We start from the raw sequence: 53477 nt of genomic DNA on the forward strand, positions 1-53477 counted from the left end.
TTTCCAGCGTCTCGTCAGTCACGTCGACGGTGACGAAGGGGTTGCCGTCGCGGTCGCTGCCGGCCCACGAGCGGAACTCGAANAGNTTCGGCACNTCGANGTCGGGGTACNCCTCGNTGACNNCNNCCTCNAACTCGCNGTANACCTCNCCGACNACATCGAACAGCGTGTTTTCGAGGTACCACTGGATGTTGCGCGCCTCGTCCTGTGGCTCGGGCTGTCGCTGCCGTACCTGTCGGGTCTGCCAGAGGCTGGTCACCTCAGCCTCGATCTCCTGCCAAACATCCTCGGCTTCCTGATCGGTGAGGTTGTGTTCGTCCATCGTCCGGAGGTGGTCGGCGATAGAGCGGAGCTTGGCCTTGATCGTGCTCCGGCGGGCCTCCGTTGGGTGGGCAGTGAAGGTCGGCTCGATCAACACGTCATCGAGGATTCCGGCGACGGTGTCGCTGTCGACATCGGCTTCGGCCAGCGTCTCGACGGTTCTGTCGAGGCTGTCCTCAAGGGTCCCTTCCTGTGAGCCGGTCCGGACGGCTCGGACGCGTTCACGCTCCTCGGCGAGGTTGATGAGTTCGAAGTAGGTCGTAAACGCACGAGCGACTTCCCCCTCCTCGCCGGGCGAAAGCTCGTCGATCGTCTCTCTGAGTTCGTCCCGGGAGTCGATCTCGCCGTCGCGGTAGGCGATCGCGGCTTGGCGGAGGGCTTCGACGGTTTCGAAGGAGTCAGTCGAAGTCTGTTCTTTCAGTACGTCACCGAGTAGGGCACCGAGTTCACGGACGTCCTGCCGGACACCTCGGTTGTGCAATGACATACCGTATGGTAGAACAACCCACTCCTAAAAGTGTCACCACATCGGCCGTGTCGGCCTCATCCGCCGCCGACGCCGCACAGCGGGCCGAACCCCGGCGATCGATCGACGTGCCGGCCCCGAGATATTCGTCATGCTTTTCACCGGCGCGACCAACCATCAGTCATGAGCGAAGACGACAAGTATCCCGCGGAATCCGGACGACGGCGGTTCGTCAAAGGCGTCGTCGGCGGCGGCGCGCTGGCCGGGGTCGGCGCGACCGGCGCGGTCACGGTCAACACGCTGACGACCGCCTCCGGTGCGGGTGGGGGGACGGTCGAAGCACGGGTCGTCGAGAACGTCGGCGGGCCCGCGCCACACGGGATGCCGCAGATCCCGATCGAGATCGACGACAACGGTGACATCAAGGGTATCTGGCCCGAGGTCATCACCGAAACCGTCCAAGGGGTCGAAGTCGAGATCGCCCGCAGCGAGGACTTCAAGGGCTCCGGCGTCACCTACTCTCAAGAGTGGTTCCAGTACTGCGGGATCGAGTCCAACAACGCCGTCACCCCGACCTACGAGTCGGATAACTACTTTAAATCCGACCCCGATACGAAGTACGCGTGGCAGCAGGACGCGCTGTCGGGCGGCGACGTGCTCAACGTTAGCGATCTGGCGGACTACGAGGACTGGGGCAACGGAATCGGCTCCGACGGGATCGGCAAACCCGCGATGGTAACGTGGCGATCCGAAGAGTCAGAAAACCCGGTCCCGGTGACCGTCCTCCGGTCGTCGACCGTCGAGGAAGCGGCCCAAAACGATCCGTGGCTGGAAGCCAGCACCGATCAAGGCGTGATGGCATGGCTGAACAAGTGTACCCACTTCTGTTGTGTCCCGGGCTACAAGTCCAACGGTGGCGACTCGGTCTCCTACGGCGCGGAAGACCTGATCTACTGTCAGTGCCACCAGTCGGTGTACGATCCCTTCTCGGTCGTCTCCTCGATCTACGTGGCTCGCCCGCGACCCGAAGGATAACCGACGGCCCCTGGACTTTTTTCGCCCGCCGATCGATACCCGCTATGAGCGACGCCAGCGATTTCGAGGTCAACCGCGACCATGCCCGCGAACTACTCGCCGAGGACGACCTCACCGCCCTCCATCTCGGCGTGATCCGCGACGACGACACCGTCGATACCGTCGTCGCACGTGGCGACAGCGAGAGCGACGAGAGCCTGCAAGCCCTCTCGTTGCTCGCAGCACACATCCGCGCGGTCGCCACCGAAGCCGGCGTCGAGTACGACGCCGTCGCCGCCGACGCCGCCGCTATCGCCGGGCAACTCGACGACCTCTCGGTTGAGGCGATGGAACAAACGAACGCCGAGGACGAGTGAGACAGCCGGATAGCCACCGTTATGTAGGACGCCACCCCGAACCCGAATAGATGTCTGAACGCCAGTTATCGGGCGGATCGGTCGTGACGAAGGCCATCGCAATGATTGCACTCGTCGTGCTGTTAGTGCTCGGTGTCGGAATCAGCGGGTCCCTCACGCTCGCCGGATTCGCTCGGGCGATTCCCGCATTCGTCGTGATCGGTGCCGTAATCGTCTGGTTCCTGTAACCGAGCCGTACACACGTCTCGGGGAACGGTTAGTCGAAGCGATATCCAGCCAGCGACGCACAGTCCTCCGGCAGCGTCGCCAGCGCGTCCCGGAGGGTGTCGAACGCGTCCTTTTCGATCCGGTCGGGGTTGCCGAGCAGGCGCACCGGCTGGTCGCCCAAGGAAACGAAGTCGAGCCCGAGTTTCGCAGCAGTCGTCCGCAGACCGAGACCGGCGTCAGCTCGACCGTCGGCAACGCGTCGGGCGGGGCTCTCGACGCCTTTGACCGTCGCCTCGAAGCCGTGGATCGATTCGACGAGGCTGTGCCGTGAGACGCCACGCTTGTCGGCCAACGCCGCGAGCGAATTCGAGAGACTCGTGCGGAGCCCGGAGGTCGTATCGCGGTTGACGAACGCGATATCGTTATCAACAAGATCAGCGAGGTCAGCGAGATCGTACGGGTTCCCTTCCGGTACCACGAACCCCCACTCCCGCGACCAGCCGCCGAGTTCGACCGCCTCGACCTCGCGGTCGGTTGGGCCGGCGACGACGGCGATATCCGGCACGCCGTTGCGGAGTCGGCGGGCGCCCTCGCGGCTGCCAAGCGGGAGGAACCGCGGGCGGTCGAGGGCGTCCAGCAGCTCAGTGAGGGCCGGGTCGGCCTCGCCGACCGCGAGCAGATTCGGTGGGCGCACGTCGGGGTCGAACAGCTGCACCGTCACCGACTCGCCGGCCGCGAGGTAGTCCGTGTCGGGAGCGATCTCGACGACGCCGTCGGCATCGACGAGGCTCGTCGTCGCGCCCGATCCCTTATCGACCGGATAGACGAGCGTGTTGCCGTCAGCGTCCTCGATCAGGCCAACCGACAGCAGGCGAAGCCGGCCCTCGTCGTGTCGCTGTTTGGCGATCAGTTCGCCGTCGACGGTCGCAGTCGCCGGCTCGGGCTGGCCGGCGGCCGCCCGGATCGCCGGCGCGACGAAAACGCGGAAAATCGTCAGTGCCGAAACGGGATAGCCCGGCAGTCCGATGTAGGCTGATTGGGCCGTCTCATCGCTGCTGTCGTCGGTCGCTGCCGCTTCGGCATCGTCGTCCGCGTCATGCTGATCGATCCGGCCGACGAGCATCGGTTTGCCCGGCTTGACCGACACGCCGTGCAGCAGGAGTTCGCCGCGTTCCTCGATGACGCGATAGATCACGTCAACCGCGCTGGCGGAGGTCGAGCCCGACGAAAGCACGAGATCACACTCGTCGGCCGCCTGCCGGAGCAAGTCCTCCATCGCGTCGAAGTCGTCGCCTGCGTGGGGATAGACGACAGCTTCGCCGCCGGCTGCTTCGACGCCTGCGGCGATCGTGTTGGTGTTGACATCGTAAATCTCGCCGCGCTCGCTGTCGAGGGGTTCGCCCGGCGGAACGAGTTCGTCGCCCGTCGAGATGATCCCGACGCGTGGGCGCGTGCGGAACGGGACCTCGTCGACGCCGAGTGCGGACAACAAACCGATCTCCCGCGGCGTCAGGCGCGTGCCGGGCCCGATCGCACGCGCGCCGGCGGCGATGTCCGCGCCCGCGAGCATGACGTTCTCACTCGGCGCGACCGCCGTGCGGATTTCGATGGCCGTGTCGTCGCTGTCATCGTCGTTGCCGCCGATTTCGTCGCCATCGATCTCGTCGGTTCGCTCAACGACGACGACCGCGTCGGCCCCGGGCGGCATGACCGCGCCGGTCGAAATCTCGACGCAGGTACCGGGTTCGACCGAGACATCAGGGTTCTCGCCGGCGTGAACCGTCCCGGCGAGGTCGAGCACCGTGGGATCGGCTTCACCCGCACCGACCGTGTCGCTGGCCTGTACGGCGTAGCCGTCCATCGCCGCGCGGTCGAACCCCGGCACGTCGATCTCGGCGTCGATCCGCTCGGCCAGCACGCGACCGCGGGCTGCTCGGAGGTCGACGCGCTCGGTGCCACCGCCGAGATCGAGGTCCGCGATGGTTTCGCGGACGGTTTCCGGGTCGGCCAGCGTGCGGAACTCCTTGGTCATGGCATCACCTCCCAGCGTTCGACATCAACTGTCTCGCCCGCGCTGTAGCCCTCCCGGTCTTCGGGGACGACGACCCAGCCATCCGCGAGCGCAACGCTGGAGAGAATACCCGCGCCGCCGGTGCGGACGGGGGTTGCGGTGCGTTCGTCACCCGATTCAGCGTCGCTCGTTTCGACGCGGGCAAACGTTCGAGTGCCGGGCTCGCTGGGGAGTTTGCGCGCCAGCGTCGCCGACTGCGTCGGCACAGGCTCGACGGCCATGTGGCCCGCCCGCTTGAGTGCGGGCCGGAGGAACTGCATCGCGGTGACGATACAGGCGACTGGATTTCCGGGCAACATGAGCACCGGCGTCTCTTGGACGACGCCGAGTGCGACGGGGTAGCCGGGTTTGATCGCCACGCCGTGGACGAGTACCTCCCCGAGTTCATCGACGACCTCCGGGAGGAGGTCGCGCTCGCCGACCGAGGAGCCGCCCGTGGTGACGATCACGTCCTTCGTCAGATCGCGCTGAATCGCCGCCCGGAGCGCGGAAGTGTCGTCGGTGACGGTGTTGCGGTAGGTCGCTACGCCACCCCAACGATCAACCAACTGCGAGACGGTCAGCCCGTTGGTTTCGATGATCTCGCCCGGCTCTGGTTCGTGTTCGACGAGTTCCTCGCCGGTCGGGACGACGCCGACCGTGGGCTCCTGATAGACCTCGATCTCGTAGCAGCCGACTGATTTCAGCAGACCGAGGTCGGAGGGGCGGAGGCGGTGGCCCGGCTCGTAGAGCGATTGGCCCTCAGCAACGTCCTCGCCAACTGGGCCGACGTGAGTCCCTTCGGCGACGGCTGCGAAAACCTCGATCTCGTTGCCGACCGCTTCGGTCTCCTCGATTTTTACGACGGCATCGGCTCCGTCGGGGATTTCGCTGCCGGTATGGACGGGAACAGCTCCGTTGGGACGGCAGTCGGCGCCGGCGTCGAGAGCATCCAAAACTTCGGGGCTGCGGCTCGACGCGCCGACCGTGTCGTTGGCGCGGACCGCGTAGCCGTCCATCGCCGCCCGGTCGTAGTTCGGCACCGGGGTCGGCGCGGTGAGTTCGGTCGCCACCACGCGGCCGTCGGCCAGCGAGAGCCGCAGGCGTTCGGTGCGGTCGTGGGGCGTGACCGCCGACAGCAACTGCTCGCGGGCGGCCGCGAGGCGGGTTCGCTGCTTGAACCCGGCGCGGCGTCTGTCCTCAGTGGGCATGAGTCCGCTTGCAGGGCCGGGCCCATAAGCCGCCCCCTCGCGCAGTCGACCGCAGGGAGACCGCGCTGGCGACCCCGACCGCGGGGTTTTTCGACCTCCCGACCCTACGGGGCGGTATGTCACCACTGCGCGACGCGTTGCAGGAGTTGCCGGATGCGGTGTTCGGTGATCTCTTGGAGTCCGACGACGCCTACCTCCTCGTCCTCGACGTGCCCGGCGTGACGGCCGACACCACCGAGGTTCGCGCCGAGGGCGGCCGACTGGTCATCGACGCCCGGCGGCGGAAATCGGTGCCGCCGGAGTTCCAGTACCGCCGGGAGGACCGGCCGCTGTTCATCGACGCCGAACTCCCGCTACCGCGGGATGTCGACAGTGAGGACGCGACCGCCGAGATCGACAACGGCGTCCTCGAAATCCGGCTGCCGAAAGCAACCGACAGCGACGGGCAACCGATCCCCATCGACGACGCTGCGGCGTAGGTGATCACACTGGTTTCCCTGCGTGCCTACTGGCGATTCATCGTCGTCGCCTACCGGTTTTTGCCCCTCATCGTCGCTTTCCTGCGCGATAAGCGGCGGTTCATTATCTTCGGCCGTCCTCGGCGGGTCAGCAGAGAAATGCAGCGCGAGCGCGCGGCAGTGCTGCTGGACACGCTGTTGACGCTCGGGCCGACGTTCATCAAACTCGGACAGTTGCTCTCGACGCGGCCCGATATCATGCCGAAGGCCTACATCGAGGTGCTGTCGAGCCTGCAGGACGACGTGCCGCCCGCGCCGTGGCCGGAATCAAAACAGGTCATCGAGGACGAACTCGGCCCGGTGGATGAGGTCTTCGATGAGTTCGACACCGACCCGATCAGCGGCGCGAGCCTCGGGCAGGTCTATCTCGCCGAATACGAGGGCGAACAGGTCGCCGTCAAGGTTCGCCGCCCCGGTATCGAGTCGCTGGTCGAAGCTGACCTGAAGGTCCTGCGGTGGTCGATCCCGCTGCTCGTCCGGCTCACCGATGAAGGGCGGGCGTTCTCGCTGGACAGCCTCGCCGACGAGTTCGCCAAAACCATTCGCCAGGAGATGAACTACACCCGCGAACGCGACATCTTAGAGGAAATTCGGGACAACTTCGACGGCAACGAGAAACTCGACATCCCCGAACCCATCGACGCGGTCTCGAAGCCGCGCGTGCTCACGATGGAGTACATCCCCGGCACGAAGATCAACGACATCGAGGCCCTCGACGAGAAGGGCNTCGACCGNACNNNGNTNGCGNNGACGCTCCAGCGCGTCTATCTCCNGATGATCGTCGNNGACGGCNTCTTCCACGCNGANCCCCANCCNGGCAANCTCNCNGTGNANGACGACGGNACGATCGTCTTCTACGANTTCGGCATGTCGGGTACGGTCGACCCCTTCATCCAAGACAAGATCGTCGAATTCTACATCGCCGTCGCCAACCAAGATATTCCGGCGATTCTCGATACCCTCGTCGAGATGGGGACGCTCAGTCCCACCGCCGACCGGCAGGTCATGGGCGACGTGTTAGAGCTCGCTATCGCTGACGCCCGCGGCGAGGATATCGAGCAGTACCGCGTCAACCAGATCATCGAGCAGGTCGAATCGACCATCTACGAGTTCCCCCTACGACTGCCGCGAAACCTCGCGCTCATCCTCCGAGTTGCGACCGTCGTCGAGGGCGTCTGCGTGACCCTCGACGAGGACTTCGACTTCATCGCGGTCGCCACCCACTACCTGACAGAACAGGGGTATCGGGAGGAGACGATCAAACAGGTCGCCACCGAGGCCGGCGAGCAGGTCCAAGAGACCGCGGAGGCCCTGTTCACGGTGCCGCCGAAGCTCGACCGCGTCCTCGATACGGTCGAACGCGACAACCTCACGGTCAACGTCCAGATCGACGACGAAAACCACGTCCTCGACAAACTCGCAAAGCGGATTTCCTACTCGATCATCGTCGCCGTCGGGCTGCTGTCGGCGTCGATCATTTACTCCTTTACGGGCCAGTGGCGCATCTCGGTGGCGATTCTCGCGCTAACGGTGCCGATGGTGTTCTTCCTCTATCGGTCGTTCAAACAGCCGACCGGGCTACGCGCCCGCCCGCAGTTCACCCGCCAGAGCATGCGGGAACAACGGCGGCGCGACGAGGATCGGTAACTACGTAGCCCAGTTTGTATTCCAGAGCGTCACTTCCGACAGGACGTTTTTAATGTATGACGTTGTAGTAGAACGTATACATGCCCTCAGTCAGTGCCAGAATTCCCGACGACGACAACGACGAGATCGAGGCCGTCGCCGAACTGCTTGACTCGGACAAAAGTACAGTGATTCGAGAGGCCTTACGCGAAGGGCTTGAAGACATCCGCCTCGACCTCGCAGTCGAACAATATCAGACGGGCGACGTATCGGCGAATCAGGCAGCCCGGATCGCCGGGCTGAGCCTCGCCGACTGGCTGGTGGTCGCCAGAGAACGCAATCTGACGACACAGCTCACGCCAGCTGATCTCGATGCCGACGCCGAGGCTGCCCGGGAGCTATGACGGTCTATCTCGACGCGACAACACTCATCGCACTCGGTTCGGTTGACGCGCTCGATCTGCTGACAGTCCTCGACCGAGAGGTCGTTATCCTTGAGCGAATCAGCAACGAGGTCACGACCGAGCCGGCTCGAACCGCACTCCGGCGGTTCCGCGAGGAGGCTGATCTCAGGTCGGCGACAGCGGTCGATGAGAATGCTATCGAGCAGGCTCAGACGATGCTCGGTGAACCGGAGAGAAACGGTGATGTCGAACTCGTCGCGGGGGTGCTGGCACACGATGACGACGATATCGCAGTTGTAAGCGACGACCAGCGCGTCCGTACGATGGCACGGACGCTCGGCGCGACAGTGACCGGAACGGTCGGTATCGTCGTGCGTGCGGTCGCGTCCGGACGACTCGCTGCCGAGGAAGCCAAAGACCTGATTCGTCGCCTCGACAGCCACGGCCTGCATATGACCGGTGAACTCCGCGAGCGGGCCGACGAACTCATTGACGACGCTGCGGCCGACCGCGAATCGTAGTCAATCGAGCCAACAGTTATTCGCCTCCCGACCGTCTTTCCGACAATGCGTGTGCTCGTCACTGGCGCGACCGGGTTCGTCGGCAGCAACCTCGTCGATGCCCTCGTCGATACCGACCACGAGGTGACCGTACTGACGCGGGACCGGGATCGCTACGACGGGCCGGATGCGGTGCGAGTTGTCGAGGGCAACGTCCTCGAACCGGGCAGCTTCGACGACGCTCTCGATGTCGACGCCGCCTTCTATCTGATTCACTCGATGGGCGCGGGCGGCGACTACGCCGAGCGCGACCGCCGGGCGGCCCGAAACTTCTCGGAAGCCGCCAGCGCGGCTGGCGTCGAGCGCGTCATCTACCTCGGCGGGCTCGGCACCGACCGCGACGACCTCTCGCCGCACCTTCGCTCGCGCCGGGAGGTCGAACGGATTCTCGGTCTCGGTGACTACGACCTCACCGTCCTCCGGGCGGCGATCATCATCGGTTCGGGCTCGATCAGTTTCCAACTCATCCGCCAACTCGCCGGCCGGCTGCCGGTGATGATCACGCCGAAGTGGGTCCACACGGAGTGCCAGCCCATCGCCATCCGGGACGTGATCGGCTACCTCGTCGGCGTGCTTGAGCGACCCGAAACCGCAGGCGAGACCTACGAGATCGGCGGCCCGGAGGTGTTGACCTACGCAGAGATCCTGAAAACGACGCGCCGCCACCTCGGCAGTAAGCTCCGCATCATCCCCGTGCCGGTGTTGACGCCGCGGCTCTCCTCGTGGTGGATCCGCTTCGTCACCGACGTCGATCCGGCGGTCGCCCGGCCGCTGATCGACGGCGTGAAGAACTCCGTCGTCGTCACCGACACCCGGATTCAGGACCTCATCCCACGGGATCGGCTGTCCTTCGAGGCCGCCGTCGCCGAGGCCCTCCAAGGCGAACCAACGTCGCCAGCGACGACCAAAGGCCGGATCGGGCGGCTGCTCCGGGGGCAATGAGCAATGACCGACAACTACGGCGAAACGTGGGTCTACGAGAGCATCGTCGGCGCGCTGCCCGGCTTGGAGCTGTCGAACACCCACGCTGTCGCCATCCAGTTCGGGGTCTTTCAGGTCGGCATCGTCCTGTTCGCGTGGCTCTATGACCTCTGGTCGGCCGCTTTAGCCGGCACCGCGGCGGTCTTCGTCGCCGCCGTCGGCAGCGTCGCCATGCACCGACTCGGAACGAAAAACCGCGCGGCGGAGATTCCGGAGGCCTACTACCGGCTGCTGTTCGGCTCCAGCATCGAGGTCGTCCTCTCGGTGCTGGCGTTTATCGCCCTCGTCACCCACCTGTTCGTCTTCGACGCCCAAACGCCGGGGACGCCGCTGATCGCGTCGCTGTTCGGACCGGAGCCACCGATCGTCGTCGTCTACCTCGTGCTGTTGGTCTCGTGGGACCTCTGTTACCGGATCGGCACCTCGTGGTGGGTCGCGGTCGTCTCGCTGTGGCGGGCGATCAAGTTCCCCTCGGAGCCGTCGACTGCCCGGCGGTTCATCCGGCTCGATCTGGAAAACGTCGGCTTCGCCGTGACGCAGTTGGTCCTCGTCCCGTTCCTGCTGGACCAGCCGTTCCTCCTCGTTGCTGTCAGCGGCCACGTCGTCGCCGTCACCGTCGTCTCCGCGCTGTCGATCTGGCTAACGCGAGCCGATACCCGTGCCTCGGTGGCACCAGCCGACGACTGAATGTGGTAGCGACTCTCGACTGTAGGTACGCCGGTCCGATGTGAGAAACAGAAAGTGATCGACAGCGACAGCCACTACTCGTCCTGCAACTGTTCGAACTGTTCGAGGAGGTCGTCGGCCGACTCGCCGGTGTCGTAGCTCACCGACCCCTCGTACTCGGGCCGCTCCTGCTCGAAGTCGGCATCGACCGTCGAGGTCTTCCGCTCGCGTCGCTCGTGCTCCGCCTCATCGTAGTCTCCTAATGACATGGTATACCATACCTTGGTCGGTGCCGAATAAATAGGTAACGGTTGTTCATCACCGACGGCGGCCGGGTGGTCGTCGTGGCCGTCGCAGACAGTCGAACCGCGTCGTCAGCAGGCAGAACACGTAACTATCCCCCCAGAGACCTTCGGGTGTGGCACGACCGCTTCGCTTCCGGTATGCTCCCGGCACCTGGTCGCCCGGTCGGCTTCGCTCGGAGGTGTTCGAACCGCTGGACGCCAACCTCGGCGCGACGATGGATGAGCCGTGGTACCGTCCACCCAACGGGTACGAGGCCGCCCGCTTCGGAATGGACAACGGCGACACCGCGCTGTTCGTGTGGACCGACGGCGACGAAGGGCCCGACGGCGTCGACGGCGGGCCGGGCGGCTACTGGCTCGGCAACACCGAAACGCCGAGTAGCCTCTGGCGCACCGAGAAATACGGGTTCGACGAAGTGCCCTATCCTGTCTCACGGTGGGCCGAACGTGAACTGCTGGCCCAACTCCGGATGGAGTCACCGTGGCTTACCGACTACGACCACGTCGCGTGGTTCTTCCTCCCNGTNTTCCTCTCGAAGGACGGNCGGGAGACGACCCGCTCGTTTTTCAGCGATCACGCCGCCGGCTTCGCGGATGCGACCGCCGAGGAGGCCCTCCAGCACTACGAGGACGTCCTCAGTACCGGTGCCCTCGACGACTACCGCGAGGAGATGGCCGGCAAGCTCGGCACCTCCGAAAAGCTCGATCTGACGCGGATGACCGCCGCGATGGGCGAGTTCAATGTCGCCAAACTGTTGGTCGACGCCGGCTACGAGATCACCCCCGAAATCGAGGTGACGACCGGCCACTCCATCGACTTCCGCGCTGATCCACCCGACAGCGACGGATCCGGTGGCGTCCTCGTCGAGGTGACCCGCCCGCTGCCGCCGGACCGCCGGGCGGCGAACTCGCCGCTGACGGCGATCCGCGATACGGTCAAAACGAAGACTGACGGCCAACTCGACGAGCACGCCGGCGGCGTCATTCTGTTGGTCGACTGCTCGTCGTTCCCCGATGACGACTGGGCAACGATCGTTTCCGAACAGCCCGATATCGGCCACCGGCCGGCGGTCGTCTTTCGGCTCCGCCCCGACGGGACGGCGACGGGCTACGCGAAGGGGCGGCTCCCGATCGAGTTGGACGGCGTGATCGATTTCGCGCCGACCGACACGAGGCGAACGGGCTGAGTCCCGAACGGAACGTTTTCGTATCCGATAGCGAGTCGTGGGCGTATGGATCTCTCGACCCAGCACGTCCTCGTCACGGGTGGAGCCGGCTTCGTCGGCTCGCACCTCGTCGACCGCCTGCTCGCCGACGGCGCGACGGTGACCGTCGTTGACAACCTCTCGTCTGGCTCCCGCGACCGTATCGCGGACGACGCCGACTTCGTTGAAGCCGACCTCACCGACCCCGACGCGCTCGACGGCGTCCTCGACGGCGTCGACCTCGTCTTCCACCTCGCCGCCTCGAAACTCGTCGATACCGACCGCCCGCACGGCCAGTTCGAGGACAACACGCAGATGACGCTGAACCTCTTGGAGGCGATGGCCGACGCTGACGTGACGAAGATCGCCTACACGTCGTCGTCAACGGTCTACGGCGAGGCTCCGCGACCGACCCCTGAGGACTTCGCCCCGCTCGAACCGATCAGTGCCTACGGCGCGAGCAAACTCGCCGACGAAGGCCTGCTCTCGGCACGAGCCCACAGCCACGACCTCACGGTCTGGAACTTCCGGTTTGCGAACGTCGTGGGACCGGGCCTCCGCGGCGCGGTCATCCCTGATTTCATCGAAAAACTCATCGAGGATCCCGAGTCGCTTACGATCCTCGGCAACGGCCGACAGGAGAAGTCCTATCTGCACATCACCGACTGCGTCGACGCCATGCTGCACATCGTTGCCACCGCTGACGACGCGATGAACACCTACAACCTCGGGACGCGGACGACAACTTCCGTCGATCGTATCGCCGCCATCGTCGCCGACGAGATGGACCTCGATCCCGACTACGAGTACACCGGCGGCGACCGCGGCTGGACTGGCGACGTGCCGAAAATGCGGCTCTCGATCGAGAAACTCGCTGCCCTCGGCTGGGAGCCGAGCCTGAGCAGCGACGAAGCCGTCCGGCAATCAACCCGAGAGCTGCTCGACGAACTCCGCTGATCGCGGGCTGATTTCCGCTGATTGCATCACTCCGAGCCGAAATCCGCGCCCTCCTGCCGTGTTTTAGGTGGGCTTAAATATCTCGCTACGAACGGCCGTGTATGACCGATGCCGGCGATGGCGACCACGGCAGTCCGTGGGCCGACGACGACGCAAACGGCCCGCGAGCCCTGCTGACCCGCCGCCGACTCACGATCGGCGGGACCGTCCTCGTCGTCGCTGGCCTGCTGTTCGCGTTCCGAGAGGTCGACCTCAGCCGCGTCGTCAGCGAAATGCTGCGTGCCGATCCGTGGCTGCTGGCGGCAGCCGTCGGCGTCTATGCCGCCTCGTGGCCGCTGCGCGGGCGGCGGTACGGCGACGTGTTGGCGACGACCGGCCATCCGGCGGGAACGACGTTTCTCACTCTCGCTGTCTTCCTCAGCCAGACGGCGAACCTCGTCGTGCCGGCGCGCGGCGGCGACGCGGTCCGCGCCTACGTGCTGAAGGCTCGGCGGAACGTCCCGTATCCGGCCGGCTTCGCCTCGCTGGCGGTCGAACGCGGCTTCGATCTGGCGTCGATCGCGGTGCTCGGCGGCGTGGCGACCGTCTGGCTCGTCGCTGGCGGTGAGACGGGAACGCTGGCGGCCGTCGCCGACGCGGGCGACGCCCGAACGGCCCTGCTGGCGGCTGGCGGCATGGGCGCGGCGACGCTCGCGGTCGGCCTGCTGACGGTTGCTGTCGCGCGATCAGATCGGGGACTCGGCGGGCGATTTCGGGGACTCGTCGAACGTCGCCCCCGACTCCAAAAACCGGTCGAGGCTGGCCTCTCGTTTGCGACCGACATCGCCGTCGTCGCCCGCAACCCACGAGCGATGGCGACGATCGGCGGCGGCAGCCTCCTGATCTGGTCGCTGGATGTCGCCACCGCGGTACTCGTGCTGGCCGCGCTCGACAGCGGGCTGGCAGCCGGCCCGCTGCTCGCGGTCGGCACCCTCGCCGTCAGCGTTGGCAACCTCGCCAAGGTATTGCCGCTCTCGCAGGGTGGCGTCGGGCTCTACGAAGCCGCCTTCACCGCGTTGGTCGTCGCGTTGACGCCGATCGGCGCGAGCACCGCGCTGGCCGCAGCGGTCGTCGATCACGCCCTGAAGAACGCGGTCACGCTCGTCGGCGGTGGCGGGGCGGTCGCCGTCCTCGGGATTTCGCCGTCGACGGCGGCCCGACGGGGCGAGGACATATCCGGCGAGCCCACGGCGGTCCCACCGGAATCGCCCGCGGCGGCCGAAACCCGAACCGACGGCAGCGGCGGGGAAACGCACGGAGCCGACGACTGAGCCGACACCGACACACCTTTTAGGAAGACCTAAAAAGAGGCAGGCAGCGAAATGAGCCAAGATATCTGCGTTATGGTGCCGACGATCCGCGAATACGAGTGTATGCGGGCGTATTTCGACAACGCCCGCGAACACGGCTTCGACCTCTCGCGGCTCCACGTCGTCCTCATCACCGAGGACTTCTGTGAGACCGACGAGATGGAAGCAATGCTTGAGGATGAGGGCGTCTCCGGCGAAGTCTTCGACGGAACGCGCCGCCAAGAGTGGTATGAGGCCAACGACATCGAGGAGTACAGCCACATCGTCCCCGCCGCCAGCCACGCCGAGACCNNCTTCGGNCTNCTNTACATGTGGGCCANCGACTNCGANTACGGCTTCTTCATCGACGACGACACGCTNCCCCACGACGAATNGGACTTCTTCGGCNNCCACNNNGNNAACCTCGCCNNCGAGGGCGAGATCGAGACCGTCTCCTCGGACGAGCAGTGGGTGAACGTGCTCTATCAGAACGCCGACGAACACGACCTCTACCCGCGCGGGTACCCCTACTCGGCGATGCACGAAACCGTCGAAACCGAGCAGACCCACGCCGACACCATCGTCGCCTCCCAGGGCCTGTGGACGAACGTGCCCGACCTCGACGCCGTCCGGATTCTGATGGACGGCGACCTGCAGGGCCAAGCCCAGACCCGAACCTCGAAGGACGACTACGAGGGCGATTTCGTCGCCAAAGAGGGCAATTACCTCACCGTCTGCTCGATGAACCTCGCNTTCCGNCGTNNNGTNATCCCNGCNTTCTACCANCTNCCGATGGACGANAACGAGTGGGACGTNGGCCGNTTCGACGACATCTGGTCGGGCGTNTTCCTCAAGCGCGCCTGCGACATCCTCGGCACGCAGATCTACAACGGCGAGCCGCTCTGTGAGCACAACAAAGCCGCCCGCAGCACCTTCGACGACCTCAACAACGAGGTGCCCGGCCTCGAACTCAACGAACACCTCTGGGAGATTGTTGACGACGTGGGCGAGGAAGCGGCCGCGTCCGTCGAGCAGTCCGGCGACGCGTTCGGTGCCGATCCCGAGGCCTACGCCGCGATCTTCGAGGCGATGGCCGACGAACTCGAAGGCGGCGACTGGTCGGACTACAACAACGGCGAGTTCTTCAACTACGTCGGCGAGTTCATGGGCGATTGGCTCGACTGCCTCGACGCGATCGCCGAGACGGCACCGACTGCGAACCAACGGGTATAAGTTGTTTTAGGGATACCTAAAAAATATGACTCAGAAAGCTGACGGAAACGGACTGACGCACAGTAGCCGCCGGCGGTTCCTCGCCGGCTCGGCAGCAATCGGCGCGCTCGCGCTGGCGGGCTGTACCGGCGATACCGGCGACTCGGCGGAGACGCCAAGCGACTCGTCTGTCGGCCAGATCGGCTCCGGTCGTGCGGGGCGACCGGCTCCCGGCGGGACGCCCGTCGCGGAACTCCCGGATCTCGAAGGCGAGTTGACGCTGTACTCCGGTCGCAACGAGTTCCTCGTCGGCGAGCTGATCGAGTTCCTCGACGAGACCTATCCGGACTTCACGCCTGAGGTCCGCTACGGCGGCAGCAGCGACCTCGTCAACACCATCGACACCGAGGGCAGCGGCTCGCCAGCCGACGTGTTCTACTCGGTCAACTCCGGAAGTCTCGCCTCGCTGGCCCAGATGGGCCGAACGCAGGCTCTCTCAAGTGAGATTCAGGACACCGTCTCCGAGGAGTTCCGCACCGACCAGTGGGTCGGAACCTCGGGCCGCGCGCGAACGGTGCCGTTCAACACCAACACGCTGACCGAGGGCCAGATCCCCAGCGACGTGATGGCCTTCCCGCAGTTCGGTGCCGACCTCGGCTGGGCACCCAGCTACGGCTCCTGTCAGGCGTTCATTACGGCGATGCGACTCCTCGAAGGCGAGGAGGCGACCCGCGAGTGGCTCCAGGGCGTCGTCGACTCAGGGATCACCGCCTACGCCGACGAGTTCCAGGTCTCCCAGGCGGTCGCCAACGGCGAACTCGACGCCGGCTTCGCCAACCACTACTACATCCAGCGCGTCCTCGACGGCTCGCCGAGCGCGCCGATCGACACCGCCTTCACCGACGGCGACGCGGGCTCGATCTTCAACGTTGCCGGCGCGGCCGTCCTCGATACGGCTTCCGACAGCGATCTCGCCCAGAACTTCGTCCGCCACCTGCTGTCGGCGGAAGCCCAGGAGTACTTCGCCGTCGAGACCTTCGAGTACCCGCTGATTCCCGACGTCGAGCCCGTCGGCAATCTGCCGACGATCGACGAACTCAACGTCCCGGACATCGAGTTCTCCGAACTCGCTGATCTCGAACCGACGATCGACCTGATGCGGGACGTCGGCATCGACGTCTAACGTGGCCGCCGACCCGCGTTCCCGGCTGGCGAGTCTCGGTCGGACGCTCCGACAGGGCATCGACCGCCTCGCCGAGCGCGGCCGCGGGCTTCGCGTCGAACGACTCCGCGACCGGTTTGATACAGGAACTGCCGGCTATCTCGCTCTCGGCGCGGGCGCGGGGCTTGCCGTCTTTCTCATCGCCGTCTTCGTCTTTCCGTACCACTCGGTCAACCACGACGAGGGCGTCTACCTGATGCAGGCGTCGATGCTGCTTGAGGGCCAACTCACGCTGTCGGCCGGCGAGTTGGCCGACGTGTTCCGGCCGTGGTTTTTCATCGAGAATGGCGGCGACCTCTACTCGAAGTACAACCCCGTGCCGGCGGCGATGTTCGCGGTCTCGATGGCCCTGTTCGGCGAGCCGCGGGTGACGCTGGCAGCGGTCGCCGGCGGCAACGCAGTGCTCGTGGCGGTGCTCGGCTCGATGGTCGCCGACCGGCGGGTCGGGCTGTTGGCCGGCGGCCTCTTTGCGATCTCGCCGATGACGCTGTTCACGTCGTCAGTGTTTCTTCCCTACGCGCCGACGACACTCCTCAATCTCTCGTTTGCGGTCGCCTATCTCCACGGCGTCCGCACCGGGTCGCTGCGGGCGGCCGCGGCTGCCGGCATCGCCATCGGACTCGCCGCGTTCTCACGGCCCTACACCGCGATTCTGTTCGCCGCACCGTTCATTCTCCACGCCGTGTGGACGGTCGGCCGCGGGCTGTGGACCGACGACCGCTCGCTGGGCCAGCAGGCGCGGCTGCTCGGGAGTCGCGCCGGCGTCCGGTCGCTGCCGAACGCAGTCCAGCGCAACATCCTCACCGGGATCGGTGGGACCGCGTTCGTCGGGATCACGCTCGCGTACAACACCGTGCTGACCGGCGACCCACTCGTGTTCCCGTATCAGGCGTTCGCGCCGCTGGATGGGCCGGGCTTTGGCTTCCGTGAAATCCTCGGCCACGAGGTCGTCTACACGCTCGATCTCGCACTCGAATCCAACCGCTACGCGCTCCAATTCCTCGGTACCCGGTGGTTCGCCGGCGGCGTCATCGGCACGCTGGCGGCGGCCCTCGGCCTGCTGGTCGCCGCGCAGTGGTGGCGAGGCCGCGACCGCGAGTGGGGCTCGACGGCTGGACTACCGCTCGCGGGGCTGTTCGTGTCGGTCCCGATCGGCAACATCCCGTTTTGGGGCACCCACAACATGCTCGCCGAGTTGGACGATCCGGCCAACGGGCTGGTCTCGCATTTCGGCCCGTTCTACTACTTCGACCTGCTGGTGCCGCTGTCAATCTTTGCCGCCCTCGGCCTCGTCGTCGGCTGGCGATGGCTCCGCGGCGGGGGGACCTTCGATCGCCTCATCGCCGCCACGTCGCCGACGGCTGCCCGGCGGATCGCCGTCGCCGTCGCGCTCGTCGCCGCCCTCGCAGTGGGCGGCGTGACGGCGGGCGCGGTCGCCGAACCGCTCGACCGCAACATGGCCTACACCGAGAAGTACGAGACCGTCTACGAGCCGATCGAATCGACGGACTTCGAGAACGCGCTCGTCTTCATTCCGGACCCCTACGGCCCGTGGCAGAATCATCCCTTCCAGTCGTTGCGGAACGACCCCGGCTTCGACGGCGAGGTTGTCTACGCCCGCGACCGCGACCCGGCAGGAAACTTCGAGGTGCTGGCAGCGTACCCCAATCGGTCGGTCTACCGGTTCGCCTACCGCGGCGTGTGGACGCCGGAGCCCGACCAGTTCGTCTCGCCGAAACTGGAGTCGCTGTCGACGCCGACCGGCGAGTCGCTGACGGGCGAAACGCGGGTCGGCGTCGCCGATCGTGTGGGCCGGGCAACCGTCACCATCGAAGCCGACGGCGAGACGGTGACCCGCGATATCGACGCGCCGGATGAGACGATCAGCGCGAACTGGACGCTCGAAAACGGATCGGCCCGACTCGTTTCGGTCAATGGGACGGCAGTCACCACGGGTAACACGTCGATCACGATCGATGCGACCGAGAACGTCGGTCTCCGGATCACCTTGGTCGACACCGGCGGCAACACCTACACCTACCAGCAGTGGACGGCCGTGCAGTCGACGCCGGCTGGCTTGCAGGCGGTCACCCCGGCGGAACGGCGCGTCTGTCGGCTCACGACGGACTGTGATCCGGAGGACGCCTACCTGCCCGACGATCCGACGGCCCATCCCGAGTGGGCCACCTTCGAGACCGACGTGTCGGTCGCCGGCTGAGCGGCCGATCCCAGTGAGCCGAGTCGTTTTTCATATCGAAGCCGTAGATATCGCCTACCGACGAGAACAATGACTGGTGCCTACAGCAACCTCGATTATCCGACGCTGACGAAACGCGGGTTCCTCCTCGGGGTCGCGCTCTTCGCCATCGGCGCGCTCGGGGAGTTGGGTCTGACCGCCAGCGGGCTCACGGTTCCCGCGTGGGAACGAACCGCGCTGTTCTACATAGAGCTAAGCGGGATCGTGATCGGACTGCTCTCACCGTTCATTTTCGGAATCCTGTTGCCGCTCACCGAGTGAGGTGTCGCACGACCCGCAGTACGGTCGCTGCGTCGCCGTCGAAGCGTAACTTTTTGCCGGTACCGCGTCTCCTGTCGGTTATGCCGCCACTCGATTCGCGGCTCCGGACGATTCTCAGCCGACTCTCGCGGCTGCTCCGACGAGAGTGGGGGGACTTCCGCAGTTGGCTCGAGGACACCCGGAACTTCATTCACCTCTCGCTGTTGTTGGTGGTGCCGCTGTTGATCGGGCTGGTGACGTGGCTCGCCAACAGCATCGACCTCCTTCCTTTCCTGCTGTTCCCGCCGCTGGTCTCGGGGGCGTTTGCGCTGTTTCGTGATCCGGAATCGCAGTACGCCTCGCCGCGACGGTTCGTCGGCGGGATGACGATGGGCGCGATCTGCGGCTGGGTCGCCCTCGAAGTCAGCGCGCGGTACTGGTACAACGTCGCGCCCGAAACGTTCCAGATCAATCCGGGCGCGGCCGCCTTCGGCGTGTTGCTGACCGGAGTCGTGACGTGGGGCCTCGATTTGGAGGAGTCGCAGGCGTTCTCAACGGCGTTGCTGATTCTCGTCTCGGGCGTGACGCAGCTCGTCTACGTCGTGAGCGTCTTCGCCTCCTCGCTCATCGTCGTCGGCGTCTTCGTCGTCTGGCGACGGGAGATCTACGAACGGCGGGCCGACTACCTCTACCAGACAACCCACGCCGACGATCAGGTGTTCGTCCCGATGCGCGGCGAGACGGTCGAAACCGTCGCTACCTTCGGCGCACAGCTCGCTGCCGCCCACGAAACCGGGAAACTCGTCCTGTTCAGCGTCGTTAGCGACGTGGACGCAACAGCTGAGGAGGCCGCTGTCGACACCGACGGCGGGACGGAGCTTCGCCGGGTGACCCCGACTGGTGATGCGGCAGCCGGAGCGGCCGGTGACGGGCGCGCGTCGACAGACGCCGCCGATCTCCCGCCGGCAGCCCGCGAGACGGCCGAAACCCTCGAAGCCCACGCCGAATCCCTCCGGGATCGTTTCGATATTCCCTGTGAGGTCGTTGTCGTCGCCGGCGAGCCCGATGATGCCCGGATCGCCGTCGAAGCAGCCACCGAGACGAACTGTGATCTCGTGGTCACGCCCTACCAGACGGCCGACGGCGAACTCACGCGGTTCATCAGAGGCCTGTTCGAGTCGACACTCGACGTGGTCGTTCTCCGGAGCAACGGCGAGCGGACGAGCTGGCGGCGCATCCTCCTGCCGATCAAAAACTACGGCGAGGTGGCCCACGCCATGCTCGATTTCGCCGAACGGCTCGCCGGCGAGACGAGCTACGTCTCGGTCTGTCATAGCATCGACAGCGAGAGCGAACGCCGTACCGCCGAAGCGATGGTCGCCGATCTGGTCGAAACCTTCGAGCGGGCCATCGAAACGCGGGTGACGACAAGCCCGCTGGAGACGTTCCTCTCGATCCACGCCGACAACTACGACCTCACGATCCTCGGTTCGAGCACCGATCGCAACGTCGTCTCCCGGATCATCGACGCGCCGACGTTCGAACAGCTGAAAGAACTCGACTGCGACATCGCCATCGTCCATCGCGGCTGACCGGCAGTGAGAAAATTTTTCTGTGATTCGATAAATCTCGGAATATGACAGAACCGACACGGCGGCGGGTGCTCAGCGCGATCAGTGTCGCAGGCGCGATCGGGCTGGCCGGCTGTAGCGGCGGAAGCGACGGCGAGAGCGGCGACGACGGATCAACGGCGGACAGCGGGAGCGGTGACACGACGACGGCGACCTACGAGTATACGTTCGCCGAGGACGACGCAGTCGTCGGGGGGTCCCTCACCGGACTCAGCATTACCTATCCGAGCGGGTCCGCCGCGCTGGCTGACGCCTCACTGACCGAGGTGTTGCTTGACGGGGGCGACGTGTCACGCGACATCGACGACACGTCGACAGCGAACAACGGGGACACCTACACGATCGACTTCGCCGGCAACGAAGGAATCAGCGCGGGCGACACACTATCGATCGGCCTGAACCGGATCGCCGCGCCGTCGGGCTCCTACGACGTGACGATCACAGTCAACCCACAGTCCGGCGCGACGACGTTTACCCAATCGTTCTAAAAACGGAGTCGATCCGCGACAGGATCGGTAGCAACGCGGGTCGATGCGGCGCGCTCAGCGGAACCGCTCTTCGAGACAGACCTTGACGATCGATTTTGCGATCGCCGCACCGCCCTGAATCGGGTCGAGTTTCGTCTCGCCAGCGCGTTCGGCGTAGCTGATCGGCTCCTCGCGGATCTCGTAGCCCCGCATGAGCGGCCGGATGAGGAGTTCCGCCGAGAGCCCGGTGTTTTCGGTCCACTCGATGGATTCGATGACCTCCTTGCGGTAGGCTCTCATTCCGGTCGTGGTGTCGTGGACACGGGTTCCCATCAGGACGCTCGCAATCGCCGCGAAGGCTTGGTTGCCAAACCGATTAAAGCCCGGCATCGCCTCCGCACCGTAGTAGAGCCGGTCGCCGCTGACGACATCCGCGCCGTCGTTTATTTCCGCGAGGAACTCGGGCAGTTGGTCCATCGGGTAGGTGTCGTCGCAGTCGGTCGTGACGACGACCGGCCGGTCGGCGGCGTGGATCGCCGCGCTAACGGCGACGCCGTACCCCTGTGGTTCCTGTTCGATCACGCGAGCCCCGTGCTCGCGGGCGATTTCGGGTGTTCGATCGGAGGAGCCGTCAACGCAGACGACTTCGGCCTTGCCGTCGGTGACGCGCTCGATGTCCTCGAGGACGGTAGCGATGGCTTCCTCCTCGTTGTAGGTGCCCATCACGACGCTCAGGTCGTCGAAGGTGAACTCACCGACCTCCGCAGTCTCATCAGTCGCGTCGGCATCGTCGCCGGCGTCAACAGTCGGTTCGGTCTCTTCGGCACCGTTCGTTCGTGGTTCCGTCTCGGCCTCGTGCTGCAATCCCTGACTCATTACCCGGCGTTTCGCGCGCTCCGGTTTATACTTTTAGGTTTCCCTAAAGCAGCGGCTGGGAGCCGTCACACCGCTGCATCGACGGCGTCGGCGACACGCAAGGCGAGAGCGGCGATGGTGAGCGTCGGGTTCATCGCGCCGCCCGTCGGAAAGACGGAGCTGGAGGCGATCCAGCAGTTGTCGAGATCGTGAGTGCGACACTCGGCGTCGACAACGCTGTCGGCGGGGTCGTCGCCCATCCGGGTCGTCCCCATGTGGTGGTACGCCGGCCCGGTGCTGTCGGGGCCGGCCGTCCACTCGATGTCGACACCGAGTTCGTCGAGGATCGACCGCTGGATCTCGTTTGCGCGCTCAATCGTTCGCAGCGCGCGGTCGCCGACGTTCCAGTGGACATCCGGCACCGGATTGCCGTGGTTGTCGGTCGTCGACTCGTCGAGGCCGATGTAGCTGTCCTCGCGGGGGAGTTGTTCGACCAGCCCACCCATGGCGATATGGGTGCCGTAGCCGTCGCGCAAGCGATCGAGGAGGTCGTTGCCCCAGTCGTCGCCGGTGAGGGCCATCTCGACCGGCGACGGGCCGGCGTAGTTGAAAAATTCCAGCTTAAACGGAGCAAACTCCGCGTCGGCGTCGTCGTAGAACTGGTGGCTCTCGCTGGTGAGAAAGCCGACGTGGTTCTGCCGTGTCGGCTCGTCAAGTGTGCCGCCCATGCCGGCGAAGAGGTGATCCATGAAGAATCGACCGACCGCGCCACTGGAGTTGGCTAGCCCCTCGGGATACTGCTCGGACTCCGAGAGCAAGAGTAGCCGCGGGATTTCGACGCCGCCCGCCGCGAGGACGAAGGCGTCGGCTTCCTGTCGATACTCGCCATCCGGCGTCGCGTAGGTCGCGGCAGTGATCCGGTCGGCGTCGTGGGCAAGCCGCTGGACAGCCGCGCGGTCAATTACGGTCGCGCCCTTCTCCTCAGCCGATTCGATATGCACCGTGCCGTCGTATTTCGCACCCGACGGACACACTGGCTGGCAGGTGCCGTAGCCGACACACTGGCTGCGGCCGTCGTAGACCTCGGAGTTGCGAGCGTTCGGCACCGGATGCATGGCGATCCCGAGTTCGTCGCAGGCGTCGGCGAACAGGCTGTCGCTGTAGGAGGGCGGAAACGCCGGCATGGGGCGGGGCTCCTCGCGGGGCGGCGCGAAGGGGTTGTCGCCGCCGGCGACGCCGAGTTCCTGCTCGGCAGCGGCGTAGTAGGGCCGCAGGTCGGCGTAATCGATTGGCCAATCAGTACCGACGCCGCGCTCGCTCTTCGAGTTGAAATCACCCTCGTGCAGCCGCATCACCATCCCCTGCCAGTGGAGCGTCGAGCCGCCGACGCCGCGGGCGCGGGCGTGATTGAGTGGATAGAACCACGGCCCGGAGTTGCCGTGAGCGTCGCGTTCGGGGTCGCTGTCCCACACCTCCGGGCGACTGTAGGTGGGCCGGATCGCCTTCTCCTGGCGAGCGAGCCGGTCGTCGAAATCGAACCGCGGGCCGGCTTCGAGGACGACGACCTCGTGGCCGGCGTCGGCCAGCCGGTCGGCGACGAGCGCGCCAGCCGGTCCCGCACCGACGATACACACGTCGGCGTCGGCAACGGGCGTGCGGTCGGTCGCCCCCGCGCTGGTTTCGATATCCTCGGCCGGCGGCCGTCCGCTCACGTCGGCGGCCCCCGTTGGTAGCTGTCGGTTCCGCCGGCATGCCCCTGTGGGTTCTCGATGCCGACTAACTCGCCGCCGGTCGGCGAACTGTAGAGGGCCAACAGGAGTTCGTTGACGACGTAGTACCGGACTTCCTCGGCGGTCGAGCCGTCACGGTGGGGTTCGGCCGTGTCGGCTCCCATCTCCCGGAGCACTGAATCGCGCGTGTCGGCGTCGAGGGCGGCGAAACGATCGTCGTACCAGGATTTGGCGCGGTCGTTGACGGCGGCGACCGCGTCGGCAACGCTGGCGGCGTGGCGATCGCCGGCCAGTCGGCTGTCGAGAAACGTGTTCACAAACGTGTCGATCCCGGTGACCTCGTCGGGATACACTACCTCGGCGGCAGCGACCATCGTCTCGCGGAGTTCGGTGTCGGCATCCACATCGGCGTCGACATCAGCGTCTCTATCGGGCTGTTGGGCTGTCGGCGCGGCGTCGCTACACCCGGCGACCGCAACGGAGGCCCCAAGCGCGGTCAACGCGCTCACGGCATCCCGTCGGGTCAATTCCATATCCGAATTAGGTAAACCTAAACCTTATATCCGTTGGAATCCGACCGCCGGGCGACGGGAACCGACACGGTTGTCACGCCGGAGCGGTTCCGATCAGCTACGTTCCGACCGATGACCTCACCGCTCGACCGACTCCGCGCCATCGCCGACGGCAGTGCCGACCGCTCGGTCGGCCTGACGCTGCTGGCCGGCGCGATCGCCGCGACGCTGTTGGTTCCGCTGACGTGGCTCGTAATCGAAGCCGTCCGCGTCGAGCCCCAGCGGGCGTGGGAGCTCCTCGTCCGCCCGGCGACCGTCGGCATCCTCCGAAACACGCTGCTGTTAGTGGTCGGCGTCACCGCCTTTTCAATCGGAATCGGCGTCCCGCTGGCGTGGCTGACCGTCCAGACCGACCTCCCGTTCCGGCGGTTCTGGTCGATCGTCGTCGCCCTCCCGCTGGTGATTCCGAGCTACATCGGCGCGTTCACCTTCGTCTCGGCGTTCGGCCCGCGCGGTGAGTTTCAGGCAATCCTCCAACCGCTCGGCATCGAGCGACTGCCCGAGATCTACGGGCTGCCCGGCTCGATTCTGGTGATTACACTCTATACGTATCCCTACGTCTATCTGACCGCCCGCGCCGGGCTGCTGTCGTTCGATACGACCCTGCTGGAGGCCGCCCGGACGCTCAACCACGGCCGGTGGCAGGCGTTCCGCCGGGTGACGCTGCCCCACGTCCGGCCGGCGATTGCCGCGGGCGCGCTGCTGTCGGCGTTGTACGCGGTGTCGGATTTCGGGACGCCGGCGATCATGCGGCTGCCCGTCTTCACCCGGCAGATCTTCGTCGAGTTCCAGACGTTCAGTCAGGATTACGCCTCGCTGCTCTCGCTGCAACTGCTGGGGATCGTCCTCGTCGTGCTCGCTATCGAATCCCGGCTCCGTGAGGAAACCGGCGGCCACGGCGAGGGCGTCGGCACGGCCGAGGAAACACAGCCGATCGAGTTGGGCGTCTGGCGGTGGCCGGCGACCCTGTTCCCGGCGTCGATCGCAGGGCTGGCGTTGCTCGTCCCGCTGTGGATCCTCGGCCTCTGGCTCGTGACCGCCGACTTCACGGCGCGCGACGAGTTGGCCCTCCAGCTGTCGACGGTGACAAACTCCATCGGCGTCGCCGCCGCCGCCGCGCTCGTCGCCGTCGTCGTCTCGATCCCGGTCGCCTACCTCGCGGCCAGAGACGACTCGATCGCCGCGCGGATTTTCGAGCGAGCGACGTACGTCGGCTTCGCCGTCCCCGGGATCGTGCTGGGGTTGGCGTTGGTCTTCTTCGCCACGGGCTTCGACGGGCTAGGTCTCCCGCTCGTCCCGTCGATCTACCAGACGATTCCGCTGTTGATCTTCGCCTACGTCGTCCGGTTCATGCCGCAGGCCGTCGGCTCGATCCGGACCTCGACGCTGCAGGTCGATCCCAAGCTCGTCGAAGCCGCCCGGACGCTCGGGGAGACGCCGCTACAGGCCTTTCGGACGGTGACGCTGCCGCTGGTGACGCCCGGCATCGTCGCCGGCGGCGCGTTGGTCTTCCTGACGACGATGAAGGAGTTGCCGGCGACGCTGATCCTCCGACCGACCGGCTTCGAGACACTGGTGACACTGATCTGGCGTGCCCAAGCGAACGCCTTCTTTCAGTATGCCGTGATCCCCTCCGTAATTCTGCTCGCCGTCTCGGGGCTCTCGATGGTCGTCATCCTCCGACAGGAAGACTACGGCGAGTAGTCGGCTGGGTCGCCAGCGACGGCGGGGGCTTGGGTCGCCGGCAACGGCGGTAAACTTGGATCGCCGACGACGGCTGAGATGTAAAACTATAATCCCGCGGCAGCGAACGGTCAACCGTGCCGCGGTTTAGCTACCCCTGTCCCGGCTGTCGGACGACAAACAGCCTCCATGAGCCCGACTGCCGGTTCGAGGGGACGGCGTGGCCTACGATCGAGAAAGCCTACACCGACAGCCTCGCGTTGTTAACAGCCGACGAGCTGACCGAATCGGAACTCAGAGAGTCTGTCGATGGCGAGTGGAGCGGCCTGCATAAGGCCGCCCTTGAGACACTGAAAGCCGTCAGCCGCGTCGAGCAGGACGACGACGGCACGCTTCGGCTGTTGACCGCGGCGGAGTACGCTGAGCTCGTGAGCGAGCCGTCCATCGAGCCGATGGCGACGATCTACGAACACGGCTCTGTCCCTGGCTGTCACGACAACGCCGTCTTTGCGATGATCGCGTGGTACGAGATGGTCGATCTCTCGTGGGAGGAAACGAAGGAAAACGTCGTGACGTGGCTGCGGGAATCGGGGGCGTGGGATCGCGGCGGCTTCGAGGAATCCTCGCCGGAGGAACTCGTCGAGAACAAACGCCACGTCTACGACGCCGGCTACGGCTGGAAACAAGCAGGCCAAGAGGCGAAAGCCGTCATCGACCGCCATCGGTGAGGCCGGCTGTCGGCGAGTCGATTAATACGCGAACGCTTACGGCGAACAGTCACGGTTCCAGACCCTGAACTCACCCTCAGCGTCCAGTAAGATCAGCAGGGCCACACAGTCGCTACCGGCAGCCAATCGATCGGCGACCGTGATCGTCCGCGGTTCGGTACTGTCGCTTCGGACGGTGATTCGGTATTCCGAGGCCGTCTCGCCCCACTCATCAGTGACGGTGACACTCGGTTCGTCGGCAGTGAGATCGTAGCTATCGAGGTGAACGATGCCATCGCTGTCCTCGACGGCGATCTGGATGGTGTGGGTGTCGTCGTCGGTGCTTTGCAGCGTAATCGAGCCGAGTCGCGCCTCCCCGGGCGCAAGCCCATTGTCCGCTGTCGAGTTCCCACTACTACCGTTTGCTGTCGGGTCAGTCACCTCTTCGGGCAGTGCGGCACAGCCACCTGTAGCGACGGCAATACCGACTGTCGCCAGCGCGCGTCGTCGAGAGAGCATAGCAAACAGATCACACGACTCTGTATAAACCTCCGTTTGACGGCAACAGTCCGGGCGCGGAACAGGCCGACTGCGGTCACGAGCGAAACACGAGACGCGAGACGCGAAACACGAAACACGGGGTCGGCAGCTCGTCGACAACGAAACGGGAGTAAAAAACGGCGCGTGAGTGGTGTTATTCGCTCTGGATCCGCGGGGCGAGCATGTAGGTGACCTGCCCGAGGCCNTCGGCGANNTCGNAGTGGAGNTTNACGGGGAACTCCTCGCCGAGNTCCNNNGTNACCTCNGNNNCGNNNGGGATCGCCTTGTTCATNTCCTTCAGGTAGTCGAGNGAGAACAGCGAGTCGGCTTCGCCGGGCGTCAGATCGATCAGGTCCTCGCGGTCGAGTTTCAGGTCCACGTCGTCGGTGTCGCCCTCGGCTTCGATGTAGAATGCTTCCTCGTCGGCGTCGACGCGGAGGGCGATGTGGTCGCTGACCATGTCGGCAGCGGTGATCCCGCGGCTGAGCTGGCTGCCCTCAAGCACGATTTCCGCCGAGAGGTCGAGATCCGGGATATCAGGCTCTTGGCGGATCGAGTCGGGGTCGATCAGCGCGAGCGTGTAGGAGAGACCATCGATCTGGANGTGGAGCTTNCGNGTCTCCTCGTCGAGTTCGAGCTGAACGAGCTGGCCGGCGTCGGCCATACCGACGAACTCCTCCAGCCGGGAGAGGTTCACGCCGATGACGCCGCCGTCCGTCTCGTAGGACTCGAACGCGGCCGCGGAAAGCGAGAGATCGACCATACCGACGTTCGCCGGGTCGACGGCCCGGATAGCGAGGCCGTCGTCCTCGAGCCGAATCTTGCACTCGTCGACCAGCACGCTCACGGAGTCGAGCGCGTCCNNGAGCGTNTCNGCNCTCACGATNGCCTTGAACATGATTCGGGGTACGAAAGCCCGGATAAAAAGACACCCGGTTTCCCTGAATATCGGCGGGAAATACGGCTCTTCGCGCGCTCGCCTCCCGCCATCTGTATCGAGCGCAACGTCGCTACGCAGGCGGTGGGAAAACAACAGTGAGCCAGTGCGAAAACGGGAGTCGACGTGACCTCAGACGAGCGGTTCGACGAGCGCGACGCCCTCGTCGAGCAGCGTCTGTAGTCGCTCGTCGCTGCCGGCCTCACCGTAGACCCGCAGTTTCGGCTCAGTGCCACTTGGACGGATCAAGAGCCACGAGCCGTCCTCAAGCAGGAGTTTGAAGCCGTCGAGCGTGACGGTGTTGGCGACCGCGCTGCCGGCGACCGACTCCGGAATGTGGTCGTCGAGATCCGACAGCACGCGCTCCTTCTCGCTGTCCGGACAGTCGACGCTGCGTTTGCTGGCGTGGATCTCACCGAACTCCTCCAGCAGGGCGTCAACACGGTCGTCGAGCGGCTTGGCGGCGGTGACCGCGCCGGCCAGCAGGGCCATCAGGACGCCGTCTTTCTCGCGGATGTGGCCGCGGATCGAGAAGCCACCCGACTCCTCGCCGCCGATCAGCGCGTCGGACTCGCCCATCGCTTTGCCGACCCACTTGAAGCCGACGGGCACCTCGATGACTTCCTCACCGTTGGCTTCGGCGATGCGGTCAATGAGGAACGTCGTCGACACCGACCGCACGGCGGGACCGGAGTCGGATTCGAGCAGGTAGTCGTAGACGGCGGCGAAAAACAGGTTCTCGTCGAGGTAGCCGCGCTCAGGAGTGGTGATAGCGATCCGGTCGGCGTCGCCGTCGTTGGCGATGCCGAGGTCGGCGTCGTGTTCCTCGACCGCGTCCGCGAGCGGCTGGAGGTTGCTCGGACTCGGTTCGGGTTCGCCGCCGCCGAACGTCGGGTCCTTCTCACAGCGGCGACGGATGACTTCCGCGCCAGCCGACTCAAGGAGGGCGTCGGTGACGCCTTGGCCGCTGCCGTACAGCGCGTCGTAGACGATGGTGAGATCTGAGAGGTCTTCGCCGACGAGGTCGGTCGCGTGCTCGGCGTGGTCCGGGATCGGATCCACGTCGCGGATCTCGCCCCACTCGTCTTCCGGCAGGAGATCGGGTTCGGCGAGGTTGGCCTCGATCTTTTCGGTGCGCTCCGGTAGGGCGGGCGCGCCGTCCTCGGGGATGAACTTCACGCCGTTGTACTCCGGCGGATTGTGCGAGGCCGTCACCATCAGCGCACACGACAGGCCGCGGTTGACGATGGCGTAGGCGATGACGGGCGTCGGGCAGTCCCGCTCGGGGAGAAGCACGTCGAACCCGTGGCCAGCGAGGATCTCCGCGAGGCTTTCCGCAAAGCCGGGGGAGGTTTCGCGGGCGTCGTAGCCGACGATCACGGGGTCGGTGTATCCCTCGTCTTCGAGATACGTTGCGACCGCTTCGCCAACGATCCGGACGCGTTCGTCGGTGAAGATATCGAGGGTGGCGCGCCACCCGTCGGTGCCGAAGGCAATCTTGTCCATACCATTGCTGCAACCGGGACCGTCAAAAAGATGTGAGGTGTCGGAAGGTTGCAATCCGGCTGGCGCGACGACCCGGTATCGCCACCGGATTTATCCCGCCGATGCCCCTTTGGCACCCAATGACCGATGACGACCCGAGCGACGGCGGCAACGCCGACCCGAACGACGGCGGCGACGCCGACCGGGTCTACTACGTCATCAGCGACCTCCACATCGGCGGCGACGAGCAGCTGGAGGAAGTCGAGTTCCTCGACGAACTCCTCGGCTTTCTCGAACGGCTCGAAACAACGGACGAAAACGCCGAACTCGTCATCAACGGCGACGCCTTCGGTCTCTGGGAGTTCACCACCGTCGAGGGGCTCGAAAAATTCGACATGCTGGAGGAGATCTATCCAGAACTCTTCGCCCAACTCGAAGCGACCGGCGAGAACATCGATATTACCCTGCTGCCGGGCAACCACGACCACGAGTTGGCGGCCTACGACGAGTACGTCGAGCGGTTCGCCGCCTACAACGTGGAGTTGATACAGGAGATCTCGATCGAACGCCGGGTCGGCGATCACGTGATCCACTTCGAGCACGGGAACCAACAGGACCCGAACAACCGCATCGAAGACTGGGGGAACCCGCATGCGACGCCGTTGGGGTACTACTACAACACCCTCGTCACCAGCCGGGCGGGCAAGCTCTCGGATCGCGGCCGGTACAACTGGCTGAAGGATGTACAGGCGGTGACGCCGACCGAGCGGATGCCGGTCTGGCTCATCTCGAAGTACTTCTACCGGGAGATGAACCCCGCACTGCGGTACTCGCTGGTGCCGTTCCTCCTGCTGTTCAACATCAGCGCGGTGTTGGCGGTCCTCGCCGGCCTCGATATCGTCGGGATCTGGTCGCTACCGGTCGATCGCACCGAGGCCTTCTTGGGGCAGTTCGGCGCGGCGGGAACGGCCGCGTGGCTGCTGCTGTCGATCAACGTCGCCGTCACGGGGCTGTTGTTACTGCTCGGGATTCCACTGTACTTCTTCCGGCGGGACGCTCGCCAGACGATCAACCGCTTCGGCGTCTTCGAAACCGAACTGACCGTCGATCCCGCCGGTCCCTACGAGGAGTACGCCAGCGACCTCTTCGCCGACGACCCCGAGAAAACGGTCTTCTGTTACGGCCACACCCACCGACCGTCGCTGCGGCGGGTCGACGGCGGCCTCGTCGTCAACACCGGCACATGGCTCAAGCGACTTCACCGCCGTAACGGGATTATCGGGATCCTCCCGCCGGTGTTTTATCCCTCCTACCAACTGCCCGCTGTGCGGATCGCCGCCGCCGATGCCGACGAGGGCGACGACACAGACGGCGTCGCCGTCGAGTACGAATCGGTCACGAAACCGAGTCCGGCCACCGAGGAGCTGACCTACACCGAGCGGCTGTTCACCGTCGGCCGCGAGCCCGAGGGCGATCTCCCGGATCGACATGCCGTCCCGCCCGCAACCGATTCGGCTGCAAGCGGACGCGACGAAACCGACGCCGAGTCGTAACGAGCGGTGGGCCGAATCGCTAATCGCTTACTTTTTCAAGCGGTCCGTCTGGAAACTCCGTATGACTCCACAGAGATTCCTGCGCGCCGAGGGGTTCGCCGTGCTGGTGGTTGTCCTCGGAAGCTACGCCAGCCTCGATGGCTCGCTGTGGCTGCTGGCGATCGGCGCGCTCCTGCCCGATGTGTCGATGCTCGGCTACCTCGCCGGGCGACGGATCGGGAGTCGCTGTTACAACATCGTCCACACCTACACGCTCCCGCTCGCAGTCGGGGGAGTCGGCCTCTGGGTCGATATTCGACCGGCCGTCCTCGTCGCGCTGATCTGGGCCGGCCACATCGGTGCCGACCGCTTCCTCGGCTACGGACTGAAGTACGACACCGGATTCACCGATACCCACCTCGCAACCCAGCCCGCGCCGATAGCAGCCTTGAGAGACGACAAAGAAAGACGAGACTGATCCAGTAGATTCCGACGACAGCTATTTGCCCCAGAACGGATCGCGCTTCCGCCGCTTGTTGAGATACCCAGAGAGGGCTTCCAGTTCGTCGGCCGGGATCTCCTCGTTGAGTTCCTGTTCGAGGATCTTCGCGTGCTTTTCGGGGACTTCGATCCAGAGTTCGTCGCCCTCCTCGATCTGCCGGCCGACCGTCGGGCCGTCGATGGCGACGCTGACGCGCTCGCCGGCGCGGGCCTCTTCCACGTCGTCGCCTTGGGCCTGGATCCCGGAGAGTTCGCCGACGCGGTTGGGTTCGTTGTTCTCGAATTTGGCGACGTTGCTGTTGTTGGTCACGGTGCCGGACATAATCTCGACGCCGACGACCGCCGGGTCCGATTGCCGGAAGGTGTGATCGTCGAGGATCTGGAACCGCGCGGGCCGGACGATCTTATCGAGGATCGTCTCCTGTTGGGCCTGCTGCATCGTCTCGACGTGCTCCTCGTAGTCCTCGACGAGTTGGTAGATCACGTCGTCGTGGAACAGCGTCACCTCGCTCTGTTCGAGTTCGCGCTCGGCATCCGGCAACACGTCGACGTTGAAGCCGAGGATGACGGTGTGTTCGGGTTCGCGGGCCGTGCCGGCGACGGCGATATCGCGGGGGGCCACGTCGCCGACCTCCGCCCGCAGGATCGGCACCTCGGCTTCCTGCAACGCGTTGGCCATCGCTTCGAGACTGCCGAGCGTGTCCGCTTTGACGACGACGCCNTNCTCCTCNGTNTCGACNTCGATCTNNGNGAGNTCCGCCTCCACCTCGCCGATGACCTCGTCGACGGTGCGGTCGCGGACGACGCGCACCGGAGCGCCGGCCATCGCGTCGTCGAGGCNCGGCGCGGCGATCTTGANNCCCGNCGCNGCGGCGACCGACTCNACCCGCTCGAAGCGGTTTTCGACCCGGATCTCGGCGTTGGGCTGCGGTTGGAGCAGTGCGCGAATCTCGGTAACGATGGGGTCGTTGACCCCGCCGACGACGATCTGATCGCCCTCGCGGATCGTCCCGTCGTAGACGACGACGTCCAGCGTCGCGCCGAAGCCCTGTTCGTCTTTGACCTCCAGTACCGTGCCCTCGCCCGGCCCTTCCACGTCGATCTCCATTTCGGCCTTCATGAACCGCTGGGAGAGGCCCATCAGCACCGCGAGAACGTCGGGGACGCCCTCGCCAGTGAGGGCCGAACAGGGGACGACGCCGATGTTCTTCTGGAAGTTTTGGACGCGCCAGTAGAGATCCGCCGAGAATCCGTCGTCGGAGAGTTGGCCGATGATCTCATAGAGGTTCTCGTCGAGTCGCTTTCGGGCGGCGTCGCTTTGGCCGTCGTAGCTGGGTTTGATCGGCGAGTTTTCCGTTGGGTTCCANCCNGGCNNCGTNTCNNCCTTGTTCGCGGCGACGACGAACGGCGTCTGCGTCCGCTGGAGGATGTCGAGCGCCTCGATCGTCTGCGGCTGGAAGCCGTCGTTCACGTCGACGACGAGCACGGCGATGTCGGCGAGCGCACCGCCGCGGGCGCGCAGCGTCGAGAAGGAGTGGTGTCCGGGCGTGTCGATGAACAGCAGCCCGGGNAGGTCGAAGTCNNCNNNGTNGACNAGNNNNCCGGCCATNTCNNCGATGGTNTCCAGCGGGACGGCCGTCGCGCCGATGTGNTGGGTGATNGCNCCNGCNTCGCCGTCGCTGACCGCCGAGCCACGGATCTTATCCAGCAGACTGGTCTTGCCGTGGTCGACGTGACCGAGGACAGCGACGATGGGGGTTCGCAGTGAGGGGTCGTGATCGGACATGCATAGAACTCCGGAGACCGCGTTATCGGTGACAACGTGCCATCGGAGTTAAGGCTTTCAACTTCGCCGTCGTCGGCCGTCCGTCGGACGCGCCCGTGGCGTTTATGTGAGTGCAACCGCCTATCGAAGGCATGGTTGACATACTCGCTGAAAACCTCTCCGGGAAAGCCGTGATGGGGGACGACGGGACGGAGCTCGGCGACCTCTACAACATCACGATGGATATGAAAACGGGCAGCCTCAATCGGCTGTTGGTCACACCGAACGAGGGCATCACACCGCAGAAGGCGGGGTTCGATGCCGACGACGCCGGGCGACTCCAAGTCCCAGTCAGCGCCGTTCAGGCCGTCAAAGACTACATCGTTGTTTCTCGGTAACGATATGCAGATTCTCGACACGTCGGCGTTTATCAACGAGTATCACACTGACGAGGAAACCGCCTCGGTCCCGCAGGTCCACGAGGAATTGGAAGGCGAACACGCCTTCCGCTTCGATGCCGAGGAGGGCGCGGGCATGCACATCCACATCCCCTCCGAAGAAACGGTCGAAAAGATCAATCGGGCCGCCGCCGAAACCGGCGACGCCGACGAACTCTCCGAAACCGATCTCGTCCTCGTCGCCGCCGCCTTCGAACTCGACGGCACCTTAGTCACCGACGACTACGCGATGCAGAACGTCGCCGATCGCCTCAACGTCAACGTCCAAGTCATCGCCCAAGACGGCATCACCGAACAGCGGGACTGGCAGTTCCAGTGTCAGGGCTGTGGCCGCACCTACGACGACAAACTCGACCGGTGTCGGATCTGCGGCAGCGACCTGAAACGCAAAAACCCCAACTGAGAGCGTCGCTAGCGGTTGTTACTGTTTGTTGCTGACGACAGCAGCTTCGCTCAGTCACATCGCGGCTCAGAGAACACCGATCTCACGCAGATAGAGCCCACCGAAGATGACTGCGTTGTTGACGCCGTGGACAACTGCGGGAACGACGATGTTGTCCGTTCGCTCGTAGAGATAGCCCAACAGCACGCCGAGGATCGTGGCGATCACGACCGCCGAGAGCACCGCCGCGCGACCACCGCTGACTGCCGGCGCGTGGACGGCTCCGAACAACACCGTCGCTGCGAGGATCGACGGCCACGCGCCCCACGAGTCCCGGAGCCGCCCCTGCACGGCCCCACGAAACAGGAGTTCCTCGGCCGGCCCGACGAGGAGAATCGAAATGAGGACCATCACCAGAAAGTAGGTCGGATCGCCCGCGCCGGCGGCGACGGCGGCGTTCGTCCCGCTGTCGAAGCCGAGGCGGCTGAAGAGCCCGCTGATCCCGTAGTTGGCCGCCACGAGCGTGACGATACCGCCGCCGATCAGCGCGGCCGCACGGCGGTCGGGGACGACCGCCCGGAGCAACCCCTCGCGGACGAAGCGGTCGTACCAAATGACGACGACGATGAGCCCGACGAACTGGATCGCCGTCCGGAGGATGCCGGTGTCGTTGTCGGTGCCGGGAATAACATCAAGGCCGCTGACAGCCGGATCGAGCGCGGTGACGGCAATGCTCGCAAACAGGTACGCACCGAGTAAGACCCCGACTGCCTCGGCGAGATGGCCGAGTTGCGGCCCGCGGTCGTCAGTCGCGTCTCTCGCCTCAGCAGCGTCGGTCGCCTCAGTCGCAGCGGCTGCCGATTCCGCCGACGAGTCGCTATCGGGGACCATTACCTACCGAAACGTGAGCCGGCGGCGTGTTAGTGACATCGATTCGATTCCAGCAGGGAACGTTCGAGCGGATTATTCGATGGTGTACGTTCGCTTGTCGGCGACCGCGTCGGCTTCCTCGAAGTCGCCACCGCCGAGCAGCCCGCGGGCGGCCTTCTTGCCCCACTCGACGGCCGGCTGCGTAAACGTCGACAGGCCGGCGAGTTCGCCGTACATCACGGTCGCGGCCTCCATCGCGTACAGGAGTTCGCCGATGCCTTCGGCGTCGACGGCGTCGATCTCGATGCGGACGTTCGGTCGGCCCTCGGTGGCAAGGCTAGCTTCGGTCGCCTCGAATTCCGCGTCGAGTAGTTCGCCGAGGCCAGAGCCGCCAAGATACGAGAGGCCCTCAAGATCGGTTTCAGGGATGTCGATATCCTCGCGCTCGCGTGGCCGCACGAGCGTGACGAGCTTATCGCGGGGGCCGGCCCGGTAGAGTTGGAGTTGAGAGTGCTGGTCGGTCGCACCGAGTGCGCGCGCCGGCGTCTGGCCGACCTGTTCCTTGCCGAGACTTTCGGCCCACAGTTGCGCGAACCACTCGGCGAAATATTCGAGTGACTCGGCATACGGCATCATCGCGTTGGTCAGCGCGCCGCGCTCCGCGAGAGCGTAGCAGACCGCACCGTAGGCGTAGGCCGGCGAGTCGTACAGCGAGCCCGACAGCGAATCCATCTCGGTTTGCGCGCCGGCGACGACGCCCTCGATATCGAGGCCCTGCAGCGCGCCGCAGGCCAGTCCAACCGTCGAGAGCGCGGAGAAGCGGCCCGGCACGCCTTCGGGGACTTTGAGCGACGGGAGGTCGTGTTTGTCGGCGAGGTTTCTGAGGTTGCCGTCGTCGCCAGTCGTCACGAAAGTCTGCTCGGTCCAATCGACGCCAGCATCGTCCATCGCCTCGCGGACGACAAGGAAGTTCGAGAGCGTTTCCGCAGTCGTGCCTGACCGGGAGACGACGTTGACGACAGTGTCGTCAAGCGGGAGCGAATCGAGAAGTTCGGCGGTATCCTCGGGATCGACGTTATCGAGGAAATGGGCCTCCACGTCGGTCTGGTCCGACAGTGCGGCGGAGATGGTCGCCGCGCCGAGCGCGCTGCCGCCGATGCCGACCGTCAGGACGGCTTCGGGCGTGCCGAACGGCTCGACCGCCGCGCGGATCTCGTCGGTATCGACCGTCTCAGGGAGGTTGAGCGCGGCGTAGCCGTGTTCGTCGTCCGCGCGACCCTGCTCGATGCGCTCGTGGGCGATCCCCACCCGTTCGTCGAGGTGATCAAGGGTGTCTTCGGTGAGGCCGGGACTGCCGCCGAGTGCATTGCCGATATCCAGATACATACTTGTGTCCGCGTCCGGCGGCGGTAAAGTCGTTGTTGTGGTCACAGCCTCTTTGCCCGGTCGCAGTGAGGCTAACCCATGCTCGACCACGTTGATCTCACCCACCCAATCGAGGATGGAATGCAGACCTATCCCGGCGATCCAGCAGTCAGCCGGACCGCCCACGCGACCCACGCCGACGACGGCTACCACGTCGAATCCCTCTCGTGCGGCAGCCACACCGGCACCCACATCGACGCGCCACTCCACACCGAACCTGACGGCGACCCACTGTCAGCGTTCTCGCTCGATCGCTTCGTCTTCGACGCGGTCCGCATCGACTGCCGAGACTGCGAAGCCCGCGAGCCGCTCGACCCGAAACGACTCCCCGCAGACGACGTGCTGGCCGACGCCGACATGGCTGTCTTCTGGACTGGCTGGGATGCCTACTGGAACACCGAGCAGTATCTCGACCACCCCTACGTTGCACCCGAAATGGCGGCCCGCTGTGCCGACTACGGACTGGCGGTCGGCATCGACGCGCTGAGCCCCGATCCGACGCCAAGTGAGCAGGCCAACGACGACGAGCCGACCGACTTTGCGGCGCATCACGCGCTGCTCGGCAACGACTGCCTGATCGTCGAGAACCTGACCAATCTCGGGAGCGTTGGCGAGCGGTTCGAACTGCGCGCGTACCCGCTCGCGCTCGGCGGCGACGGCGCGCCGGTGCGGGCCGTTGGGATCGACTGAGTGAGGTCACCAGCGGGCGGCCGCGAGCGGTCGATCCCGCGACGTTTAATTTCGCGGCGACCCTACCGCCGTCAATGGCTGAGGCCTACCGCGGCGTCATCGGCGCGTTTCCCTACGCCTTCCGGCACGGCGACTCGCTGTTCTTCCGACTCTACGTCGTCATCGGCACGCTCGCCGCCGCCTTCGTCGGCGGGCTGTTCACCTTCGCACTGATCGTCTGGATCGGCGAAACAGCGTCGGCTCCGGGTGGCTCGCTGACGCTCTCACGGACCTTCATCGCTGTTCTCGGGCTGTTCGCCGCCGGGCCGCTGCTCGCGCCGACGCTGCTGGTCGCCCGCAAGCATCGCAAGGGACTCTCGTATCACCCACGCTACGACACGATCATGGCCGCCCTCGGCTTCGCCTTCCTGCTGTCGCTGTACCTCGCAGCGATCATCTCGATGCCGGAGTCGTTCACCCTCGACGGCGAAACCGTCACGCGCCCGCCGCCGTCGGGGCTCTTCGCGCCGATCATCGCCGTGCTGTACGCCATCCCGCAGGTCGGCGCGCTCGCGCCGCCGGCCGGCTCGATGGGGCTGATCGCCGCCGCGCATTATCTGCTGTCGCGGTAATCGGCGAGCACGTCCCGAAACCCCGAAACCGTCGTCGCTGCTACAGTTACCCATGAGCGAATCGGACGAGCCAGCCGAAGCCAAGGAGAGTACGTTTCTCGTCACCCACGCCGACGACGACTCGGCCGTCCTCAAGGACGTCCACGACGGGCAGGTCCACACCCTCGCCGACAACCCCGGCGTCGAGGTCGACGACGCCGTCGAGGGAACGGTCGCGCCCGACCCGCCGATGGAGGTCTCGTGGCAACTCACCGAGATCGACGACCGACGGTCGCTGTCGATCGAGGAAAGCGAGGAACCGCCGACCGCACGCGAACAGGAGCTCGCTGCCGACCAGCCCGTCGGCGAGTTGACCAAAGAACCGCGGGCCGGCACCGGCGAACTCCACGTGATTACCGTCCCCGACGACGAGACCGACGACGCCGTCGACGACGTACTCGACGACCGGGAAGCGACGCTGTCGCGGGCCGCCCGGCTCGGTGTCAATCGCGTCGAGGTTCGCTCGGCCCCGGGCGTCGTGAGCGTGCGATATCTGCCATAGCGGGGCTGCAGCCGCCGTTCGACCGTGGGGTCGGTTCCGCGATATGAGAAGGCTTATTCAACCCCCAAAACCACCGACAGTATGGCGCAGCTTTCGGTACCGACGGTTGACTACACCGAGTACTCGAACCGCCAACTGGTGGCGATCCCGTTGGCGTTACTCGCGGTCGCACTGCTCGTGATCGGTGGCTGGTATCTCGCTACCGGCGCGCCGGCGAACCTCGGCTTGGAGTTCGTCGGCGGCTCGGAACTCCGCATCGACGACCCCGGCGGCAACGCCGAACAACAGATCGAAGCCGCGTTCAGCGCGGAACCGGAGTCGATCCGGCAGATCGCTGCCGACGACACCTACATCGTTAGCTTCTCACAGGGCGTCGTCGACACGGCGGATGGCGAAACCCAACTCACGGTCTTAGAGGAACAGGCCGAAGCCGCCGGCTTTTCCATTCAGTCCAGCTCCTCTGTCTCAGCGAGCTTCGGATCGAACACCCAGACCATCGCCCTCGGCGGCGTTATCGTCGCCTTCCTCGGCATGAGTCTGCTGGTCTTTGCGATGTTCCGCAGCGTTGTTCCCTCGATCGCCGTCATCGCATCGGCCTTTTCCGACGTGATGCTTCCGTTGGCGATGATGAACCTGCTGGGTATCAATCTCTCACTGGGGACGGTCGCCGCGCTGCTCATGCTGATCGGTTACAGTGTTGACTCCGACATCCTGCTGAACAACAGCGTGCTTCGGGAGTCCGGCGACTTCTACGAGTCGACGAGCCGGGCGATGCGGACCGGGGTGACGATGACGCTGACCTCGATCGCGGCGATGGCCGTGATGACCGTCTCGGCGTTTGCCTTCGGCATCCAGATCATGACCGCTATCGGCATCATCCTCGTCATCGGCCTGCTGGCCGATCTGATGAACACCTACCTGCTGAACGTGAGCCTGCTTCGCTGGCACGTTAACCGAGGGGTCAAACGATGATCGGCAAACTCAAATCCAACTGGCGGCTGGTCGCGCTGTGTGTCATTCTGGTAGCCTCGCTGTTCGTGCTGTTCTCGCCGACGATGGCTCCCGAAACGAACGTCGGCGGCGAGGGCCAAACCGCCAGCCAAGGCATCACCAATCTCCAGTACGGGCTTGATCTGGCCGGCGGGACGCGTATCCGCGCGCCACTGACCGGAATGACTGCCGAGACCGTCGAACTCGGTGACGATAGCGGCTCCGACGTCCAGACTGCTGTCGCCGACGCGCTCCCCGACACAGAAGTCACAGATGTCTACGTCCGCCGCGGCACCACCAACGGGCCGACGATCGAAGTCGTCGATCCCGAGGTGAGCGAATCAGAGTTCGGCGACGCCCTCAACGCGGCTGGCTACGAGTACGGAACGATCCGTGATGGCGTGACACAGGAGACCCGCGACGAGGCGATTAACGTCATCGAGAGCAAGGTCAATCAGGCCGGACTCTCCGGGGCTAGTGTCCAACAAGTCACTGACGGTACCGGCTTCTTCATCCTCGTCGAAGTCCCCGGACAGGACCGCTCTGACGTGATCGATCTAATCGAGGACCGCGGGACCGTTCGGATCGACATCTACCACCAGAACGACGCCGGCGAGTACGTCACCCGGGAGTCGGTGCTGACGCAGGACGACTTCGCCACCATCGGTGGGGCCCAACAGGCCGACGCCCGCCAGCCCGACCGCGTGCCGGTGACGATACGGCAGAACAACAACATCGCCGAGAACTTCCAGACGGCGGTTGTCGAGACCGGCGTCGCCCAACAGGGTGGCTCCGAGTGTCGCTACGAGGATAACCCCCAGAACACGGATGCGTGTCTCCAACTCGTCGTCGACGGCGAGATCATCAACTCCTTCGGGATGAACCGGGAGCTCGCGGCCAGTATGCGGAACGGACAGTGGGCCCGCGATCCGAGCTTCGTCCTGACGACGACCTCCTTCGAGGAGGCCCAACAGATCGCCATCAACCTCCGCGCTGGCGCGCTGCCGGCCGAGCTCGCGCTCGATCAGGGAACGACCTCGTTCATCTCGCCGACGCAGGGTGAGAGCTTCCGAACGGACTCGCTGATCATCGGCATCCTCGCTATTCTCACGGTCTCGGGGGTCGTCTTCGCCCGCTACCGCGAGACGCAAGTCGCCCTGCCGATGATCCTAACGGCGTTCTCCGAGGTATTGATCCTGCTTGGCTTCGCCGCCTATCTCGGCTACCCGCTGGATCTCTCAGTCGTGGCGAGCTTCATCGCGGTGCTCGGGACTGGGGTCGACGACCTCGTGATCATCGCCGACGGGGTGATGGCCGAGGGCGACGTCTCCAGCAATCGTGTCTTCAGCTCGCGGTTCAAGAAGGCGTTCTGGGTGATCGGCGNCGCNGCCGCNACGACGATCATCGCNATGNNNCCGCTGGCGGTGCTCTCGCTTGGCGACCTCCGTGGGTTCGCCATCTTCACGATCCTCGGCGTGCTGGTCGGTGTCTTCGTCACCCGACCCGCCTACGGTGACATCCTGCGGAACCTGCTGACGAAACGCTAACGCGCTGGCACCGTCGCCGTCGCGTCCTTTTTCAAAAGTCGTCAAGTCCGGACTGCTCGGCAGCGGTCAGTAACTCCTCGCAGGTCGACCACGAGCGACGGGCACAGGGCGGCACCTCGCCGGTTGCGTCGACATAGGCGGCCAGAAACTCACGGGTCGTCGGATCGCTCGGGTAGCCGCTGCCGATGTCGGCGTCGTACTCCTCGTCGAGGGCGGCGATCCGGCTGTCGCGTTCGACTTTGGCGACAACGCTGGCGGCTCCCGCAAGTCGGTTCGACTCGTCAGCCCCGTGTTCGGCTGTCACGTCGATGTCGATACCGCTCTTGGCGACACCGTCGGCAACGCGGCGGGCGAACCGCGATTCCGACACGTCGCCAGCGTCGACGATGGCGTGGTCACCATCCTCGGCAACGTCGCTGAGGGCTCGCACCTGTGCAGCCACGGTTAGGCTGTTCATATCCGTCTCAGGGTCGTCGATTTCGTCGGTCGTGACGACGCCGACCCCGACAGCGACCGCTGGCGACTCGCGGAGTTGCGTCGCTATCGACTCGCGTGTCGATTCGCTGAGTCGCTTGGAATCATCGATGCCGTCGGGCAGATCGGCCTCGTCGGCGCGAACCGCCGCAGCGACCATTGGACCCAAGACCGGCCCTTTGCCAGCTTCGTCGACGCCGATCTGATACGTTGCCATGGATCGCTACTCGTCGGTATCGTCGTCGATGAAAAATTCCTCGCGCTCGAAGGGTTCCGCGGTGCCTTCGACAGCGAGTACGTCGAGTGCGGTCACAGTTGCGTCAACGCCGAGCAGGCCTGCGAGACTCGGTTCCGTTCGGCCTTCGTCGCTGGAGATGAGTTCCTTGATGTAGAGGCCGCCCTCGCCGTGGATTTCGACCGTCGCGTGGCGGGCGTCTTCGTGTTCCGCGCTGGCCGACAGCACGTCGCGGGTGCGGGTCTTGCTCGCGCGCCGGTGGTCGACGCGCTGTGGGGTGTCCTGTTCGATGGTCGCACCGTCGATCTCGCTGATTGCGTCGGCAAGATCAGATTCGCCCACGTCGGCGTCGAACTCGACGGCGGCGCGATACGTTTTCGAGGCGTCGAGTTCCTTGACGCGTTCGACCATTTCGTAGTCGGCCAGCCGCAGGCCCTCGACTTCGACTTTGCCGTCGGCGAAGGCGTTGATGTCGCCCTCCAGTCGCCCGACATCGATCCGGCGGCGGTGGGGCTCTTCGACTTCGATCACGAACGGTCGCCCCGTGCCGAGCATTTTGGCGTCGACGTCCTCCCGACCCGCGCCGTGGAACGTCGCCTCGACGCCGTCCATCACGTCTTCGACGACGGGTGCGGTCAACTGCTCGACGCTTTCAGGATAGAGATAGCCCTCGCCGTCGCAGTGCTCGCAGGGCTGGCCACCCTGTCGCCCGCTGCCGTGACACTCTCGGCAGGGCCACTCAGTCTGTGGGATGTCGCGTTCGAGCTTGCGGTACCGGCCGTAGACGAACGCCGAATTGAGTTTCACGTCAACGCTGTCGGCGGCGAGATCAAGGGTAAACTGCACGTCCGGGCGGCCGAAGTCGACCTCGGTGTCAGTCAGCCGACCAATGCGTTTGCCGACCTCGCGGTTGAAATTCGATTTGAACAGCTCGCCGGCGTCGGGATCAAGGCTGGCGTCCTCACGGAGCAGGCGGTCGTTTTCCTCGATCAGCGGCGGCGTGCGCGTGCCGACCTGATAGGTGTCGAACTCGGGATCGCCGAGGGCCTCGACGGCGCGCTCGGCCCATTCGTCGAAGCGGCCGCAAGCCCCGTCACAGACCCAGCAGTCGTCAGGATCGACGGCCTCGTAGGGCTCGTCGTCAGCGAGCGCGACGGCGACGCGCAGCCCCTCGCCACGATCGGCGTTCGAGAGCCCGAAGCTCCGGTCGGCGAAGACCCGACCCAGACAGCTATCGCAGACCGGGCCGGCGTCGATGACGGCACGGGCCTCGGCAAGGAAGTCCATACAGGAGGAGGTGGCGGCGGCGATAATTGTCTTGCCCTTCGTTTCCTTGCTTTTGTATCGCCTGACACTGCCGTGGTGACGACCCACACACCGGCGCGCGACCACGCAGTATTTACGCCGTTCGCCCATATCGAAAGTATCCAATATGACTGAGTCTGCCGAGTCGACTGCGGAGCTACCGGACTCCTTGCACCGACTCTACGACGACCCTGCCGACGCCGCAACGACGCTCCGCGAGCGCGCTGGCGACGACAGCGTAGCCGAGCAGGTCGGCTGTCTCTTCGCGGCCCTCTCGAACCCCCAGCGGTTGCGGTTGCTCTGGGCGTTACGGGACGGCGAGTGCTGTGTCTGTGAACTCCAGACCGCTCTCGACGCCCCCCAATCGACAGTCGCCTCACACCTCCGGTGTCTGACCGAGGCCGGCCTCGTCAGTACCCGCAAAGACGGAAAATGGAGCTACTACCGGGCGACCGATCCAGCCGTATTCGAGTTGATCGACGACGCGATGGCAGTGGCCGACACGCAGGACACGGAGGGTGAGAAATGAGTCAGCCGCCTGCCCTCGATATCGAGAACCTCCGCAAGGAGTACAACGACGTGACTGCCCTCGACGGCGTTTCGCTGACCGTCCCCGAAGGCAGTTTCTTCGGCCTGCTCGGTCCCAACGGCGCGGGCAAAACGACATTCATCAATATTCTCGTCGGCCTCGTCCGGAAATCCGGTGGCACCGCTCGCGTCTTCGGCCACGACGTGGAGGACGACTACCGGGAGACGCGCAACGCCATCGGACTCGCACCACAGGAGTTCAACGTCGACCGCTTCTTCCCGATCCGTGAAGTCCTCGAGCATAAGGCCGGCTACCACGGCGTTCCGGCCAGCGAGGCCGCCGACCGCGCCGACGAAGTGCTCAAACAGGTCGGCATCTACGACAAACGCGACACCCGCTTCGACTGGCTCTCCGGCGGGATGAAACGCCGGTTCCTGCTCGCGCGGGCACTCATCACCGATCCTGACCTCCTGATTCTCGACGAACCCACGGCCGGTGTCGACGTGCAACTCCGGCGCGACCTCTGGGAACTCGTCACCAAACTCAACGACCAAGGGAAAACGATCCTGCTGACGACCCACTATATCGAGGAGGCCGAACGGCTCTGTGACGAGGTGGCAATCCTCGACTCCGGGCAGGTTCGGACGGTCGCCACGCCGGCTGAACTGAAGGATCGTGGCACGGATCGCATCGTCGTCGAACTCCGCTCGCCGCCAACAACGCTGCCCGATCTGCTGGCGGACGACGAGCGCGTCGAGGCAGTCGATCTCGACGGCCACCAACTCACTGTCACCGCACGCAAGGGTGGACTGGTCGCCCCGCAGCTCGTCCGCGAACTCGACCGCGAGGGGATCGAGATCGTCGATCTCGAAATTACCCGGACCTCCCTTGAGGAGATCTTCGTCGAGATGACCAGCAGCGACGAGACTGGCAATGCGGGCGACGGTGACGACGCTGCCGACAGCGACGACGACACGGAAGATGACGACCGCTCACGGCACGAACAACAGGTCGCCCCCGACGGAGGGCAACAATGAGCGTCGTCGACCGCGCGGCCGCCGCCGCGGGCGTCCCGACCGGCTTTTACACCTTAGTCAAACGCGAGGTCCTGCGGTACGTCCGCCGGCCGAAAAACACCTTCATCCCGCCGTTCATCACGAACGTCCTGTACTTCTCGGTGTTCGGGGTCATCCTCGGCGACCGCGTTGGCACCATTATCGGCGTTCCCTACATCCTGTTCATCCTGCCGGGGCTGGTCGTCCTCGGCGCGGTCTCGAACGCCTTCGAGAACGGCTCGTTTTCGATCTTCCACGGCCGATGGAACGAGTACATCGACGAGACGCTGACCTCGCCGCTGTCGTACACACAGATGGTCTGGGCGTACCTGCTGGCCTCGGCGTTGCGCGGCGTGTTGGTCGGGACGCTCATCGCGGTGCTCGGGTTTGGTATTATTAGCGGCCTCTACCAGCCGGTGCCGGTCGAACAGCCGCTCTATCTCGTCGCGTTCATCCTCGTGATCTCGCTGCTGTTTGCGAGTCTCGGGATCGTCGGCGGCCTGCTGGCCGAGGATTTCGACGACCTGACGATGATGAATCAGTTCCTGCTGCGGCCGCTGGTGTTCTTCGGCGCGGTTTTCTACTCGCTGGGAGACCTGCCGCCGCTGCTTCAGGATATCTCGCTACTGAATCCGATGGTCTACATGGTCAACGGGGTTCGCTACGGCTTCCTCGGCGTCGCCGAGGTCGACCCACAGTTCTCGCTGGCCGTGCTGACGGCCGGGACAGTTGCGGTCACGCTGGGGAACGTCTGGCTTTTCAAACGCGGCTACGGCCTGACTGACTGAGCGGGTTCGTCACTCGCTCGTTAATCGGCTCACGGCATCGGAGACATCTTCGATGGTCGAGGCCTGCTGCTCGTTGGCGGCGGCGATCCGCTCGACCTCTTCAGCGACGGTGTCGGCCTGTTCGACGAGTTCGTCGAGCATGCTAGCGACCTCCTCGGAGCTGGCGGCCTGTTCGTCGGTCGCATCCGAGACCTCGCGGATGCCGTCGGCTGTCTCCTCCACGGCCTCGGTGATGTCGTTGAGTAGCTCCATCGCCTCGGCGACGCGTTCGACGCCGCGGTCGATCTGTTCGGTCGTCTCCTCCAGGCTTTCGACCGTTTGGTCGGTGTCCTTTTCGATCGCCGTGACGAGATTCTCGATCTCTTGGGCGCGCTCTTGGGAGTCGGTCGCCAGCGATTTGACCTCGTCGGCGACGACGGCAAACCCTTCGCCGGCCTCGCCCGCCCGTGCCGCCTCAATCGAGGCGTTGAGCGCGAGGATGTTGGTCTGTTCGGCGATATCGTTGATGACCTCGACGACGGAGTTGATCTCGCTGACGCGGGCCTGGAGTTCGTCCACGTCGGTCGAAACCTCATCGACGGCCTCGCCAACGTCGTCCATCACGCCCATCGCGTCGTCGGCGGCGGCTTGGCCGTCCTCGGCGAGTTCGCGGGCGCGTTCGCTGTTGTTCTCGACCTCGTCGGCCGAGGAGGCGATCTCTTCGACGGTCGCGCTCATGTTGGAGACCTCGCTGGCGATCGAGTGGATGCGGTTGGACTGCTCGCCGGTCAGCTCGGAGATGTCTTGAGCGGACTGAGAGACCTCGGCGGATGACCGTTTGAGGTCGGCCATTGGCTCATCGAGGTCGCGTTCGACCTCGCGGGCCAACTGCTCGCGCTGCTCGATTTCTTGCTCCAGTTTCTGGCTGTAGGAGTGAATGTAGGTGTCGGCGACGACCTGCATATCGAGGTTGATGATCCGGAGAACAGCCATCATATCCGCCCGGAGTTCGGTGATCTCTTCCTCGGCGATCGCGGCAACGTCGTCGCCGGTGCTGTCAGCGTCGACAGCTTCCCGCAGGCGGTCGGTCAGCCGGTCGGTCACCTGCTCGGTGAGGATCGGGAGAATGAGGTCGTAGTAAACGCCGTACTGGCCGATGTAGTGTTTCATCGGCATCTCCAGAATGTCGTGAATCTTGCCGATCCGGGCCCGATGTTTGAAATACTCGTAGTCGTACTCGCCGCTGGCCAGCGTAGCGAAGTACGCCATCTGGGTCTGCCGCAACTGGTCGACACCCTTCGGCGAGCGGCCGATCACCTCGACGGTCTGGTCGTACTGCGTGAGGTTCTCGTAGAACAGGTCGGCGATCTCTTCGGTGTGCGCCTCGAACAGCGGCCGGAGATCGGCCAGCCGCTCGGCGTCGTCCGCGTCGAAATCGATGAAGTCCTTCCGCCACTCGATCTCCTGTCTGTCGAGGTCGATCTCGCGCATGAGCGACTCGATATCGACCTGATCGTTGAGGCCCCCTTGCCCGAACATCTCGGCATACTGAGTCATGCGTTCGAAATTCGGCGTGCATATATAAACCGACACCGGCGAGATTCAGGTTTGATACCACCAGCAACGGGCGGTGAGTGCTGCCGATTCGTTTGGCGTCAAATCGCTGAATTAGCAGTGATTATCGTTATTGTGACCGATATTTGAGAATATGGCCAGTTTTGGCCGGATTTGGGGTAAAAGTCACCACAGAATCACGTTCTCCCGGTTGTAGATCCGAGTAGTCGAACCTAAACCCGTTCGCTGCCGACGCAACGGTATGCGTCAGTTCATTGTACTCGGTCACGACGCACCGACGACAGCCGACTTCTCGCTGGATGACCTCTCGGGAGCCGGCCGGCTCGACGTGTTGTGTCGGTGTGTCGGCGCGGCGGTGTTCCTCTCGCATGGCATCCGCAAGGACGTACGGATCCATCTCGTATTGGGCGATGAGTACACCCTCCGGTTCGACAGCGACACGCTCCGGCGGCTCTACCCCGACGAGCGAACCATCGCCGCTCGGATTCGGGACGCACTCGACCAACGCGAGGACGCCATCGGCCACATGGCCGCGGAGGTATCGCCGGGGATGGAACTCTACCGCCTCGGCTTCGAGGCGACGCTTGACGACGTTGCCAGCAAGGGGACGGTCGTCCAACTACACGCCGAGGGAACGCCGCTACCGGAGGCGTCGCTACCGAGCGATCCTGTCTTCGTGCTTTCGGATCACCAGGATTTCACCGACCGCGAGGCCGACCTACTGGCCGAACAGGCCGAGCAGCGACTCCGCGTTGGCCCCGAGACGCTTCACGCCGATCAGACGATCACCGTCGCTCACAACTGGCTGGATACCGCGGGCTATACCGAGTACTGAATCGAGTCGATCACAACCGTTAAATTCGGCCGCGGCGTGCCGATGAGTGCGGGCCGGTGGGGTAGCTTGGTATCCTTCGGCCTTCGGGTGGCCGTAACCACGATTCAAATTCGTGCCGGCCCATTTCTACCCACCGTTCACCACCGCCGAGCTGCTGCGGCACGCAGTGCCGCAAGCGAGGCACCACGAACGGTGGGTTGTATGAAACACACACAATTTGAATCAGGGAGTGACCAGCGGGGACGACCGTGATTCAAATTCGTGCCGGCTGATTCTACCTGAGAGCGACCAGAAATGCCGCGGACTCACTCGGTATCCGAGATGAAGTTCGTCTCGGTGGCGGTGATCGAGAGATCGAAGGTGTCGTTGATAAGCGAGATCGTCGAGGGGTCAACCGAGTCGGGATCGAGCGTGTAGTAGGCGATCGCGTCGACGGTTTTGAACTGATTCGTCAGGATTTGGAGGAACTTGAACGTCGGTTTCTCGCCGAACTTGCTGATGATTTCCGAGAGGATGTCGAACTCGACGACGATCTGGCCTTCAGAGTTGCCGTGGTCCTCAAGCACCCGCGAGATGGTTTTCCCGAGCGTCGAGAGCCCGAGTTTCTTGCTCAGTTTGACGATCTCGATGGGGACATCCGAGATGTCCAACCCCTTGATGTCCTCAGCGGGGTCGTCCTTCGTCGTCAACACGACTGTCAGCGCGGGCCAGCTACCGAGTTCCTCACGGAGCATCCGGAGCCGCGCGGCCGGGTTCGTCGTGATCAGGATGACGATGTCGCCGGCCGCGAGGAAATGCATCCGGGCGTTGTTGAGCCCGGGGCTGTTTTTCGGAGCCTTGACGAGAATGTTCCCCGAGCGGTCGATCTCCTCGGCGACGTGGCTGCCGGACTGGACGAACTGTTCTTCGTGTTCGAACAAGTGGTCCTTGAAGTGCTGGATCGTTTTGTCCTCGTCGTAGCTGATCTCGGAGCGGTCGCAGTAGGGACACTCCCAGCTAACGCCGGGATCCTCGTGGGAGAGGTATTGCTGAGAGTGTTCGAAAAGATGGGATTTGATGACTTCGGCCATCGAATCCCGATTGGCCCCCCAAACAGTGTAGTTGGCTTCCCGAGATCGCCACCGATAGACCATGAGTGAGTATCCCCTTGTGCAGTAAATAAGTCTGGGGATAGCAGCCAATCGGGCGCGGCAACGCCAGAAGACTGAGCAATCCAACACAGCACCGCCGGCGGACCGACCGATCCGACACGGCACCGCCGACAGCGACCCACGACCGACGACAGCTATTTCCGAGCGTAGCCCTTATAAACAGCAGTCGCAGTTACGAACCGCCGCTCGAATCCGAATCCCGAGGAAAAGAGCCACAATGGAAGACACGACCAAATACCTGATTCACGCTCAGATCGCCGCCAACGGCGTCGTCGAGCGCAACGACGTCGTTGGCGCGGTCTTCGGCCAGACGGAGGGCTTGCTGGGCGATGAGTTGGATCTCCGCGATCTCCAGGAGTCCTCGAAGGTCGGCCGGATCGACGTGGAGATCAGCTCCGAAAACGGCCAATCGTTCGGCGAGATCACCATCGCCACCAGCCTCGATAAGGCCGAAACCGCGATCCTCGGGGCGTCGCTGGAAACCATCGAGCGCATCGGCCCCTGCCGGGCCGACATCGAGATCAGCGAGATCGAGGACATCCGCGCGGCCAAACGCCGGGCAGTCGTCGACCGCGCAAAGGAGTTGCTGGCGACGGCCTTCGACGAGACCAGCGTCTCCAGTGCGGACCTCGTCGAGGACGTCCGAGAATCCGTCCGAGTCGAGGACATCGTCGAGTACGAGGGCCTCCCCGCGGGGCCGAGCGTCGCCACCTCCGACGCCGTCATCGTCGTCGAGGGGCGGGCCGACGTGCTCCAACTCCTCCAGTACGGTATCAAAAACGCCATCGCTGTCGAGGGGACCGACGTGCCCGACGCTGTCGCCGACCTGACGAACGAACGAACGACGACCGTCTTCGTCGACGGCGACCGCGGCGGCGAGTTGATCCTGCGGGAACTCCTGCAGGTCGGCGACGTCGATTTCGTCGCCTTCGCGCCGAACGGCCGCTCGGTTGAGGATCTCTCGCGGACCGATGTCATCGAAACCCTCAGACAGAAAGTCGCCGCCGACCGGCTCAAGGATGTCCAGAACGTCCGCGAGGCGATGGCGGGCATCGTCGGTGACAGCGAGCCGCCGATGACGCCCGACTCGGCGGAGGGCGCGGGTGCCGATGCCGACACGGAGGTCGAAGTCGTCCCGACCAGTTCGCCGGCCTCCTCGCCGTCGCCGCCGTCGGCAGCCAACGATCCGGTCGCACCGACTGACTCGCCGTCGGTGCCGGAGCCACCCGATCCGCTCGGCGACGACGGAGGCACCGAAGCGACTACGGATGCCGAGACACCAGCGACGCCGGACGATAACCCGGCGGAAGCGGACGGCAGCGAAACCAACGACAAAGCAACAGCCGACGAGAGCGACGAGGGTGATGACCCCAACTCGGAGACAGCAGAGCCAGCGACACTCCGAAGCCACGTCGACGACATCATCGGCGACGGCAGCGGGACCGCTCGGCTGCTCGATGCAGCGTTCGAGCCGCTCGCCGACACCGACCTCGACGGCCTCATCGATGCCATCGAGGCGTCCGACGAGCCGTACTCGCTGGTGCTCGACGGCGAGCTCAGCCAGCGTATCCTCGATGTGGCCGCCCAGCATGGGGTCGACCACATCGTCGCCCGCAGCACCGGCGAATTCGTCAAGAAGCCGGTCGGCACGCGAGTGCTGACGGCCGACGAACTGGAGCCACCGGAAGCCGAAGTCGGACTCTAATCGGGGTCGTACCGAAGTGTGAGGCCGTCGCTGGTCTCGAACTGGTCGTCAGAGTGCGCGATTTCTGTGAAGCCGACACGCTCGTAGAGCTGCCGCGCGGCGTCGTTGTCGGCAGCGACGTGGACCGTCAGCGGCGAGGGGGTGCGGGCGATAACTTTCTCCAAAAGAGCTTGTCCACGCCCCGCCCGGCGGTGATCGGGGTTGACGACGAGTTCAGCGATGTGGGTTCCAGAACCCCCGACAGCCAACACGTAGCCGACTGCCGTATCTCGCTCGTCGACCGTGACTAACAGCGTGAACGCCGCAGTCGTCGTAAGCGGGATTTCGACACCGAGTGAGGTCGTTGCTGCTTGCGCGTCTCGTGGACCCTCATCGGGGATCGCCGCCGACAACAACGCCGGAGTGGGCTCCGGGAGCAACGACTGCAAGCGATGCAGCCGGTCGGCATCACTCGCCCGCGCCGGACGGATCGTCGAGTCCATCAGAGGAAAACAGCGGCGAGGACGACGCTCGTCAGGCCGCCGGTGAGCGTCGCAAAGAAGTTGATCGACTGATTGCCGAAGCGGTCACCCTCGACAGTCGCGCCAAGCAGGCTATCAGTTGTAATGCCAGCGAACCCACCGACAGCGACGAGTGCGCCGCCGACGACAGCGGAGCCGAGCGGTAACGCGACCGCCGAGAGGCCGCCGACCAGCCCGACACCCGCGAGGCCGGCGAGTTCGCCCTGCCACGTGATCGCGCCGTCGGTACCGGGCTCGACGGGTTCAAGCGTCGTGATCAACCGCGGATTATCGTAGAGACAGCCCACTTCGCTCGACAGCGTATCACCGAGCGCGGTCGCCAACGAGCCGGCGAAAACGAACGGCAGTGCCAGCGAGACGACGGCCGCGGGGTCGACCTGTTCGGCGGCCGCAAGCGCGATGACTGCAATGAGGGCGACGCCAGCGTTGGCGAGAACGTTGCCGGTGCCGCGCGCGCCGTCGTTGTCCTCGGCGACGCCGCGGGCCTGCTTGGCCTCATACCGGAACTTCGAGGCCAACCCGCCGATAGCGAAAAAGGCGATCAAAACGGCGAACCAGCCGAACCCGCCGAGGACGATCGTCAACACGCCGAGCAAAACGCCGGTCAACATACCCGATACGTCGGCCGTGCCGAGCCCATACGAGATGCCGCCGAGACCGGCAGTCACGGCCAACGCGGCGATCAGATCCGGCGTCGGCACCGGCCCGATGAGCGCGGCGATGAGCCAGATGACCAGCCCGACCGACAGCACGACCAGCGGGTCGTCCCGCTCGTAGAGCAATTCGCGGAGCAGCGCGGCGATCAGCGTCCCGACGATCGCAAGGAAGATCATCGCCGACCAGTTGACGACCGCGTTCTCGTAGACGATGACGACGTATTGGCCGGCGACGGCCGCGGGGACGGCAGCGGCACCGAAGCCGGCGACCGCGAAGAACGGCTCGCTGGTCGACGTCCGAATCGCCTCAGTCCCGAGGTTGCCGAAGCCGAGGATGAGCAGCGCGGCGACGAAGATATCGACCGGCAGGGCCGCCCGCGGCAACGCCAACAGCAACGCGAGAGCGGCAGCGGCGAACCCAAAACCGGCCAGGCCGTTGAGCCGGCCGTCCCGTCGGTCGCCGGGGCGAGCGAACAGCTCGAAGAGGGGGCCGTCGTCGACGAGAAACGCCGCGGCGACAGCGATCGCGGCGAAGGGAACCGCCGTCGCCGCCCCGAGTACCGGCGCGGCCAGCGCGAGCGTCGCAACGGCCGCAAACGCCCCTGCCCGTCGGAGCCGTCGAGTCACACCACGGGGTTCCCCTGACGGCCACTTAACCCTCCCGACAAGGGCATCACCGTGGGAGTCGGTCACAGCGGCCACTCCGCCGGAGTTTTTGTCCCGGCATACCGAGATGCCGACAGTGCTCTACGAGGCCTATCTCTCCGTTCGGCTTCGCCGGCAATCGAACCCCCCGCCGGAGCACGTCGCCGTCGTCATCACCGAACGCGACCTGCTCGAACAGGGGGCCTACGAGACGCTGCAGGACTTCTTCGAATGGGCCGTCGAGTACGGGGCCGAGCGGATCACCGTCTCCGTGAGCGTGCTTGATGAGGCCGTCATTCCGACGCTCAGTCGTGAACTAACGGCGTTGGAAACGCCGCTGCCGCTTGCGGTGCGGCGGCCCGGCGACACCGAATCCGCCGACGCGCCGATCCAAGTGAGCATCGGCCTCGGCGGCAAACGTGAGTTCGCCGAAACCGTCCGCCAGTTGGCCGAAGCCGTCGACGACAGTGATATCGAACCTGATGAGATCGAAGCCGACGACATCGACAGCCGACTGGTGTTCCNCGACGNGCCNGACCTNNTCATCAAGACCGGCGCCGAACGGCTCTCGGATTTCATGATCTGGCAGTCCGTCTACTCGGAGCTCTACTTCACGGACGTGAACTGGCGGGACTTCCGGAANCGGGACTACCTNCGCGCNCTNCNGGANTANNNGGATCGTCAGCGACGGTTCGGGAAATAGCGTCAATTCGACAGCTAATCTGCCGGTTCGAGCGTCGCGTCCGAGCCGGTCGACTCCGAGCCACCGTCAGCCGGGGTCGCCGTCTCAAGCTCCTCGGCGACCGCCCGGCGGCCGGATTGCGGTAGCTTCCCGCGAAGGCGACTCACCAGTTCGCTGGCCTCTGTGAGTTCGAGGCTGCCGACCGCTCCGGCGAGGGCGACGGCGCGGTCGATCTTACTCTGTTGCCACGACTCCTCGCGGGCCTCGTAGGTGCGNATNNCNCGCAGGAANTCGAC

General features: G+C 65.0%; 54 protein-coding genes, 1 tRNA gene and 1 pseudogene (2 of these 56 running past the window's edge). 36 read left to right on the forward strand and 20 right to left on the reverse strand.

The window, feature by feature from the left end; all coding sequences use genetic code 11:
- On the reverse strand, positions 1-808 hold the 5' end (the start) of the coding sequence (gene ppc, locus EGH24_RS08805; protein WP_142979779.1) for a phosphoenolpyruvate carboxylase. 1886 nt of this gene lie to the left of the window's left edge; the window shows 808 of its 2694 coding nt (coding positions 1-808); the start codon lies at positions 806-808; the stop codon falls past the left edge of the window.
- A 162-nt stretch (positions 809-970) separates the two neighbouring features.
- Here ppc and EGH24_RS08810 point away from each other — a divergent pair, with 162 nt between their 5' ends.
- From EGH24_RS08810 to EGH24_RS15335, 3 genes are read left to right on the forward strand one after another with little or no spacing between them, the layout of a single operon-like run.
- On the forward strand, positions 971-1822 hold the full coding sequence (locus EGH24_RS08810; RefSeq protein WP_142979780.1) for a ubiquinol-cytochrome c reductase iron-sulfur subunit: 852 nt from the start codon (positions 971-973) through the stop codon (positions 1820-1822).
- A 44-nt stretch (positions 1823-1866) separates the two neighbouring features.
- Positions 1867-2178, forward strand: coding sequence for a hypothetical protein (locus tag EGH24_RS08815; RefSeq protein ID WP_142979781.1), 312 nt, complete (start codon positions 1867-1869; stop codon positions 2176-2178).
- A 50-nt stretch (positions 2179-2228) separates the two neighbouring features.
- A complete protein-coding gene (locus EGH24_RS15335) occupies positions 2229-2405 on the forward strand; it encodes a hypothetical protein (RefSeq protein WP_185903284.1) in 177 nt (58 codons plus the stop codon).
- Positions 2406-2434: 29 nt separating this feature from the next.
- Here EGH24_RS15335 and EGH24_RS08820 read toward each other — a convergent pair whose 3' ends face one another.
- Positions 2435-4417 (reverse strand): molybdopterin biosynthesis protein, encoded by a 1983-nt coding sequence (locus EGH24_RS08820; protein WP_142979782.1) that lies wholly within the window; start codon positions 4415-4417, stop codon positions 2435-2437.
- Entirely contained in the window at positions 4414-5646 is a 1233-nt protein-coding gene (locus tag EGH24_RS08825) for a molybdopterin molybdotransferase MoeA (RefSeq protein WP_142979783.1), read from the reverse strand. The genes EGH24_RS08820 and EGH24_RS08825 overlap by 4 nt, the downstream gene beginning before the upstream one ends.
- A gap of 116 nt (positions 5647-5762) precedes the next feature.
- On the opposite strand from EGH24_RS08825, the gene EGH24_RS08830 reads away from it, so the two are divergent.
- From EGH24_RS08830 to EGH24_RS08855, 6 genes are all read left to right on the forward strand, one after another.
- Entirely contained in the window at positions 5763-6125 is a 363-nt protein-coding gene (locus tag EGH24_RS08830; RefSeq protein WP_142979784.1) for an Hsp20/alpha crystallin family protein, read from the forward strand.
- Positions 6126-7811, forward strand: coding sequence for an ABC1 kinase family protein (locus EGH24_RS08835; protein ID WP_142979785.1), 1686 nt, complete (start codon positions 6126-6128; stop codon positions 7809-7811).
- An 80-nt stretch (positions 7812-7891) separates the two neighbouring features.
- The gene (locus EGH24_RS08840; protein WP_142979786.1) at positions 7892-8194 is read left to right on the forward strand and encodes a UPF0175 family protein; all 303 of its coding nucleotides are present in this window, start codon (positions 7892-7894) and stop codon (positions 8192-8194) included.
- Complete coding sequence (locus EGH24_RS08845; protein ID WP_142979787.1) at positions 8191-8715, forward strand: hypothetical protein; 525 nt, start codon at positions 8191-8193, stop codon at positions 8713-8715. The genes EGH24_RS08840 and EGH24_RS08845 overlap by 4 nt, the downstream gene beginning before the upstream one ends.
- 45 nt (positions 8716-8760) lie before the next feature.
- The gene (locus EGH24_RS08850) at positions 8761-9696 is read left to right on the forward strand and encodes an NAD(P)H-binding protein (RefSeq protein WP_142979788.1); all 936 of its coding nucleotides are present in this window, start codon (positions 8761-8763) and stop codon (positions 9694-9696) included.
- 3 nt (positions 9697-9699) lie between these two features.
- Positions 9700-10422, forward strand: coding sequence for a DUF7530 family protein (locus EGH24_RS08855; protein WP_142979789.1), 723 nt, complete (start codon positions 9700-9702; stop codon positions 10420-10422).
- A 74-nt stretch (positions 10423-10496) separates the two neighbouring features.
- Here EGH24_RS08855 and EGH24_RS15340 read toward each other — a convergent pair whose 3' ends face one another.
- Positions 10497-10670, reverse strand: a complete 174-nt coding sequence (locus EGH24_RS15340; RefSeq protein ID WP_185903285.1) for a DUF5786 family protein — start codon at positions 10668-10670, stop codon at positions 10497-10499.
- 149 nt (positions 10671-10819) lie between these two features.
- On the opposite strand from EGH24_RS15340, the gene EGH24_RS08860 reads away from it, so the two are divergent.
- The 9 genes from EGH24_RS08860 (at position 10820) to EGH24_RS08900 (ending at position 21246) form a co-directional block, all read left to right on the forward strand.
- Positions 10820-11893 carry a DUF5784 family protein gene (locus EGH24_RS08860; protein ID WP_142979790.1) on the forward strand — a complete coding sequence of 358 codons (1074 nt, stop codon included), beginning with the start codon at positions 10820-10822 and terminating at the stop codon, positions 11891-11893.
- Between the two features lie 45 nt (positions 11894-11938).
- Positions 11939-12868, forward strand: a complete 930-nt coding sequence (locus tag EGH24_RS08865) for an NAD-dependent epimerase/dehydratase family protein (RefSeq protein ID WP_142979791.1) — start codon at positions 11939-11941, stop codon at positions 12866-12868.
- A gap of 101 nt (positions 12869-12969) precedes the next feature.
- Positions 12970-14178: a lysylphosphatidylglycerol synthase transmembrane domain-containing protein gene (locus EGH24_RS08870; RefSeq protein WP_142979792.1), complete on the forward strand. Its 1209-nt coding sequence runs from the start codon at positions 12970-12972 to the stop codon at positions 14176-14178.
- Between the two features lie 51 nt (positions 14179-14229).
- A complete protein-coding gene (locus EGH24_RS08875) occupies positions 14230-15429 on the forward strand; it encodes an alpha-1 4-glucan-protein synthase (protein ID WP_142979793.1) in 1200 nt (399 codons plus the stop codon).
- 25 nt (positions 15430-15454) lie between these two features.
- Positions 15455-16591, forward strand: a complete 1137-nt coding sequence (locus tag EGH24_RS08880; protein ID WP_142979794.1) for an extracellular solute-binding protein — start codon at positions 15455-15457, stop codon at positions 16589-16591.
- Between the two features lies 1 nt (position 16592).
- Positions 16593-18848, forward strand: coding sequence for an ArnT family glycosyltransferase (locus tag EGH24_RS08885; RefSeq protein WP_246057938.1), 2256 nt, complete (start codon positions 16593-16595; stop codon positions 18846-18848).
- A 69-nt stretch (positions 18849-18917) separates the two neighbouring features.
- Positions 18918-19148, forward strand: coding sequence for a DUF7860 family protein (locus EGH24_RS08890; protein ID WP_142979795.1), 231 nt, complete (start codon positions 18918-18920; stop codon positions 19146-19148).
- Positions 19149-19228: 80 nt separating this feature from the next.
- Positions 19229-20719 (forward strand): HPP family protein, encoded by a 1491-nt coding sequence (locus EGH24_RS08895; RefSeq protein ID WP_142979796.1) that lies wholly within the window; start codon positions 19229-19231, stop codon positions 20717-20719.
- A 44-nt stretch (positions 20720-20763) separates the two neighbouring features.
- Positions 20764-21246: a DUF2808 domain-containing protein gene (locus EGH24_RS08900; protein ID WP_142979797.1), complete on the forward strand. Its 483-nt coding sequence runs from the start codon at positions 20764-20766 to the stop codon at positions 21244-21246.
- 54 nt (positions 21247-21300) lie between these two features.
- On the opposite strand, the gene EGH24_RS08905 is transcribed toward EGH24_RS08900, so the two are convergent.
- From EGH24_RS08905 to EGH24_RS08915, 3 genes are all read right to left on the reverse strand, one after another.
- Complete coding sequence (locus EGH24_RS08905; RefSeq protein ID WP_246057948.1) at positions 21301-21948, reverse strand: dolichyl-phosphate hexose transferase; 648 nt, start codon at positions 21946-21948, stop codon at positions 21301-21303.
- A 218-nt stretch (positions 21949-22166) separates the two neighbouring features.
- Positions 22167-23792, reverse strand: coding sequence for a GMC family oxidoreductase (locus tag EGH24_RS08910; RefSeq protein ID WP_142979799.1), 1626 nt, complete (start codon positions 23790-23792; stop codon positions 22167-22169).
- A complete protein-coding gene (locus EGH24_RS08915; RefSeq protein WP_142979800.1) occupies positions 23789-24343 on the reverse strand; it encodes a gluconate 2-dehydrogenase subunit 3 family protein in 555 nt (184 codons plus the stop codon). Before EGH24_RS08915 ends, EGH24_RS08910 begins: the two co-directional genes overlap by 4 nt.
- Positions 24344-24454: 111 nt before the next feature.
- On the opposite strand from EGH24_RS08915, the gene EGH24_RS08920 reads away from it, so the two are divergent.
- Both EGH24_RS08920 and EGH24_RS08925 read left to right on the forward strand, forming a co-directional pair.
- Positions 24455-26086, forward strand: coding sequence for an ABC transporter permease (locus EGH24_RS08920; protein WP_142979801.1), 1632 nt, complete (start codon positions 24455-24457; stop codon positions 26084-26086).
- Positions 26087-26202: 116 nt separating this feature from the next.
- The gene (locus EGH24_RS08925) at positions 26203-26793 is read left to right on the forward strand and encodes a DUF7474 family protein (RefSeq protein WP_142979802.1); all 591 of its coding nucleotides are present in this window, start codon (positions 26203-26205) and stop codon (positions 26791-26793) included.
- 36 nt (positions 26794-26829) lie between these two features.
- On the opposite strand, the gene EGH24_RS08930 is transcribed toward EGH24_RS08925, so the two are convergent.
- From EGH24_RS08930 to EGH24_RS08940, 3 genes are all read right to left on the reverse strand, one after another.
- Positions 26830-27291: a twin-arginine translocation signal domain-containing protein gene (locus tag EGH24_RS08930; protein ID WP_142979803.1), complete on the reverse strand. Its 462-nt coding sequence runs from the start codon at positions 27289-27291 to the stop codon at positions 26830-26832.
- Positions 27292-27466: 175 nt separating this feature from the next.
- Complete coding sequence (locus EGH24_RS08935; RefSeq protein WP_142979804.1) at positions 27467-28210, reverse strand: DNA polymerase sliding clamp; 744 nt, start codon at positions 28208-28210, stop codon at positions 27467-27469.
- A 171-nt stretch (positions 28211-28381) separates the two neighbouring features.
- Positions 28382-29755 carry a phosphoglucomutase/phosphomannomutase family protein gene (locus tag EGH24_RS08940; RefSeq protein WP_142979805.1) on the reverse strand — a complete coding sequence of 458 codons (1374 nt, stop codon included), beginning with the start codon at positions 29753-29755 and terminating at the stop codon, positions 28382-28384.
- A 119-nt stretch (positions 29756-29874) separates the two neighbouring features.
- On the opposite strand from EGH24_RS08940, the gene EGH24_RS08945 reads away from it, so the two are divergent.
- Positions 29875-31287 (forward strand): metallophosphoesterase, encoded by a 1413-nt coding sequence (locus tag EGH24_RS08945; RefSeq protein ID WP_142979806.1) that lies wholly within the window; start codon positions 29875-29877, stop codon positions 31285-31287.
- Between the two features lie 61 nt (positions 31288-31348).
- On the forward strand, positions 31349-31744 hold the full coding sequence (locus EGH24_RS08950; RefSeq protein WP_142979807.1) for a DUF4260 domain-containing protein: 396 nt from the start codon (positions 31349-31351) through the stop codon (positions 31742-31744).
- Positions 31745-31765: 21 nt separating this feature from the next.
- Here the strand turns inward: EGH24_RS08950 and infB are convergent, their stop codons facing one another.
- The gene (infB, locus tag EGH24_RS08955) at positions 31766-33553 is read right to left on the reverse strand and encodes a translation initiation factor IF-2 (RefSeq protein WP_142979808.1); all 1788 of its coding nucleotides are present in this window, start codon (positions 33551-33553) and stop codon (positions 31766-31768) included.
- A gap of 131 nt (positions 33554-33684) precedes the next feature.
- On the opposite strand from infB, the gene EGH24_RS08960 reads away from it, so the two are divergent.
- Positions 33685-33930 carry a PRC-barrel domain-containing protein gene (locus EGH24_RS08960; RefSeq protein ID WP_142979809.1) on the forward strand — a complete coding sequence of 82 codons (246 nt, stop codon included), beginning with the start codon at positions 33685-33687 and terminating at the stop codon, positions 33928-33930.
- Between the two features lie 4 nt (positions 33931-33934).
- Positions 33935-34393 carry an NOB1 family endonuclease gene (locus EGH24_RS08965; protein ID WP_142979810.1) on the forward strand — a complete coding sequence of 153 codons (459 nt, stop codon included), beginning with the start codon at positions 33935-33937 and terminating at the stop codon, positions 34391-34393.
- Between the two features lie 66 nt (positions 34394-34459).
- Here EGH24_RS08965 and EGH24_RS08970 read toward each other — a convergent pair whose 3' ends face one another.
- Both EGH24_RS08970 and EGH24_RS08975 read right to left on the reverse strand, forming a co-directional pair.
- Positions 34460-35263: a CPBP family intramembrane glutamic endopeptidase gene (locus EGH24_RS08970; RefSeq protein ID WP_142979811.1), complete on the reverse strand. Its 804-nt coding sequence runs from the start codon at positions 35261-35263 to the stop codon at positions 34460-34462.
- Positions 35264-35335: 72 nt separating this feature from the next.
- The gene (locus EGH24_RS08975; protein ID WP_142979812.1) at positions 35336-36628 is read right to left on the reverse strand and encodes a glucose-6-phosphate isomerase; all 1293 of its coding nucleotides are present in this window, start codon (positions 36626-36628) and stop codon (positions 35336-35338) included.
- A 78-nt stretch (positions 36629-36706) separates the two neighbouring features.
- Between EGH24_RS08975 and EGH24_RS08980 the strand changes: the two genes are divergently transcribed.
- The 5 genes from EGH24_RS08980 (at position 36707) to EGH24_RS09000 (ending at position 41046) form a co-directional block, all read left to right on the forward strand.
- Positions 36707-37357 (forward strand): cyclase family protein, encoded by a 651-nt coding sequence (locus tag EGH24_RS08980; RefSeq protein WP_142979813.1) that lies wholly within the window; start codon positions 36707-36709, stop codon positions 37355-37357.
- A 74-nt stretch (positions 37358-37431) separates the two neighbouring features.
- Positions 37432-37968, forward strand: coding sequence for a hypothetical protein (locus tag EGH24_RS08985; protein WP_142979814.1), 537 nt, complete (start codon positions 37432-37434; stop codon positions 37966-37968).
- Between the two features lie 52 nt (positions 37969-38020).
- Positions 38021-38509, forward strand: coding sequence for a DUF5812 family protein (locus EGH24_RS08990; protein WP_142979815.1), 489 nt, complete (start codon positions 38021-38023; stop codon positions 38507-38509).
- Positions 38510-38590: 81 nt separating this feature from the next.
- Positions 38591-39481 (forward strand): protein translocase subunit SecF, encoded by an 891-nt coding sequence (gene secF, locus EGH24_RS08995; RefSeq protein WP_142979816.1) that lies wholly within the window; start codon positions 38591-38593, stop codon positions 39479-39481.
- Positions 39481-41046, forward strand: a complete 1566-nt coding sequence (locus tag EGH24_RS09000; RefSeq protein WP_142979925.1) for a preprotein translocase subunit SecD — start codon at positions 39481-39483, stop codon at positions 41044-41046. Before secF ends, EGH24_RS09000 begins: the two co-directional genes overlap by 1 nt.
- Positions 41047-41077: 31 nt before the next feature.
- On the opposite strand, the gene rnhB is transcribed toward EGH24_RS09000, so the two are convergent.
- Positions 41078-41737 (reverse strand): ribonuclease HII, encoded by a 660-nt coding sequence (gene rnhB / locus EGH24_RS09005; RefSeq protein WP_142979817.1) that lies wholly within the window; start codon positions 41735-41737, stop codon positions 41078-41080.
- A gap of 6 nt (positions 41738-41743) precedes the next feature.
- Positions 41744-43042 (reverse strand): tRNA pseudouridine(54/55) synthase Pus10, encoded by a 1299-nt coding sequence (locus EGH24_RS09010; RefSeq protein ID WP_142979818.1) that lies wholly within the window; start codon positions 43040-43042, stop codon positions 41744-41746.
- A 145-nt stretch (positions 43043-43187) separates the two neighbouring features.
- Here EGH24_RS09010 and EGH24_RS09015 point away from each other — a divergent pair, with 145 nt between their 5' ends.
- From EGH24_RS09015 to EGH24_RS09025, 3 genes are read left to right on the forward strand one after another with little or no spacing between them, the layout of a single operon-like run.
- Positions 43188-43589 (forward strand): ArsR/SmtB family transcription factor, encoded by a 402-nt coding sequence (locus EGH24_RS09015; RefSeq protein WP_142979819.1) that lies wholly within the window; start codon positions 43188-43190, stop codon positions 43587-43589.
- The gene (locus EGH24_RS09020) at positions 43586-44626 is read left to right on the forward strand and encodes an ABC transporter ATP-binding protein (protein ID WP_142979820.1); all 1041 of its coding nucleotides are present in this window, start codon (positions 43586-43588) and stop codon (positions 44624-44626) included. Before EGH24_RS09015 ends, EGH24_RS09020 begins: the two co-directional genes overlap by 4 nt.
- A complete protein-coding gene (locus EGH24_RS09025; RefSeq protein ID WP_142979821.1) occupies positions 44623-45432 on the forward strand; it encodes an ABC transporter permease in 810 nt (269 codons plus the stop codon). Before EGH24_RS09020 ends, EGH24_RS09025 begins: the two co-directional genes overlap by 4 nt.
- 9 nt (positions 45433-45441) lie before the next feature.
- Here the strand turns inward: EGH24_RS09025 and EGH24_RS09030 are convergent, their stop codons facing one another.
- The gene (locus tag EGH24_RS09030) at positions 45442-46968 is read right to left on the reverse strand and encodes a globin-coupled sensor protein (protein WP_142979822.1); all 1527 of its coding nucleotides are present in this window, start codon (positions 46966-46968) and stop codon (positions 45442-45444) included.
- A 259-nt stretch (positions 46969-47227) separates the two neighbouring features.
- On the opposite strand from EGH24_RS09030, the gene trmY reads away from it, so the two are divergent.
- Positions 47228-47821 (forward strand): tRNA (pseudouridine(54)-N(1))-methyltransferase TrmY, encoded by a 594-nt coding sequence (trmY, locus tag EGH24_RS09035; protein WP_142979823.1) that lies wholly within the window; start codon positions 47228-47230, stop codon positions 47819-47821.
- A 50-nt stretch (positions 47822-47871) separates the two neighbouring features.
- Positions 47872-47944: transfer RNA gene (locus EGH24_RS09040), tRNA-Pro, on the forward strand.
- Positions 47945-48126: 182 nt separating this feature from the next.
- Here EGH24_RS09040 and EGH24_RS09045 read toward each other — a convergent pair.
- A complete protein-coding gene (locus EGH24_RS09045) occupies positions 48127-48954 on the reverse strand; it encodes a DUF7504 family protein (protein ID WP_142979824.1) in 828 nt (275 codons plus the stop codon).
- Positions 48955-49189: 235 nt separating this feature from the next.
- Here EGH24_RS09045 and dnaG point away from each other — a divergent pair, with 235 nt between their 5' ends.
- A complete protein-coding gene (dnaG, locus tag EGH24_RS09050; protein WP_142979825.1) occupies positions 49190-50677 on the forward strand; it encodes a DNA primase DnaG in 1488 nt (495 codons plus the stop codon).
- Here dnaG and EGH24_RS09055 read toward each other — a convergent pair.
- Entirely contained in the window at positions 50674-51159 is a 486-nt protein-coding gene (locus EGH24_RS09055) for a GNAT family N-acetyltransferase (RefSeq protein ID WP_142979826.1), read from the reverse strand. The genes dnaG and EGH24_RS09055 overlap by 4 nt on opposite strands.
- The gene (locus EGH24_RS09060; protein ID WP_142979827.1) at positions 51159-52481 is read right to left on the reverse strand and encodes a DUF92 domain-containing protein; all 1323 of its coding nucleotides are present in this window, start codon (positions 52479-52481) and stop codon (positions 51159-51161) included. Before EGH24_RS09060 ends, EGH24_RS09055 begins: the two co-directional genes overlap by 1 nt.
- Before the next feature lie 106 nt (positions 52482-52587).
- Here EGH24_RS09060 and EGH24_RS09065 point away from each other — a divergent pair.
- Positions 52588-53202: pseudogene (locus EGH24_RS09065) on the forward strand (undecaprenyl diphosphate synthase family protein).
- A gap of 14 nt (positions 53203-53216) precedes the next feature.
- On the opposite strand, the gene uppS reads toward EGH24_RS09065, so the two are convergent.
- Positions 53217-53477, reverse strand: the 3' end of a protein-coding gene (uppS, locus tag EGH24_RS09070) for a polyprenyl diphosphate synthase (protein ID WP_142979828.1). Its footprint extends 711 nt past the window's final position; the window shows 261 of its 972 coding nt (coding positions 712-972); the start codon falls outside the window, past its right edge — the gene reads right to left on this strand; it ends in the stop codon at positions 53217-53219.

This window comes from Halonotius terrestris, from assembly GCF_006861665.1.
GTDB lineage: Archaea > Halobacteriota > Halobacteria > Halobacteriales > Haloferacaceae > Halonotius > Halonotius terrestris.

Excerpts from the sequence above, each read along its gene's own strand:
- EGH24_RS08810 (WP_142979780.1), top strand. The coding sequence starts at position 971 with ATGAGCGAAGACGACAAGTATCCCGCGGAATCCGGACGACGGCGGTTC.
- EGH24_RS08815 (WP_142979781.1), top strand. The coding sequence starts at position 1,867 with ATGAGCGACGCCAGCGATTTCGAGGTCAACCGCGACCATGCCCGCGAA.
- EGH24_RS15335 (WP_185903284.1), top strand. The coding sequence starts at position 2,229 with ATGTCTGAACGCCAGTTATCGGGCGGATCGGTCGTGACGAAGGCCATC.
- EGH24_RS08820 (WP_142979782.1), bottom strand. The coding sequence starts at position 4,417 with ATGACCAAGGAGTTCCGCACGCTGGCCGACCCGGAAACCGTCCGCGAA.
- EGH24_RS08825 (WP_142979783.1), bottom strand. The coding sequence starts at position 5,646 with ATGCCCACTGAGGACAGACGCCGCGCCGGGTTCAAGCAGCGAACCCGC.
- EGH24_RS08830 (WP_142979784.1), top strand. The coding sequence starts at position 5,763 with ATGTCACCACTGCGCGACGCGTTGCAGGAGTTGCCGGATGCGGTGTTC.
- EGH24_RS08840 (WP_142979786.1), top strand. The coding sequence starts at position 7,892 with ATGCCCTCAGTCAGTGCCAGAATTCCCGACGACGACAACGACGAGATC.
- EGH24_RS08845 (WP_142979787.1), top strand. The coding sequence starts at position 8,191 with ATGACGGTCTATCTCGACGCGACAACACTCATCGCACTCGGTTCGGTT.
- EGH24_RS08850 (WP_142979788.1), top strand. The coding sequence starts at position 8,761 with ATGCGTGTGCTCGTCACTGGCGCGACCGGGTTCGTCGGCAGCAACCTC.
- EGH24_RS08855 (WP_142979789.1), top strand. The coding sequence starts at position 9,700 with ATGACCGACAACTACGGCGAAACGTGGGTCTACGAGAGCATCGTCGGC.
- EGH24_RS15340 (WP_185903285.1), bottom strand. The coding sequence starts at position 10,670 with ATGTCATTAGGAGACTACGATGAGGCGGAGCACGAGCGACGCGAGCGG.
- EGH24_RS08865 (WP_142979791.1), top strand. The coding sequence starts at position 11,939 with ATGGATCTCTCGACCCAGCACGTCCTCGTCACGGGTGGAGCCGGCTTC.
- EGH24_RS08870 (WP_142979792.1), top strand. The coding sequence starts at position 12,970 with ATGACCGATGCCGGCGATGGCGACCACGGCAGTCCGTGGGCCGACGAC.
- EGH24_RS08880 (WP_142979794.1), top strand. The coding sequence starts at position 15,455 with ATGACTCAGAAAGCTGACGGAAACGGACTGACGCACAGTAGCCGCCGG.
- EGH24_RS08890 (WP_142979795.1), top strand. The coding sequence starts at position 18,918 with ATGACTGGTGCCTACAGCAACCTCGATTATCCGACGCTGACGAAACGC.
- EGH24_RS08895 (WP_142979796.1), top strand. The coding sequence starts at position 19,229 with ATGCCGCCACTCGATTCGCGGCTCCGGACGATTCTCAGCCGACTCTCG.
- EGH24_RS08900 (WP_142979797.1), top strand. The coding sequence starts at position 20,764 with ATGACAGAACCGACACGGCGGCGGGTGCTCAGCGCGATCAGTGTCGCA.
- EGH24_RS08905 (WP_246057948.1), bottom strand. The coding sequence starts at position 21,948 with ATGGGCACCTACAACGAGGAGGAAGCCATCGCTACCGTCCTCGAGGAC.
- EGH24_RS08915 (WP_142979800.1), bottom strand. The coding sequence starts at position 24,343 with ATGGAATTGACCCGACGGGATGCCGTGAGCGCGTTGACCGCGCTTGGG.
- EGH24_RS08920 (WP_142979801.1), top strand. The coding sequence starts at position 24,455 with ATGACCTCACCGCTCGACCGACTCCGCGCCATCGCCGACGGCAGTGCC.
- EGH24_RS08930 (WP_142979803.1), bottom strand. The coding sequence starts at position 27,291 with ATGCTCTCTCGACGACGCGCGCTGGCGACAGTCGGTATTGCCGTCGCT.
- EGH24_RS08940 (WP_142979805.1), bottom strand. The coding sequence starts at position 29,755 with ATGGACAAGATTGCCTTCGGCACCGACGGGTGGCGCGCCACCCTCGAT.
- EGH24_RS08945 (WP_142979806.1), top strand. The coding sequence starts at position 29,875 with ATGACCGATGACGACCCGAGCGACGGCGGCAACGCCGACCCGAACGAC.
- EGH24_RS08950 (WP_142979807.1), top strand. The coding sequence starts at position 31,349 with ATGACTCCACAGAGATTCCTGCGCGCCGAGGGGTTCGCCGTGCTGGTG.
- EGH24_RS08960 (WP_142979809.1), top strand. The coding sequence starts at position 33,685 with ATGGTTGACATACTCGCTGAAAACCTCTCCGGGAAAGCCGTGATGGGG.
- EGH24_RS08965 (WP_142979810.1), top strand. The coding sequence starts at position 33,935 with ATGCAGATTCTCGACACGTCGGCGTTTATCAACGAGTATCACACTGAC.
- EGH24_RS08970 (WP_142979811.1), bottom strand. The coding sequence starts at position 35,263 with ATGGTCCCCGATAGCGACTCGTCGGCGGAATCGGCAGCCGCTGCGACT.
- EGH24_RS08975 (WP_142979812.1), bottom strand. The coding sequence starts at position 36,628 with ATGTATCTGGATATCGGCAATGCACTCGGCGGCAGTCCCGGCCTCACC.
- EGH24_RS08980 (WP_142979813.1), top strand. The coding sequence starts at position 36,707 with ATGCTCGACCACGTTGATCTCACCCACCCAATCGAGGATGGAATGCAG.
- EGH24_RS08985 (WP_142979814.1), top strand. The coding sequence starts at position 37,432 with ATGGCTGAGGCCTACCGCGGCGTCATCGGCGCGTTTCCCTACGCCTTC.
- EGH24_RS08990 (WP_142979815.1), top strand. The coding sequence starts at position 38,021 with ATGAGCGAATCGGACGAGCCAGCCGAAGCCAAGGAGAGTACGTTTCTC.
- secF (WP_142979816.1), top strand. The coding sequence starts at position 38,591 with ATGGCGCAGCTTTCGGTACCGACGGTTGACTACACCGAGTACTCGAAC.
- rnhB (WP_142979817.1), bottom strand. The coding sequence starts at position 41,737 with ATGGCAACGTATCAGATCGGCGTCGACGAAGCTGGCAAAGGGCCGGTC.
- EGH24_RS09010 (WP_142979818.1), bottom strand. The coding sequence starts at position 43,042 with ATGGACTTCCTTGCCGAGGCCCGTGCCGTCATCGACGCCGGCCCGGTC.
- EGH24_RS09015 (WP_142979819.1), top strand. The coding sequence starts at position 43,188 with ATGACTGAGTCTGCCGAGTCGACTGCGGAGCTACCGGACTCCTTGCAC.
- EGH24_RS09020 (WP_142979820.1), top strand. The coding sequence starts at position 43,586 with ATGAGTCAGCCGCCTGCCCTCGATATCGAGAACCTCCGCAAGGAGTAC.
- EGH24_RS09025 (WP_142979821.1), top strand. The coding sequence starts at position 44,623 with ATGAGCGTCGTCGACCGCGCGGCCGCCGCCGCGGGCGTCCCGACCGGC.
- EGH24_RS09030 (WP_142979822.1), bottom strand. The coding sequence starts at position 46,968 with ATGACTCAGTATGCCGAGATGTTCGGGCAAGGGGGCCTCAACGATCAG.
- trmY (WP_142979823.1), top strand. The coding sequence starts at position 47,228 with ATGCGTCAGTTCATTGTACTCGGTCACGACGCACCGACGACAGCCGAC.
- EGH24_RS09045 (WP_142979824.1), bottom strand. The coding sequence starts at position 48,954 with ATGGTCTATCGGTGGCGATCTCGGGAAGCCAACTACACTGTTTGGGGG.
- dnaG (WP_142979825.1), top strand. The coding sequence starts at position 49,190 with ATGGAAGACACGACCAAATACCTGATTCACGCTCAGATCGCCGCCAAC.
- EGH24_RS09055 (WP_142979826.1), bottom strand. The coding sequence starts at position 51,159 with ATGGACTCGACGATCCGTCCGGCGCGGGCGAGTGATGCCGACCGGCTG.